This window comes from Streptomyces sp. SAS_272 (genome assembly GCF_052543235.1).
In genome coordinates this window covers 1-55,964 of the sequence record NZ_JBMNDR010000034.1, presented here as the reverse complement: position 1 = coordinate 55,964, position 55,964 = coordinate 1, and the positions used below count along the sequence as shown (strand labels likewise).

Below are 55,964 nucleotides of genomic sequence, written 5' to 3'. Positions count from 1 at the left end.
GCGCAGCAGGATCCAGGTCGCCAGCGCCGCGAACACCAGCCAGTACACGATGGTGATCTTGACCTGCACGCCGCCGACGTCGAAGGACGAGGCGAAGACCTTCTTCGCCTGGCCGAAGCCGTCCATGTCGCTGATGTCGTCGGTCGCCACGTTGGTGGTCACCAGCTTCGTCACCGCGAGGTTGACGCCCTGGAGTATGAGGAACGTGCCCAGGGTGATCAGGAAGCTCGGCAGCCCGGTCCTGACCACCAGCCAGCCGTTGAGGAAACCCACACCCAGAGACACCGCCAGGGCGACGATCACCCCCACCCACACGTTCGCACTCAGCTGGTAGCTGAGCATGGACGCGGTGAGCGCCGAGGCGATCACCGCGACACCGGCCGACAGATCGAACTCGCCGCCGATCATCAGCAGCGCCACCGGCAACGCCATGATCCCGATGGTCGACGACTGGTAGAGGATGTTCGCCATCGAACTGCCGTCACGCACCGCGGGCGCGGAGACGAGGAAGAACAGGTAGACGGCCATGGCGCCGAGGAAGACCCCGACCTCGGGGCGGGCCAACAGCGACACGATCAGGGAGCGTTGCCCGGTCCGGCCGTCGGTCTGCTGCGGGCCGGGGGCCGGCGGTGTGGTCACCGCCGGCTCGGCCTGGTGGGTCATGCTCATCACCGGGTGCCCTTCGCGGCGAAGCCGGCGACTGCGTCCGCGTTGTCCTTGGTGATGAAGGCGGGCCCGGTGAGCACGGGAGCCTCGCCGCCTCCGCTGACGTTGCCGTTGGTCCTGTAGAGCCACAGGGCGTCGACGGAGAGGTAGCCCTGGAGGTAGGGCTGCTGGTCGACGGCGAACTCGACCGTGCCGTTCTGGACGGCCTTGACGAGGTCCTTGTTGAGGTCGAAGGTCGCGACCTTGGCCTTCGTGCCCGCGTCGGACAGTGACTGCACGGCCGTCAGCGCGAACGGGGCGCCGAGGGTGACCACCTGGTCGATGGAGGAGTCCGCCTTGAGCTTGGCGGTGATCGTCGACTTCACGGAGGGCATGTCGGTGCCGTTGACGTAGAGGATGTCGGTCTTGCCGCTGAACCCCTTCTTCAGACCGGCGCAACGGGCTTCCAGAGCCACCTGACCCTGTTCCTGGATGACGCACAGGGCGTGCTTCGCGCCCAACTGGTTGAGCCGTTCGCCGAAGGCCTGGCCGGCGATGTTCTCGTCCTGGCCGAAGTATTCGAGCATGCCGAGCTTCTTCCAGTCATCGACGCCGGAGTTGAAGCCGACGACCGGGATGCCCGCCGCTTTCGCCTTGGCGATCACGTCCTTCATGGCGTCGGGCTTCGCGGCGGTGAGTGCGATGCCGTCGACCTTCTGGTCGATGGCGTTCTGCACGAGGTTGGCCTGGTTGCCGGCGCTGGGGTCGCTGGAGTAGACGAGCTTGATGTTGTCCTTCGCGGCGGCGGCTTCGGCGCCCTTGCGGATGAGGTCCCAGAACGTGTCGCCGGGGGCGGCGTGGGTGACCAGGGCGACGGTCATCCGGGGGGTCGTGGCCTTGCCCGCAGCGGCCGCGGATGTGCCTTCCTCGGACTTCTTGCCTCCGGAGCTGCTGGAGCAGCCGGTGGCGAGCAGGACGCCGGTGACGGCGACTACGGCCAGGGTGGTGGCTCGGTGGTGTCTGTGCATGTCCCTTGCACCTCACTGTGCTGGTCAGGATGGCCAATGGCTTGTGCCGGATGGCTGTGAACCGCTTCGGGGGTGGCCGGGCCGGTGGGTTCGGCCGTTGGTGGCGGAGCGGTCCGGTGACGGCTGTTTTCGTGGTGGAGATCCGGGCCGGCGGTCCGCGACGGTGATCGGGTGATGTGTCCCGGGTCCTGCCGTCATGGTGCTGGCGGAGGAGGCGCGTTCCGCGCCCCGGGGGCGCGGGAGCGTGTGCGGCGGTCGTGGTGCGAACCGCCTGTCGCCTCGTACTAGTGCGCTTGAGTAGCGCGCTCTAGTAGCTCGTACTATGGCCTCAGCCGCAGAGGGTGTCAATAAGCTTGTCCGGACGTATCGACATAGTTCTCGGTCCGTTGCGTGGAGCCGCCGGGGCCGCGGCGCAGGGGCGTCGCTCCGCAGCCCCGAGGACAGTCGGAAGCGGCTGTCAGCCGGTCAGTTCCTTGGTGATGCGGTCCAGCATGAACGCGGAGGAATCATGAGCGCGCTCCTCCCAGGCGAAGACGCAGGCGGTGGCGACCCCGTCGAAGTCCAGCTCACGCAGGGTGCCGAAGAAGGCGTCCCAGTCCACCTCGCCCTGGCCGATGTCGAGGTGCTGGTGGATCCGGGCGGTGGTGCCCGGCGGGTTGAGGATGTAGCGCAGACCTGAGGACCCCTTGTGGTTGAAGGAGTCGGCGATGTGCACGTGTTGCAGCTTGTCGCCGGCGTAGCGCATCATCGCCGCGATGTCCGCGGTCGGGTCGGCGCCGGAGAGATGGAAGGAGTGCGGGGCGCAGTACAGGTAGTTCACCCAGGGCTTGTTGACGGCCCGCACCAGGTCGACTGCCGGAGTGTTCTCCTCGCAGAAGTCGTCCGGGTGCGCCTCCAGGTTGAGCGAGATGCCCTCCCGCTCGAAGACGGGCAGCAGTTCCTCCATCGAGCGCCAGAACGAGGCCTCGCTCTCGGCGGCGCGTTCGGGTCGTCCGTTGAACTCGGAGTTCATCAACGGGCATCCCAGGGCGGCCGTGATCTGGATCATCCGCTTCCAGTAGCGCACGGAGGCCTGCCGCTCGGCCTCGTCGGGCGAGGACCACTTGTAGAGGGGGAGAACGGAGGCGAGCTGTACGCCGTGCGTGCGCAACGAGGTCTTCAGCTGTGCGATCCGTTCGTCGTCCGCCCGCGGATGCAGGAAGAACGGCATGAAGTCGTCGCGGGGCGACAACTCGATGTACTCGTAGCCCAGCTCGGCGACGGTGCGCACCATCTCCTCGATGGGCAGGGCGCGGAACATGTACGGGTCGATGGCGATCTTCATGCTGTGCCTCCGTAGAGAGCGGGCCGGGGCTTGATGTCGACGGAGACGACCGTTCCGCCGGCCTCCAGGGAGCGCACGGCGGCGTCGGTGATGACGGTGGCGGCGTAGCCGTCCCAGGCTGAGGGGCCGGTGGGCTCGCCCCCGGATGCCACCGAGGCGATCCACTCACGGAACTCCGTGTCGAAGGCTTCCGCGAAGCGGTCCTTCCAGTCCTGGAGTACGGCCGTGGAGTGACCGCCGGCCGTGCGGACGCCGACCGCGGCGGGCTCGGGCAGTCGGACGAGGCCCTCCTCGGCGACTGTCTCGCACTGGATGTCGTAGCCGTAACGACAGTTGACGAAGACCTCGAGGTCGATGCGTATTCCCTGAGCGGTCTCGAAGTACATCAGTTGTGGGTCTTTCAGGTGGGCGAACCGGTTGCCGGTGGCGCGCGGGGTGATCACCTGAGCGGAGACGATCTCGTCGTCCAGCAGCCAGCGCAGGACGTCGATCTCGTGGACGGCCGTGTCCTGGGCTGCCATCGCGGAGGTGTACGCCTCCGGTACGTCGGGGTTGCGGTGGGCGCAGTGCACGATCAGCGGGGCGCCGATGGAGCCGGAGGAGATGACCTTCTTCATCTGCCGGTAGCCGGTGTCGTAGCGGCGCATGAAGCCGACCTGGACCAGCTTGCGGCCGTGGGCGCGCTCGGCCTCGACGATGCGCAGACAGTCCTCGGCGGTGGTGGCGAGCGGCTTCTCGCAGAAGACGGGCTTGCCCGCGGCGATCGCGTTCAGGACGTGCTCGGCGTGGGTGGGCCCCCAGGAGGTGACCAGGACGGCGTCCACCTCTGCGGATGCGATGAGTTCGGCTCCGCTCGGGAGGACAGCGGCGCCCAGAGGAGCAGCCACCTCGGCTGCGCGATCTCGGTCGATGTCGGTCACGGCGGTGACGGTGGCCGCGGTGACGACGTCGGTGAGGCGTCGTATGTGGTCCTGGCCGATCATTCCGGTGCCGATGACACCTACACGTACGGTCATGTCGATTCCTTCGAGCAAGGGGGGAGAAGCAAAGAGCGGTCAGGAGTATCGGGAGCGGAGTTCGGCTTCGAGGGCTTCGAGGGAGCGCCCTCGGGTCTCGGGGACGTACCGCTTGACGAAGGCGAGGGAGAGGAGACCCGCCACCACGAACAGGAAGAAGGTGTTGGACACCCCGATGCCGTCGACGAGGGACGGGAAGACCAGTCCGATCAGGAAGTTGGTCAGCCACAGCACCACCGCGGCGACGCCCATGCCGAAGCCGCGCATCCGCATGGGGAAGATCTCCGAGAGCATCAGCCAGGTGACCGGTGAGATGGCGCCCTGCTGGAACGCCAGGAAGGTCACTGTCATGGCGAGCACCGCGTAGGCGCGCGTGTCGCCGGCGGGCAGCGTCACGGAGAAGACCCCGATGAGCAACAGCGCGACGGTGGTGCCCGCCTGACCGGTCATCAGCATCGGGCGTCGGTCCGCCCGGCCCAGCAGCCAGATCCCGGCGAAGGTCGCCGCGACGGAGATGACGCCGTTGGCGATGTTCGCCGTGAGGGCGCCGTCGGACGTGAAGCCGGCGTCGGTGAGGATCTGGGTGCCGTAGTACATGATCGTGTTGACGCCGGTGATCTGCTGCACGATGGCGATGCCGAAGCCGACGAGCATCAGCCGGCGCACCCAGGGCGTGGACCTCATGTCCTGCCGGCCGCCCAGCTTCTCCTGCTCTTCCCTCACGGCGAGGGCGGACACCTCGCTCAGCTCGGCCTCGGCCCGCTGCCGGGAGCGCACCTGCTTGAGCACGGCGAGTGCTTCCGCGAAGCGGGTCCCGGAGGCGAGCCAGCGAGGGCTCTCGGGCATGACCAGCATGCCGGACCAGAGCACCACGGCCGGGACGGTGGCCAGGACGAGCATCCAGCGCCAGACGCCGCCGGACTCGCCGCCGGCCCGGGCGATGAGCGCGTTGGAGGTGAAGGCCAGCAGTTGTCCGCTGACGATCATCAGCTCGTTGCGGGTGACCAGCGCGCCGCGCCGCTCGGCGGGCGAGATCTCCGCGAGGTACACGGGCACGGTCACCGAGGCGCCGCCGACCGCGAGACCGAGAACGAAGCGCGCCCCGACCATGACCGCGGTGCTCGGCGCGAACGTGCAGCCGAGTGCCCCGACGAAGAACACCACGGCGAGGACGAGGATCGTACGGCGACGCCCGCGCGCGTCCGACATCCGCCCGCCGACCACGGCCCCGAGGGCCGCGCCGAGCAGGAGCGAGCTGGTGACCAGGCCCTCGGTGAAAGGTGTCAGGCCCAGATCGTCGGTCATGTAGGGCAGCGCGCCGTTGATGACGCCGGTGTCGTAGCCGAAGAGCAGCCCGCCGAAGGTGGCGATGAGGGTGATGAGCCGCAGCCGACGGGACACGGCCTTCGGCGTGTCGTCGACGTCCGGGGTCGCAGCAGCCGTTGCCGCGTCGTCCCTGACGTGCATAGCGGACCTCCTACCGGTGGCGGTGCGGGCGGCGGGTTTCTGTCAGCCCGCAGTCGGCCAGATGCTCACGGGTGCTGACCGCGATGGGCAGCGGCACCTCGGGGGCGCACGGATAGAGGTCCTGCTCGACGATCACGAACAACTCGGCGTCGAGCCGCGCCAGTTCCGTCACCACTTCGGCCGGGTTCGGCACACCCGCTGGAGGCGACACACAGACGCCGCGCCTGACCGCCTCGCCGAAGGACAGCTCCTCGGCTGCGACCTGGGCGAGGATCTCCGGATCCATCTGCTTGATGTGTACATAGCCGACGCGCTCGCCGTACCGGCGGATCAGGTCCAGGTTGTCGCCGCCGCCGTAGGCGACGTGCCCGGTGTCGAGGCAGAGGTTGGTGTAGCGGCTGTCGGACTCGTTGAGCAGCCTCTCGATCTCCGGCTGGGTCTGGATGTGGCTGTCGGCGTGCGGATGGACGACGAGCCGGATGTCGTACTCGTCCAGCAGGAGCTTGCCCAGCCGGTCGGCGGCCCGGCCGAAGCCTGCCCACTGCGGGGCCGTCAGCACAGACGACTCGGTGTACGCGCCGCTCTTCTCGTCCCGGTACATCGGCGGGATGAGCACGAGGTGGTGGGCGCCGGCGGCCGCGGTCAGGGCGGCGACCTGACGGACGTGCGCGAGCATCTCGTCCCAGGCCTCGGGCCGGTGCAGCGCGCCGAACGCGGTGCCCCCGGAGACCTGGAGCCCGCGAGCGTCCAGTTCCTCCTTGAGCCGCTGAGGATCAGTGGGGAGGTAGCCGTACGGGCCGAGTTCGAGCCACTCGTAGCCGGCCAGCACGAGCTCGTCGAGGAAGCGCGTGGGCGGAACCTGATGGTCGTCCTCGGCGAACCAGACGCCCCAGGAGTCGGGGGCCGAGCCCAGGCACAGGTTGCCCGCAGTCGTGCGGAGCGGGGATGGCGCCGTTGCCATGGTGAGTCCTTTGCGGTGAGGGACGGGAGACGTCGAATCAGTCGGAGGTGGGGAAGTCGAAGCCGGCGACGGTGCGCTGGGCGCGCTGGGGCCAGCGGGTGGTGACGACCTTGGGCCGGGTGTAGAAGCGGATGCCTTCGGCGCCGTGGATGGGGTGGTCGCCGATGAGGGAGTCCTTCCAGCCGCCGAAGGAGTAGTAGGACATCGGGACGGGCACCGGGACGTTGATGCCGATCATTCCGACCTTGACGCCCCGCTGGAAGCGGCGGGCCGCCTCGCCGGAAGCGGTGAAGAGCGCGGTGCCGTTGCCGTAGGGGTTGGCGTTGATCAGGTCGATCGCCTCGTCGAGGGTCTCGGCGCGGACGATCGCGAGCACCGGGCCGAAGAGCTCTTCCCTGTAGGCGTCCATCTCGGCGGTGACATGGTCGAGGAGGGAGGGGCCGGTGAAGAAGCCTCCTTCGTGACCGTCGACCTTCAGCCCGCGGCCGTCCACGACGACGGTGGCGCCCTGCGTACGGGCGGTGGTCACGGCGTTCTCGACGCGCTCCTGGGCGGCCCTGGTGATGAGGGGACCCATGTCGGTGCCGGGGCGGTCGCCGGGACCGACGTTGACCTCCCGGGCCTTGCCTTCGAGGATCGCGACCAGTCGGTCCGCGGCGTCGCCGACGGCGACGGCGACGGAGAGCGCCATGCAGCGTTCTCCCGCGGAGCCGTAGGCGCCTGCGGTGATGTGGTCGGCGGCGAACTCCAGGTCGGCGTCGGGCAGGACCACGGCGTGGTTCTTCGCGCCGCCGAGTGCCTGGACGCGCTTGCCGTGCGACGTCGCCTGTTCGTGCACGTACCTGGCGATCGTGGTCGACCCGACGAAGGAGACCGCCTCGATGCCGGGATGGGCGAGGACGGCGTCGACGGCGTCCTTGCCTCCGTGCACCACGTTGAAGACGCCGTCGGGCAGTCCGGCCTGCTGGTAGAGCGCGGCGACGAAGTTCGCGGCGGAGGGGTCGCGTTCGCTCGGCTTCAGGATGAAGGTGTTGCCGGTGGCGATGGCGATGGGGTGCATCCACAGCGGGACCATGGCGGGGAAGTTGAACGGGGTGATGCCGGCGACGACGCCGAGCGGCTGGCGGAAGTTGTGGACGTCGACGCCGCGCGAGACCTGGTCGGAGAAGCTGCCCTTCAGCACGTCGCCGAGGCCGCAGGCGAACTCGACGATCTCACGGCCGCGGGTGATCTCGCCGCGGGCGTCGTCGACGGTCTTGCCGTGCTCGGCGGAGATGATCCGGCCGAGTTCCTCCTCGTGCTCGACAAGGAGCTGGCGGAAGGCGAACATCACCTGCGTGCGCTGAGTGAGGGACGACTCCGACCATGTCTCGAAAGCGGCTGCGGCGGCGGTGACGGCGGCGTCGACTTCGGTGGCGCCTCCGACCGAGACGCGAGCGCGCTCAGTGCCGGTGGCCGGAGCGAACACCGGCGCCGTGTCGGTGCCGCGGGTCTCGGCGCCGTCGATCCAGTGGGGAATGAGATGCACGGGTAGGTGTCCTTACAGGTAGTGACGCTGTGTCTGCTTGTGGGTGACGTAGGTGCCGCGGGCCGCACGGGTGGTGTCGAGGGCGGACACCTCGCTGACGGGGACGTCCCACCAGCCGTGACCGGGCGGGTTCGGACCGTAGAGGTCGGTCTCGACATGGACGACCGTGGTGCGGGTGGCCGCTTTGGCCTTCTCCATGGCCGCACGGAACTCGTCCACGGACACGGCGTGCAGGACGTCGGCGCCGAGGGAGGAGGCGTTCGCCGCGAGGTCGACGGGCAGGACGTCGCCGTCGAGGTGGCCCGAGTCGCCGTCGCGGAAGCGGTACTTGGTGCCGAAGCGCTGCGATCCCAGTGATTCGGAGAGGGCGCCGATGGAGGCGAAGCCGTGGTTCTGGACAAGGACGATGACGACCTTCAGGCCTTCGGAGACCATGGTGACGATCTCCTGGGCCATCATCAGGTAGGACCCGTCACCGACGAGGACGACGACTTCACGCGTGGGATCGGCCATCTTCGCGCCGAGGCCGGCGGCCACCTCGTAGCCCATGCAGGAGTAGGCGTACTCGACGTGGTAGGCCTTGGGGTCGCGGGCCCGCCACAGCTGCTGAAGATCGCCGGGCATCGAACCTGCGGCATTGATGACCACCGCACGGTCGTCCAGCACCTCGTTGAGCGCGCCCAGGATCTCCGTCTGGGCCGGCAGCGGGCCGTGGCCGATGTCGAAGCAGCGGTCCTCGATCTCCCGTGTTCGGGCGACGAGCTCACGCGTGCGGCGCCGGTACGCCTCCCCGACCTCCCAGTCGGACAGCGCCCCGGCCAGGGTCTGGATACCCAGGCGGGCGTCGGCGACGAGCGGCTCGGCAGAGTGCTTGACGGCGTCGAGTCGGGCGACGTTGAGGTTGACGAAGGTGACGTCCGGGTTGGCGAAGACGGTGTGACTGGCGGTCGTGAAGTCGCTGTAACGGGTGCCGACGCCGAGGACGACGTCGGCTTCCCTCGCCAGCTCGTTCGCGGCGTGGGAGCCGGTGGAGCCGATGCCGCCGACCGAGCAGGGATGGTCCCAGGGAACCGCGCCCTTGCCGGCGTGGGTGTCGGCCACCGGGATGCCGGTGCCCTCGGCGAAGGCCCGCAGGGCGGTTTCGGCACCTGAGTACACGGCCCCGCCTCCCACCACGATCAGCGGCCTCCGCGCACTCCGCAGCAGCCGTGCGGCCCGCTCCACGGCAGCGGGCTCCGGTACCGGGCGGCCCACGTGCCACACCCGGCGTCGGAAGAAGGGGACCGGCCAGTCGAAAGCCTCGGCCTGCACGTCCTGCGGCAGGGCGAGGGTGACGGCGCCCGTTTCCACCGGGTCGGTCAGCACCCGCATGGCCGCCAGTGCGGCCGGGATGAGCTGCTCGGGCCGTGAGACGCGGTCGAAGTACTTGGACACGGCGCGGAAGGCGTCGTTGACCGTGACGTCCCCGGCGCGGGAGTCTTCCAGCTGCTGGAGCACCGGGTCGGCGACGCGGGTGGCGAACATGTCGGACGGCAGGAGCAGCACCGGCAGCCGGTTGGTCGTCGCCAGGGCGGCGCCGGTGAGCATGTTGGTGGAGCCTGGACCGGTGGAGGCGGTGCAGGCGAAGGCGGCCAGTCTGTCGCGCATCTTGGCGTAGGCCACGGACGCGTGGACCATGCCCTGCTCGTTGCGAGCCAGGTAGTAAGGCAGGTCGGCTTCGCCGGTGGTGGCGGCTTGGAGCAGTGCCTGCCCGATCCCGGCCACGTTCCCGTGCCCGAAGATGCCCCACACCCCGGGGATCAGCCGCTGCTCCTGGCCGTCGCGTTCGCTGTACTGGTTCGCGAGGAAGCGGACGAGGGCCTGAGCGGTGGTGAGTCGGACGGTGTTCATTGCGCGTTCGGTCCTTCGAACGGAAGCCGGTCGTCGATGTCCTGCGTGGCCCAGGTGGCACGGACCCAGCCGTGGGCGGGGTCGTCGCAGATCAGCCAGGCACGGTCCTGTCCCGGACCCGCCATGACGTTGAGGTAGTAGAGGTCGTAGCCGGGCGCGGCGATCGACGGGCCGTGCCAGCCGTGCGGGATCAGGACGGTGTCCCCGGAGCGGACCTCGGCGAGCACGTCGATCGGCCGCTCGGGCGTGCCGTAGACGCGCTGGTAGCCGAAGCCGTTCTCGCCCGAGACCTCGAAGTAGTAGATCTCCTCGAGCGCGGACTCGACTCCGGGCCGGTCCTCGTCATGCTTGTGCGGCGGGTACGAGGACCAGTTGCCGCCTGGAGTGAGGACCTCGCACACCAGCAACTGCTCGGCCTCGAACTGGCCCGGCAGGCAGTAGTTGTCGACCTGCCGTGAGCATGCGCCCGCACCCCGCAGCTCGACCTCCACGTCCTCCTTGCGGCCGTACCGGGCGGGGAGGCCGCCGCGCCCGGCACGGGCGGAGGGCAGCGCGAACGTTCCGCCCGACGTGCTGCTGATCAGGGCCTGCGAACCGGGGGGCAGATACGCGAAGTCGGTGACCGAGTCGAACACACCCGTCCGGCCCTCCAACAGGAAGCTCTGTCCGTCGACCGTGACCGTGCAGCCGCCGGTCAGGGGCAATACCAGGAACTCGGAATCACCGGTGGACAGCGGATGCGCCGGTCCGGGCTCCAGGGTCAGGATTCTGAGGCCGGAGTATCCCCAGCCCGCTGATTCCGGCGTCACCACGAGGTCGTAGGAGCCGTCGCCCGATGTTCCCTTCGGCAGGTGGAAGGCGCTGCTCACAGTAGGCTCACCGCCCTGTCCACCGCGCCTGCGACGTCGTCGTCGTAGGGGTAGAGGAGGGAGCGCCCGACCACCAGGCCTTGTGCGGTCGGATGCTTGAGAGCCCTGCCCCATGAGGCGAAGGCCGCGTCCGCCTCCTTGACCTCACCGCCCAGCAGAAGCGTCGGCAGTGTCGAGGCGGACAGCACCCGTTCCATGCCGTCCACGACCGGCAGCTTCAGCCAGGTATAGGCGGTGCGCCGGCCGAGTCCCGCAGCGATGGTCACGGACGTGACGACTGCTTCGGTGGTGAGGTCGTTGCGGATTCTGCCGTCCTGCCACCGTGAGAGGAACGGCTCGATCATGGCTATGAGTCGACGGTCGTTCAGCTCGTCTGCGGCGTGCGCGGTGTTCTCCAGGGCGGAAGGCGTCGCCGGGTCGTCGAGTGCGATACGGGTGAGCATCTTGCCGCCGTCGAAACCCATGGCGGTGATCGTCTCGGCGTCGTAGCCGGTGAAGCGGTCGTCGATCTCGAAGACCGAACCCGCGAGGCCGGCCCGGTTCATCGAGCCGAAGACGCTCTTGCCGTCGAGGACCCCGAGCAGGAGCAGATCCTCCAGGATGTCGGCGGTGCCCAGCACCCCTGTCACTCCCGGCCGTTCGAGCGCGGTGCACAGCCTGTCCAGGAGTTCGAAGCGATCGGCCATGGCGTGGGGGTCGCTGCCGACGCCGTTGGCGCCGCGCGCCGGATGGTCGGCGGCGATGATCATCGCCTTGCCGTGCACGCCGAACAGGGAGGTCGCCTTCACCCGGCGGGCGGCGGCGGCCGCGATGGCTCCGGGGTCGCCCACCCGGGTGGTCACGATGTGGTTGACGTTGTCAGACAGCACGGGGCACCTCACGCAGCGTGGCTTCGACCTCGGACCGGGTGGGCATGGCATCGGAGCAGGACAACCGGCCCGCGACGATCGCGCCGGCCGCGTTGGCGAAGGACACCGCCCGGTGCGTGTCCCACCCCGACAGCAGTCCGTGGCACAGGGCCCCGCCGAAGGCGTCACCGGCGCCCAGGCCGTTGACGACGTTCACCGGCACCGGCGCGACCTCCACGGCCACTCCGTCCCGGCCCATGGCCAGCACGCCCTTCGGGCCCTGCTTGACCACCGCCAGTTCGACTCCGGCAGCGAGGAGCGCCCTGGCCGCGTCGCGCGGCTCACGCTCTCCGGTTGCCACCTCGCACTCGTCGATGTTGCCGACCGCGACCGTCGCGTAGCGCAGTGCCTCGGCGTAGAGCTTGCGTGCGGCGGCGGGCTCGGCCCAGAACATCGGCCGCCAGTCCAGATCGAGGACCGTCACCCCGGACCTGCCGCGGTGCGACAGCGCTGCGAGCGTGGCCGAACGGCTCGGCTCCTCGCTGAGACCGGTTCCCGTCACCCAGAACACGGAAGCCTCGCGCACCGCCGGCAGATCCAGTTCCTGGGCGCTGATGTCCAGGTCAGGAGCCTTGGGGAGCCGGTAGAAATACAGCGGGAAATCGTCCGGCGGGAAGATCTCGCAGAAGGTGACCGGCGTCGGAGCCACATCCGACACCCCTACGAAGCGGGCGTCCACGCCGTACCCCTCCAGGGCGGTCCGCACGAAAGCGCCGAACGGATCCCGCCCCGTCTTCGTGACCACCGCGGACGACCGGCCGTACCGGGCTGCGGCCACCGCCACATTCGTCGGGCTCCCGCCCAGATACTTGGCGAACGAGGTCACCTCGGCCAGCCCCACCCCTGTCTGAAGCGGGTACACGTCCACTCCCACACGGCCCATGGTCAGTACTTCGAACGGCATCGCCGGTCTTCCCTTCACTCCGGAGACACCCGGAGACACCGGGAGGTCCGCAGGGGACAAGAATGTTCTGCCGCGCACTACTAGTGCGCTCTAGTTGGGTAGTACGATGAGCCCTGTCCAAATGTCATGTCAATAGCTTGTTGCCGGGAGATTTCGCGCTCCGCCGCAGGGCGAACGCCCGTCGAAGGGGAAAATCACAGGTGAATGCATCGGCCAAGCAGCGGCCCACGATGGCGGATGTCGCCACGAAGGCGGGCGTGTCCAGGGCACTCGTGTCGATCATCTTCCGGGGGAAACCCGGGGCGAGTGCGGAAACTCGCGAACGCGTCCTGCGCGTGGCCGATGAGATCGGCTACCACCCGGACAACGCCGCCCGACTGCTCGCCCGAGGCCGCAGCCGCACACTCGGCGTGATGTTCACCGTGCATCAGACATTCCACTCGGACCTCATCGCGGCGATCTACCCGGAGGCCGAGAGGCTCGGCTACGACGTGCTGCTCTCGGCGTCGACGCACAGCCGCGGGGAGACCAAAGCGATCGAGGCGCTCCTCGGGCACCGCTGTGAGGCGCTGCTGCTGCTCGGCTCCGACGCGGAGGCCGCCTATCTCAACGAGCTCGGGCGCCGGGCCGTCACCGTCTCGGTCAGCCGCCAGGTGCCCCAGGCCTACGTCGACTTCGTGCATTCGGCCGAAGGCAAGGGCGTGCGACAGGCCATGGACCACCTCGTCGAACTGGGGCACCGCCGGATCGTGCACGTAGACGGCGGCCGGGGCCCGGGCTCGGCCGAACGGAGGCGGGCCTACCGGGCTGCGATGCGCCGCCACGGGCTGGAATCCGAGGCCCGCGTGTTCCCCGGCGACCACACCGAGCTGTCGGGCATCGAGACGGGGGAGCTGCTTCTGGCGGAGCGCGACCGCGGGCAGCCGTTGCCGACCGCCGTCCTCGCCGGCAACGACCGCTGCGCTTGGGGGTTGTTGATGGCCCTGACGCGGGCGGGGGTCGATGTCCCCGGAGACATGTCGGTGGTCGGATACGACGACAGCCATCTGTCCCACCTGATGCCCATAGGCCTGACCACCGTGCGCCAAGATGCGCTCCTCATGGCGGAACACGCGGTGCGTTTCGCTGTGGAGCGGCTGGAGAATGAGAGCGTGAGCCCACGGGAGGCTGTACTGGAGCCGAAACTGGTGGTCCGCGGAACCACCGGGCCGGTGCCTGAAGCCCGGGTCTGACGCCTGCCCCGACCGTGAGAGAGCCGACTGATTCGCCCGGGGCCGACGACGTCACGGACGACCGCATCGCGAGGCGACGGCGGCTGGGGGCTGGAGTCGGTGGAGAGTGCGGAGCAGCACCCGGGTCAGTCTCCGAGCCGGTGGGCGAGGTGGAGCAGATCTGCCAGGTGCAGCACCCGGCCGTCGAATCCCGGGAGGGGGACATGGAGCGGCTGGGTCCAGCGGGTGGGAATGGCGTCCAGCCCGTAGTACGCCCCTGCGAGGCCTCCGGTCACCGCGGCGACGGTGTCCGTGTCACCGCCGAGGTCGATCGCCGCGCGCATCGCGTCTTCGAAGCCTGAGGTGGTCCGCAGGGCCCAGACCGCGGACCCCAGGCAGGGCCAGACGGCGCCGTTGAACTCGGTCGCCTGGTCGGGATGCCAGTCGGCGGCGAGGACGGTGGCGTAGCGGTCGCGGTGGTCTGGGTGGACGTGAGTCAGGATGTCCGGGAGCGCGGTGAGGGGGTCGCTGTCCTCGAAGGCGATGCGGACGAGTTCGTGGAAGATGGCGGTGCCTTCCCAGGCCGCGCGGTCGCCGTGGGTGAGGGCGGCGATGCGCCGGGCCGCGTCCATGGTGGCTTCCCGGCCGGCGGCTGCGAAGTGGACCGCGGAAGTCGACGCCCGCATCAGGGAGCCGTTTCCGGCTGCTCGCCGGTTGACCTGGAAATGGATCGCGGCGGCGACATCCCAGGGCATGTCGTTGGTCAGGACGTCTTCGGTCTGCAGGCCGATGTCCTTGGGCTCTGATGCTGCCCACCGCCGGAAGCGGGCGAAGACGTCCGGCAGATCCAGTCCGCCCCGCTCGAGCAGGGACTCCGCGACCAGGACGGCCATCTGCGTGTCGTCGGTCGCCTCGCCGGGGTCCCAGCCACCGCCTCCGCACATCTCGCCACCGCAGCCGGGGGCGGGGAACCGCGCGGAGAAGGCTCCCTGGGGACCGAACTCGAAGGGGCCGCCCAGGGCGTCACCCACCGCTGAGCCGACGATCACGCCGGCGGCCCGCTGAATCCGATGCATCCGCGCAGGTTATCTGCTCCGCGCAGACGGTCGTTGACCTGTTGCTTCTTCGGCTCTCGAACTCTCGGTGGCGGGCGCGTCATGTGTCAGGGCCGTCTGAGAGATGCGGGGTCTCGGGTGCAAGGGGGTGGCGATGGAGGCAAGTGCGTCGACGTCGTGAACGCCTCGACCGCCAATGGCGCCCGCCTCGTTCGGTGGACCTGCGGTGACGGCACCTACCGTCGGCTTCAGCGGCCCGCGGAGTGAGACGGGCGGGTCCGTCGGGCGGCCTGCGTGGAGGGAGGCAGGCCGGCGAGACATGCGATGTTTAGCTAGGGACAAATTTCTTTTTCTTCTCAAAAGACGCAAACTGCCGCCCTTTGAACCGTATTTCATCCCTGCACACCCGTTGACATGGACGGGTTGCATGGCCGAACTTCGTTCGTAACATCCGGCACCCCAAACCCAGGAGTACTCGCGCCCGGGCCTTGGCGCCGCGCCCCCTCACGTAGGAGTGCCCCATGTCGTCAGGAAGACTCTCCCGCCGCACGCTGCTGAGCGCCGCGGGCGCCGCCGTGGCCGCGACGGCGCTGCCCGTGGTTCCCGCGTTGTCGCCGCTGCTGGCTCGGGCGGCCGCCGCGGACGTCCAGAGCAATCTCGGCAACCTGGTGAACATGCGGTTCGGCATGTTCAACCACTTCAACCTGGGGACCTTCACCAACGAGGAGTGGGCGGCGCCGAACCAGAACCCGGCGTTGTTCGCTCCCACAGCGGTGGACTGCGCGCAGTGGGCCGCGGCGGCCAAGGCGGCGAAGATGAGCTACGGGGTGCTGACCACCAAGCACCACGACGGCTTCGCGCTGTGGCCCAGCGCCTACGGCACGCAGAACGTGGCCAACAGCTCCTACAAGCAGGACGTCGTCCGGCAGTACGTCGACGCGTTCCGCGCCCAGGGGCTGCGGGTGGGCCTCTACTACTCGATCTGGGACCGCACCTACAACGTGCAGGCCTACGACAGCCGCCACGGCGTCCCCGCCGAGCAGGAGATCCAGCCCGCTGATCTGACCTTCGTCCTGAACCAGATCACGGAGCTGCTCACCGACTACGGCACGATCGACATGTTCGTCACCGACGGCTACGCCTGGCAGATGGGCCAGCAGGCGATCTCCTACCAGCGTGTCCGGGAGCACGTGAAGTCGCTCCAGCCGGACATCGTCATGATCGACCACGGTGGGCTGTCGGTTCCCTTCCTCGGTGACGCGATCTACTTCGAGGAGCCGTTGGGCATCACGGCTCCGGCGGGCAACACCCACGCGGCCCTGCAGGGGCAGACCATCAGCAACGGGTGGTTCTGGCATCCCTCCACGCCCACCGAGGCTCTGATGAGCAAGGCGGCGATCCTTTCGCACCTGGCGGATCTGGAGCCCAAGTACACCTCGTTCATCCTGAACTGCCCGCCCAACCGCAATGGCAAGCTGGACAACAACATCGTCACCCGGCTCGCCGAGGTCGGCGCCGCCTGGAGCCCGAACGCCTCCCGCCCGCCCCTGCCCGCCCAGATGCTCCGGGCCGAACACCCCGTGACCCCCGTCAGCGCCTACGCCACCGGCTTCCACACCGGTGAGGGCCCCATGAACGCCATCGACGGACTCAGCGACAAGGCCTTCGAGACCTGCTGGTCGACGTGGAGCCTGGCGACGCTGCCCCACTCGATCACCATCGACCTGGGCGGGGTATGGAGCAACATCTCCACCCTGGAGTACCTCCCCAAGCAGTGGAACCGCAGCAACGCCACCGACGGCGACATCACTTCGTACACCATCTCCACCAGCGCCGACGGCACCGACTTCACCCTCGCCACCAGCGGCGCCTGGGCCGGTGACCGCGCCACGAAGGTGGCCGAATGGCCGGCCAGGAACGCCGGGTACGTCCGCATCCAGGTCAACGCCGCCACGGGCGGCTACGCCAACATCGGCGCCGTGAGGATCGGCGGCCGCACAGCCAAGCCCGCGCTCCTCTCCTCCGTTCTGCCCGGCAACGGCACGGTCTACCGCATCGTCAACCGCAAGAGCGGCAAGGTGGCCGACGTGTACAACTTCGGCACCGCCGACAAAACGAACATCCAGCTGTGGCCCTGGCTGAACAACACCGCCCAGAAGTGGACCTTCACCTCCACCGGAGACGGCTACTACAAGATCAGGAACGTCAACAGCGGCAAGCTGATGGAGGTGGCCGAGCTCTCGCGAGTGGACGGAGGGAACGTCTCCATCTGGGGCGACGCCAACGTCCCCCAACAGCACTGGGCGGTCACGCCGACCGGTGACGGTTACTTCTACCTCACCAACCGGCTGAGCGGGCTGTCGCTCAACGTCGACGGCGGCTCGACCGCCGACGGGGCCAACATCAACCAGTTCACGTACAACGGCGCGGCCGAGGAGCAGTGGCAGATCATCGCGGTCTGACGATTCCCGACGGCGGGCGACGCCTTCGCCGACGTCCGCCATCGACCGCTCTCCGTACGGGACTTCAGCGGCGCGGCCGACGGGGACCTCGACTCGGGGACGTCACCTGGGCTGACGTCGAGCACTTGGGCGTCCTTATCCTCCCACTTGCGTTCGTCACGGTTGGCGGAGGCGTACATGACGGCGACACGCGCGCCCGCAGGGACGGTGACGCCGTCGCAAGCCCATTCCCTGGTGGCCAGCCCGCTGAAGACAGTGACCGGAGCCATGAAGGTCACCGCGGCGTCTTCGTCGATGTCGCCGGCGTCGACCGCCTCCCAGACGCGGGCGCCGAGACCTCCTTCGGCGAGCTGATCCCTGGCGGCGGTCGTCCTCACGTAGTGCAGCAGGGCCTTTTGCTGCGGCATCGCGGCAGTGGTCCGCTCACCGGTCGGGCCCAGGCCCATGAAGGTGGAGGCGTCGAACTCCAGGATCCGGTCGCGGCCTCCCAGGGGGAGGCCGATGAGGTCGGCGACGAATCCGGAGATCCGGCAACTCAGCTCCGTCTCATGAGGGAGCGCGGCGTCATCCCCGCCCTCTGACCCGGACAGCGGCTGTGCCAGACGAGAACGTCCTCTCGGCGAGGAAGCCGCCGCGTGGGGGACGGCGTGTGGTGGACGATCAGCAGGGTGCTCAGCCGACCAGCTTCGCCAGGTTCGCCAGCTCGTTCTCTCGGCCGGCCGTGAGGCGCTCGGTCCACTCCTGGTCGTGCAGCGCGTCCATCGTCATCGTGACGTGGACGCCGTCGCCGTCGTCCGTCGGCGTGAGCTCGATCTCGGTCAGGAACTCGTACGGCGTGACGCCGGGCATGAAGTCGGCGAGCGTGGTGTAGGCGAGGCGGCGCCGCGGTTCGACGACGGTGAACGTCTTGTGCGACGTCGTACTCAGCGGCAGTCCTGCTCCTTCCATGAAGGCCACCTGCTCCGGGCCGGTCGCGGTCATGGTGTACGTCAGGGTGCCGCCGGGGCGGGGGTCGAGGACGTCGACGTGTACCTCGAAGCCGTCCGGCGCCCACCAGGCCTCGATGCCGGAGGCGGTGGTCCACAGCTCCCAGATCCGGGTGTCGGAGGCCGGGTAGTCGCGCTCGATGGTGACCTTGCGGGGCTCGGGGGTCGCGTTCATGGTGTCCACTCCTGTGCTCGGCTGGTTGTGTTTCGCTTGTCGAGGGATTAGACGTACGCCGCGCGGTTTCTCACCGGTCGCTGTCACGGGCCGCCAGCGTCAGCGGCAGCCCACACGCGGCGACCAGGTGCGTCTCGAACGTCGTGATCTCGACGATGTGCCCGGCCTCCACCCGCAGCACGTCGAGCATGTGCGCGCGGTAGACCGACGTCCCGGGACGTTGCACGTACCCGGCCACCGCCGGCATCCGGTTGGCGGCGGTGGCCACGAAGCGCCACCGGCCGAAATAGCGCGGCGACGCGGGCTCGAAAGCGGCTGCGACCTGCGCGAGGATGGCCTCGCGCCCGGTAAACCAGACGGCGTTCGGCGGCATGGTCAGGACCGCGTCGGCGCTCAGCAACTCGGCCATCATCGCGAGGTCGGCGTGCTCGGCGGCCGTGATGTATCGCTCGACGATGTCCCGCTCCTGGCGGGTGCGCTCGCCGACGGCCCACTCGGTGCGCCGGGCCGGAAGGCGATCCCGGAGCGTCTGCCGAGCCCGCTGCAGGGCACCGTTCGCCGCGGCGACGGTCATGTCGAGGATCCGCGCGGTCTCGTCGGCAGGGCGGGCGAGCACGTCGCGGTAGATCAGCACGGCGCGTTGCCTGGGCGGAAGGTGCTGGATCGCGGCCAGGAAGACGAGTTCGAGCGTCTCGCGGGAAACGGCGGCGGCCTCGGGAGCCTGGGACTGGTCGGCGGCCGGAAGTTCGTCGAGGAGGTCGTCGAGGTCGCGGTCGGGGTACGGCTGAAGCCACGGCAGACGGGACGGCGGGTCACCGGGGCCGGAGTCTACGCCCGGGACGGGCGCGTAGCGCTGGGGACGGCGGCTGGTGCGCCGCAGATGGTCCAGGCACACGTTGGTGGCGATGCGGTGCAGCCAGGTCCGGGTGGCCGAGCGGTGCTGGAAGGAGGCACGGTCGCGCCAGGCGCGCAGAAACGTCTCCTGGAGGAGGTCATCGGCGTCGTCGTAGGAGCCGACCATGCGGTAGCACAGGAGGTGCAGGTGACGGCGGTGGGAGGCCAACAGAGCGGCGAAGGTTTCTTCGGTCAGGTCGGCGTGGTCGGAGTGGCCGGCGTGGTCTGCGCGATCGGGCTGACCTGCGTGATCGAGGCCGGCCGCGGCGGCGCCGTCGCCCGCCACGGGCTTCGCTGCGGTCTCCACCTCCGCCCGCGCCACTCGCCGAAGCTCCCGCACCACTGCGGTGAGCGCCTCGACCTCCGTGCGGAAGACCGCCGCCGGGTCCAGCACCATCTTCCGCGCCCGGCGCTCGACGTCCGCGACCAGCGTCGCCGCGTCGTCCTCGCGGCTCGGGCGGCGGCGCTCCCGGTAAGCCCGCTGTCGGCAGCCCGCAGAGCAGTACGCCGCCCGGCGTCCGCGTTCGTGGGCCGGAAGCCGCGCGCCGCACATACGGCAGCCGCCGTCGCCGCCCGTCCGTGTCCGCTCCATTACGTCACCGTTTTCGTCGTTACGAAATACGGTATCGGCCTACGGTCAGCCCCGCCACAGCCCTGCGGTTACTGAGTGCGACTCCGGCCATACCAAACCATGCGTCGTGTTTGTTTTGCGGGGCGGGAAAAGAGTCACGAAGGATCTTGTAGTGCTTCATGCGGACGAAGGCGTGCTCGTACCGCCCTCTGACCCAGCGATGCTCTACGTTGCCGGCTTCCTCGCCGGCTGCTTCATCCGTAGCCCCGTGAACGTCTCCACCCGCAGCAGCCCCGTGAACGTCTCCACCCGCAGTAGCCCCGTGAACGTCTCCACCCGCAGCGACTGGGCCCTCGACGCCCCATGGACGCAAGGGGGATGCCAGATCAGGGCGTTCGGCAACACGCTTCAGACCTGCAAGGCCCACCGGGAGCGCATGAAGAGCCGGCGCCCGTGCTCGACGGAGAGATCCAGCTGCATCATCGTCTCCGGCGTGGCGATCGCCCGGACCATCAGCATGTTCAGCTGGGCGACTGCCTCGGGCAGCTCGTCGTACCGGTGTCGGAACCGCGCGTCGCGGCCGGTGTACCCGTCGACCCACCCGGTGGCGGCCTGGTGGGGGACCACCCCCGGCAGGAGCTCGCCACGGTCGCGGGCCTCCGTCAACCATCCGTCCACCAGCGGAATGTACGTGTCCCACAGAAAACCGTAGAGATCATCGAGGCGTGCAGGTGGAGGCCGGCGAGGTAGCCGTCCGGGGTCATGTCGTATCTGGTGGCGGCCGACGGGCCCAAGGACCCGGATCTTCTCCAGCACGGGGATGAACTGTGGGCTGTCGGCCGCCTGCCCGGCGGTTTGCTGGTCTGCCCGTCCCGCGAGCGTCCCAGGAGGGCAGCGTCCAGTCGGAGCTTTCGACGGCGCCGGACGCGTCGTCGTCGCTCCCTCACGGGTTCGGCTTCGGCGTCCTGCCCGTTCAGTTCTCCCGAGCCGCGCCCTTTGACCTGGCCTCCCCTCCTCGGCGCCAGCCTTCTCCAGGGCGGTGAGCATGTCCTCGCTCATGTGCATCCCGGCGGCGTCGTGGTGAGCACGTGCAGTGGTCGAGTCGATGCTGACCAGTGGCAGATCCACGCGCCCTGAAGGCTGCGAGCGTTTCCTGCGGTGGGACTTGTTCGTCCCCGGATGGGGCTGGTCCGGTTGGGCTGCCGGGACGTCTGGGACGGGGTCGGCCTCGCCCGGGGCGGTCTCTCCGGGCGAGGTCTCGCGAGGGGCGGGAATCGTGGCGACGGGAACCGTGGCGGGTGGGGATTGGTTGTGGGTGTCGTCTTGGGGTGGTTGGTGGGAGTTATTCGGCGACGTAGGTGTAGCCGCTCCAGGTGTAGACGTGGAGTTGTCGGTCGTTGGCGGTGATGGTGGTGTCTGTGGGTTCGAAGTGTTCGTAGCGGTTGCCCTTGAGTATTTTGACTTTGGTGGTGGTGTCGGCGATGAAGCGGATGCGGTCTTCGTCGGTGAGTTGGAAGGCGGGTCCGCCTTTGAGTATGGCGTTGGGTTGGTGCATGGGGCGTCTCCTTTGGGTGGGGGTGCGGGTGCGAGGTGTGTGGGGGGTGTGTGAGCAGGATAGGAGGGGGTGCTAAACCGGGTCTTAAGAGACTGTCTAAACTGGGTTGTTCACTAGGCCGACGGTGGTGGAGTGTGCGGTGTCGGATGGTTTGTGGGGGTTGTAGTAGTGGTGGGTGGGGACGGCGGCTGGGGTGTGAGAGGGCGGCACATGGCCTGATGTCCGGTTACGTCATCGGCGATCGCGTGACTGCGGGGACTCTCGGCCGGTCGCGGGCTTGGCTGTGTTGAGGTGGCGGGGTGAGCGATCGCAAGCCCTGCAGGAGCGACTTGTCCGACGAACGCTGGGCGTCGATCGAGGCCGTGACCACTGCGTGGAAGGCGAAGCACCCCTCCGTCAGCGGCCACCAGGGCAAGTACGAGATGCGGGGGATCGTCAACGCGCTGCTCTACCAGTCCCGGACCGGCCCAGTGGGAATCCCGCCTCACGACCTGCCACCACCCGGCGCGCCTCGAGCTGTGCGGGAGGCCCCGCTTTCCTGCCCGTAGGCCACAAGATCACCCGACCGAGTCGACGACCTCGAACTCACGCCCACCAAGCTCTATAGAGCAACAGCTTCTTACTGTTCCGCCCTGCTCGACCGCTGCATCCAGATACCCCCATCCGTCCTGCAACGGCTCCTCGGGGTCAGCGCTTTCGCTGCCGAGCGGTGGGCGGCCGGAGCCGTCAGAACCGCCTGCGCAGCCGAGGTGGCCCGCCGTTCGGAATCATGACAGTCATGCAGGGAAGAGTCGGATGACCGCCATCCACGGGAAATCGCCTGTCTTGTGAGTCGCGCGAACACTCCAGCGTCCTGCGGGCACAGGAATGCGGGCCTGCTCTGGCAGACCTCCCAGGTCCGGGTACTCCACGGCGAGGTCCGCTCCGGCCTCGGCGGAGTCCAGAAGAACCGCTGATGGAGGGTCTCCACAGCCTGCTGAGCCGCGTGCCCGAGTCTCCCCTTGACGCCTTCTACGACGGAAGAGCACGCTGAGAGTACGAGGTACACATCGGACATACACCTACGCCGGCAAGTGCGTCGTCGACACCGCCGAGGTGAGTGCGACGGCGCCCGGGAAGTGGCCGCCATGTCCAGCGAGAACAACACCCTCCGCGTCCGTGTCACGGCCGAGGACGCCGACACGCTGCGAGCACTTCTGCGCGAGGTCCGGCCCGACGTCGGTGGCGGGGTCCGCCGGAGTGAGGACGGCACCTTCGGCATCGACGCCTACGTGTCGCCCGAGCAGGCCGAGGCGCTCGACCGCGAGGGCGTGGTGGTCACCGTCCACGACGACGCCACGGCCACCGGCAGAGCCCGCCAGAGCGAGGTCGGCGAGGGAGACCGGTTCGCTCCCGAGGACGCGGTTCCGCACGGACTCGCCCTCAAGGCGACGCACGCCTAGGAGGGACACATGCCGTATCTGAACGTCACCGAGGTCGAGTCGGCCGTGACCAGTCTGGCCGCCGTCTACCCGGCCGCAGAGCTCACCGAACTCCCCGAGCCCTCCGTCGAAGGCAGGACCGCACACGCCCTGAGGATCGGTACGGGAGGCCGGGACGTCAACGACGCCGTCGTGCTGATCGGCGGCGTGCACGCCCGCGAATGGGGCAGCTGCGAGATCCTGGTCGACCTTGCGGCCGACCTCCTGGAAGCCCACCGCGACGGCACCGGACTCACCTACGGCGGCACCGCCTTCACGCCCGCCCAGGTGCGCGGCATCCTCGAGGGGCTCGACGTCGTCGTCTTCCCGTTGGTCAATCCCGACGGCCGGCACTACAGCCAGACCGTCGACCCCATGTGGCGAAAGAACCGCAACCCTGCGCTGTCCGGCGGCGACCCGGCAGGAGTCGGCGTCGACATCAACCGCAACTACGACTTCCTCTTCGACTTCGGGACCGCGTTCCACCCGGCCGCTCCGGTGCGGGTCTCGACCGACCCGGCAGACCCCCAGCAGGTGTACCAGGGCCCCAGCCCCTTCTCGGAACCCGAGACCCGCAACGTCCGCTGGCTGCTCGACCGGTTCCCGCGCACCCGCTGGTTCGTCGACCTGCACAGCTACTCCGAGGACATGCTCTTCGTCTGGGGCGACGACGACAACCAGTCCCTCGACCCGAGCCGGAACTTCCAGAACCCGGACTTCGACCACAAGCGCGGACTGGCCGACGACCTGCTGTACGGGGAGTTCGTGCCCAAGGCCGACGCCGACGACTCCGTCGTCCTCGCGGAACAGTTCAGCCGGGGCGCGAAGGGCGTACGCGGCAAGGACTACACCCCGATGCCCGGCTTCGACCTGTACCCGACCTGCGGAACCAGCGACGACTACGCCTACGCGCGCCATCTCATGGAGTCAGGCAAGGGCAAAGTCCTGGCCTTCACAGTGGAATGGGGCAAGAGCTTCCACCCGCCGTGGCCGGAGATGGAGCAGATCATCCTCGATGTCGACGCCGGCCTGCTGCAGTTCTGCCTGACCGCTGTCACCTAGCCAAGCGCGTGACCGCTCTCGCCCGGCCCCGGGCGAGAGCGGTCGGTGACGTCCGGGCCCGACGCCCGGGCCTACGCGGCGCGGTGGAAGAAGAACCCGGGCCTACGCGGCGCGGTGGAAGAAGAACGGGTCGATCGACGGCGGCACACGCGTCACGTTGTCCAGGTCGAACAGCTGGTGGCTGACGAAGTCGGCGTGCCGTTGGTACGTCACTCCCTCGGGGAAGTCGGCGGGGTCGGGCGTGTTGTTGCCCGAGAACACCCCGTAGAAGTCCCGGCCGACCGAGAGCAGCCGGATGTAGTCGCCCAGGTACGGCAGGAAGTGGGCCCGCGGCACGTCCGCCGGCGCCTGGTGCAGCGTGTGGCGCTCCGCCGGGGTCTGCCAGCCGTCGCCGGTCAGCTCCAGCGTCGTCACCCACTGCCCTTGCTTGAACTGTTGGTACGCCAGCCCCAGCAGGGAGTCCGTACTGACCGCGAGCGCCGGGTTCTTGGCGTCGGTGACGGTGCGGGCATCGGCCGACCAGGTCTGCCCGTGGTCGGTGGAGTGTCGTACGTGCAGCGTGCAGCCGACCCCGGGCGCCGCGCCGCCGCGGTCGCACCAGGCCACCCACACGCCGGCCGGGTCCGTCGGGTCCACCGCGATGGCGAGATCGCCGCCGAGGCGCTCCTGTCCCATGGAGGCGTTGAACCTCTCGGTGCGCTCTGCCACCACCCGCTGGCCGATCTCGGAATCCTCGGCGTCCTTCAGATCCTGGAACGGGTTCGGCCCTACGCCTCCCTCGTCGTCACGGGTGACCACGACGTCGAACGTGATGTTCAGGATGTCCCCGCCGGCTTCGCCGACGTCGCGCCAGCTCTCGAATGCCGCGTACACCGTGCCGTCGGGATGCAGAGCGATCCGCACCGGCGGCCCGTCCTGGCCGGACGGCGCGCGCCGCTCGATCACGCTGGGCTTGAACCCGGCGGGCGCCGACGCCGTGCGAGCGTTGTCGGAGACGTCGACGGCGGCGGTCTGCGGCTGCCGACCCAGGTCATTGTTGGCGACGTAGACGCGGTCGCGGGTGCCGTCGTGCAGTCGGACGCTGCCTGCCACCACCCACGGCTGGTCCGGCCTGTCCCGGGTGACGAGGACTTCCATGGGAGCCGTCGAGGAGATGCCGGGGGAGCGCAGGATCTGCATGCGGGTCGCCTTGGCCGGGTGCCGTCCGCTGAGGATTCCCGCGTACAGGGCGCCGCCCTCGGACGCGAACCCGACCGAGATGTCCCCGGTGCCCGTGAGGGCGGTCGCGCCCGGGACGATGCTCCTGAGACTCCAGGTCTGCCCGCCGTCGGTCGACACGTAGATCGGGGCGAGAGGGCCTCCCATGGGGTCGGGCGTGAACGCGGTCGCGACGATCTCCGAGGGGCGTTGGGGATTGACCGCGAGGTTGGGCTCAGCGTCCTGGCTGCGGTCGCCGCTCAGCGCGGCGGGAGTGATGTTGACGACTTTGAGCGTGGGCATTCCCGCTCACCTCCGTGCCGCCTGCAGCGTCTGAAGTCTCTGCACCGGCTGGTAGTCATCGGGGTGAAGGATCTGGAACGGGGCCCACTCAGCCAGCGCTCCCTCGGTGGCGTGCAGCATCCACAGGCCCTCCTGCGAGGGCTGTGGCTTGGGCGCCTGGTACCAGTGGAAGTCCCGGCTGTTGGGATAGAGCACCGTGATCCGCCCGGGAGCGAGCTCCCCCTGCTCCACATGAGACACGTCGAGCTGCGCGCGCCACCAGTCGGGGGCGTGCTCGCTGAACCTCTCGTCGGGGGCCCGTCCGCTGCCCGCCTGCTCCAGGCCCACGACCACGGCGATCACGACCGCGTCCGCCTCGTCTGCGTGCGTGACCATGCCCTCGTCCTCGATGTCGCGCTCGAGCGCGGAGAACGGCATCGCATCGGCGGTCCTGGCGACCAGGGAGACGTTCGGGGCCACGGCGTCGGCGGGCAGGCGTCCGACCTCCCGGACGGCGAGCCCTTCGCCGTAGGCCATTCCGTCGGTGAAGAACGCGGCCGCGTCGCCGACGGCCGGCGGATCGAGATCGTCCGACAGCTGAATGGTGACCTCGCTTCCCCCGAGCCTCGTGAAGGCGTCGGGCGCGTGCAGCACCGTGTCCACCTTGACCACAGCCGTGCGTTCGCCGGCCGGTACCTCCGCGAGGCGTGTGTCACCGACGCGGGTGACCGTGCCCAGGAAGCTCAGCGGAGTCCGCCGGACCAGTCCCAGCACATCCTCAGGACCATCGGGCATGACGGTCCTCCTCTCGCCTCAGCCGGCCGCGCTACCGCGAGGCGTGCGCCGCGGCCGGGTGGGTTCGCCGCCACTCCGTCCGGGCGCCGAGTGCGCACAGGACGGTGACCAGGGCCGTGACGGCCACGATGAGCCACTCGACGGCTCCGCTCCCGGCGTCGGGCTCGACGCCGAAGAGCATTTCGATCCAGTCGCGCCAGATGAGCGTGATGAGGAAGAGCAGTCCGGAGAGGGTTCCCAGGGCGATCTCCGCCCAGAAACGCCTGCGGACCGGCCGCTCCTCCTGGAAGGCGTGGAAGCCCATTTGGAGCCTCCCTTCTCTGCCCCCGGGGACGACCCGTCGGGCCGCTCCGGGCGGATGCCGGGCTCGCGACAAGGGCTCGGTGCCGGAGCCACCGCGGCGCCGGGCACCCTCGGCGGGGCGAGCGGACGCAGCGGTGCTCGACGTACACCTACGCTGCACACGTACTGCGTATACCAGTCTCCGCGCCCTCAACGCCCAGGTCAAACGGGTCTCTCGCCGCTCTCGCCGCACCGGGAAGCCGAACGAACTAGCCCTGCCGGCTGAGCCGGCGCAAACCTCCGCACAGCGCCGCCACGGACCGGGAGCGCTCTCCGCCGTGCGGACGGCGTCGAAGCGGGGACGCTCGACGTCCTTGGCGTCGACGTTCCGTCCCGGCGGCCGCATGCCGCGGGAGGCGGTCGCAGCGAGTGGGGCAGTTCGTCGGGGGAGAGTCGGGACGGTTCAGGGCTCCTGGACCGGCAGGTCGAGACGTCGAACACCCCACCGGCACGGGAGCCCTGTCCGTTGCGTGGGCGACGCCGTATGGCGCGGCTGCAGCTGAGGTTGGTCCGGCCCGGAGTTCCTCGTCCTCGACGCCCGTGGCGGGTTACCGCGTCCATCGGGCCTTGGGGCGTAGCCCTGAATCGCTGGTTCGACAGAGGACGGTCAGTACTTGGCAGCGAGACTTACCTGGGTGTCGCCGCCGGCCCCTTCGAGACGCCATCGCAGCCACTTGCGGTCCGGCGCGTTCGTGTTCACGGACAACCAGTGTCCGGGGACGACGGTGCCGTGCCAGTTCTCCACCCAGAAGCACTCGTGGCCGCCTACACAGAAGGGACCGACGCAGATGCACTCCCACACGTCGACGAACAGGGTGCCGTTGCGCGAACCTTCCGCTCCGACCATCGCAATCCCGGTCCCGTAGCCCACGGCGTGGTCCGTGCCGCAGATGGCCCAGTCCCAGCCCTGCACACAGGCTTGGGAACCGTTGCAGAAAGTGTCCTTGAACCAGCTTTGTTCGCCCGTGGTGCGGACGATCCCCTCGCTGTAGCCGGCCGGTTCGCCTGCCGAATGCACTCCCGCCTCGGGTGGGGGCGCGATGTCGCCGGTGGTGGCGGGGAGTTGGTCGACAGCGCGTCCGCCTTCCACGATCGCCCGCACTCCGGAGGGAAAGTCGAGGATTTGCAGGGCGTGGTCGTCCCCCAGATCCATGGTGGTGCTGGCTCGCGGCGGAAGCCCGCGCTTGATGCGACTGTTGGTAGTGGTCATCGCAGCTTTCCTCCCTGTAACACCGAAGCGCGCCGGTGATGCGATCGGCAAAGGCGGGTGTGCTGAAAGGAATTGGGGAGATCGGCAGGGGCCCGGCCCGGTCGCGGACTCACGCCCGTTCGTCTCCGTCATTCTTCAGTCTGGCACGCGGCACGCCCACTGTCGTGTCGGCCTGCGGCCGTTCGTAGTTCACCTGCCGCTTGCTGCGCGGCGTGACGAGCGGCCAGGCAAAGCGCGGTCTCGACGGCGCGGCAGGAGCCGTGGCGGCAGCTTCGGGTCGAACACCGCCGCCTTGACGTGCGTCGGCGAAGCCTGCGGGGACATCCTCCCGCGACAACCAGGCCGCCCTCACACCTTCGACTCGGAGCGGACGAGGGCAGGTCAGGCCGTACTCTTGTCGTGGTAGTGGCGGACGATCTCGTCGAACGCGGCTCGGCCGCCGTCGTCGAGGCGGTAGGTGTCGCGTCGGGGGAGGGGCGGGCGGGTGCAGCCCGGCCCGTGGACCTGGCTGTCGGAGTGCTTCCAGAACCGGCAGCACGGCGTGAGGGGCCGCACCTGCTCGCCGGCCTCCAACTGTTCCGCGCGGTGTGCCTCGGCCCGCGCGCGGTGGTGCGCGCTCCGGCATACGGCGTCGGCGGCGAGCAAGCTGGGCGCGGCCCAGACGACGAGGATCCCGAGCAGCCACTCGTGGTCGGCGAGGAGCCAGGCCGCGGTCGCCAGTTCGATGAGGGCCAGTGCGCGGCAGGCGCGGGCGAGGGTGATGTGTCTGGTCACGGATGGCTCCCGGTCGGTGGGCTTTTCCTGATGCAGTTGCGGATGCCCCGTCCGGCCCGCGTCAGCCCCTCGGTTCGCGCAGGCGCCGACACGAGAGAATCATTGCGAGCTACTCGTTCCGGCCTGCTCGCTCTCGACCGACTGGTCAGGGAAGCGCCTGATCACGACCGGCGGCCACGGCCAGCAGCCCGCAACCTCCTCATACCGCACCTCACCGGACCGGACCCGCCCGCCCCACCCGTTGCGCATGCTCGCCGAAGGCACTGCCGCGGCCCGGATCCATCCGCACGCCGTGGACGGGCACGCATTGCTCATCCCCGCGCGTAGGGCCGTCAAGAGCCGGGGCACCTTGGAGGTGATCGACAGCCACGACATCCTGATCGTGCACGTCGATCAGCAAGGTCTCTTGTCCCAGCGTCGAAACCAGGCGGGCGGCCACCGGAGCGGCCTTGCGCAGACAGAGACCGATCTGGTCGGCGGGCTGAGGGATGACCGCAGGGGTTCCGCGTCGACGGAGGCGCCGACGAAAGGTGCGGGGAGAGTAGGCGCGATCCGCGAGGACGACCGAGGTGGGCTTGATCCGCTTTGGTCGACATCCGAGATCAGGAGCTGGCGAAGAGAGCTGGTTTCGGCGCGGGCGGCGGCGGCGCGTCGGCTGCGCCTTCTACCTCGGCGCCCACAGGGTTGACGCCACCCCCACTGCTAACTGTTGCGGGTGATGACGTTGTTGACGCTCATGCGATGGGCGCGGGGCTGTGAGTCCCGGTAGCGCCTTGTGCGAGTGCCTGTTCTGCCTGCGCGAGTCTGCGGATTGCCTGGATCAGTCGACTCCAAGGGAGGGTGTACGGCAGTCGGATGTTGCGTTCGAACGCGCCTCCGATCCCGAATCGTGGTCAGGCCGCGATGGTCACTCCGTGGTCAGGCGGCATGGCTGCCAGCCGTGAGCTGACGGGTCCGGGGAAGGTAGCCCATAGCCTCACACCGCCGGCGGGTTGCAGGGCATGGATATCCGGCAGGTGCTCGGCGAGCGCTTGCCGCAGGGCGTCACGTTGCGACCTGAGCTGCTGGAGTGTGTCCGGCCGCCGTGTTTGGTGCTCGTTCAGGAGGACGGCTGTGGAGAGTTGTTCGACGACGGGGGTGCCGAGGTCCGTGGTGGGACGGGCTCTTTCGAGGCGTTCCAGGAGAGAGGGGAGGGCGCGGATCCAGCCTATGCGTAGGCCGCCCCAGACGCTCTTGGACACAGAGCCGATGCTGATGGCTGCTGGCAGGTGCAGCGCGAGGGGTTCGGGGCTCGGAACGTCCAGAGCCAGATCGCCTATGGTCTCGTCGACGATCGTGGGACACGCGAGCCTGAGCTGTTGGCGAACGCTCGTGGGCATGCACATTCCGGTCGGGTTGTGAAAGTCAGGTATCAGGTAGGCCAGGTTCGCGGCTTGCCCTGCTGCTTGGAGTTGCTCGTGTCCCAGCCGGAAGACGTCACGGCGACGGGCAGAAGGCGGGCGCGCGCTTGACTGAACGTCGTGATCGCGTGCGGGTAGGTCGGATGGTCGATGAGGACTGTGTCGCATGGCGACAGGAATATGCGCGTCAGAAGAGCGAGCGCGTGCTGTGCGCCGTTGGTGACCAGGATGTGATCGGGCCGGGTGGGCAGTCCTCGCCGCTGATACCAGTGGGCGACTGCTTGACGCAGCTCCGCGGTGCCGTACCGGTCGTAGCCATGCCGCTCGAAATGTCGTGGCAGCTGTTCGAGAGCGGTCGCGAACGCAGCGTGGAGGATTTCGACGGGCGCAGCCGGCGCGGCAAAGGACAGGTCGATAGTCTCTGCGTCCGTGCCAACCGGGTGCTCGGACGTGGTGTCATCAGGCAGTCGTACCGTTGCCCTGGTACGCGCCGCTGCGGCACCAACCGGATCACCAACATCGTGAAGGCTGTCGTCGTCCTTCACCACGCCTCAACCTGAGGTTGAAAAGGACACCATGAGTTTTGACATCTTCGTGTGCCGGTTCGAGAACGGTGAGCCGGCGCCGCTGGACATGAGTGCCGCGCACGAGGTCCTCGACCCCTATGCGGTGGTGCGGGATCCCGAGACGGACTTCCTGCTGGTGAATACGGCGGAGGGGGAGGAGGCGGGTGTGTACTTCAACAGCCCGACCGGCATCACCTTCAACCGCTTCGGAGGGGACGGGATCATGGACCTCCTGGCCGTCCTGCTGCGACGGCTGGATGCCGTGCTCGTCGTCCCGGGCGGGCCGACCATGATCCAGCGGGACGAGGACCGCGAACTTCTGCCCGCCTCCCTCAGGGACGAGTGGCCCGTCGTCGTGGCCCGTACCGGCGCGGAGATCGACCGGGCGATCCGGGCCTCCTGAAACGAACGGGCGAAGGGCACGTCCCCGGTGCATGTCAGAGGAACGCCGGCGTGCCCGTCTGTCGATTCCTGGCGCGCACGATCTCGTCGCGCTCCTCGGCGGCCTTCCGGTGGGCATGGTCAGCGGAGTGCCGGGCGAGGGAGCACGGAACGTGGAGTTGATCTCGATGTGGGGCAACCCCACGGCTCGGCAACGGCGTTGGTGACTACCTGATCCGGGCGGTCGAGCGGTGGGGGCCGAGCGCGGTGCCACGACGCTGCGGTTGTCCGTCATGCCGGGCAACCGCAAGGCGATCGCGCTCTATGAGCGGCACGGTTTCACGGACACGGGTGAGCCCGGCGATCTTCTGCCCGACGGCGTTGGCAGGGAGCGGGTCATGGCGGAGAGCCTGGCCGCCGTCTGATCTCCACATCCGGGCACGGCGGGATCCCTCACTCGGTCAGGCTGCGGCGCCGAGGGGGCGTCCGCCCCGGAGAATGCCCTTCTCGCTGCGGATGCGGATGCGGATGCGGATGCGGATACGAATGCGGGCGCGTTCGCGGCGCTGCGCGGCCAGGACGTCGGGGTGGCGGGGGTTCTGGTTGCGCCAGCGCAGACAGCGGTGAAACTGGCGGGTCTGGACGGTGTGGTTGGGGTGGTCGGAGTTGGAGAGAGTGAGCTGCCGCAGCGGCCCGAAGTGTGCCTCGATCGGGTTGGCCCAGGACGCGTTAGTCGGGGTGAAGCACAGCTCGACCTTGTTGCTCGTCGTCCAGCGGCGCCTGCTCCCGTTCTTGTGGGCGGAGAGATTGCCCAGGACCACATAGATCGGGGCGCCGTCCGGGCGGCCCGCACGGATGCTCTTGAGCGTTGCCCAGGTCGGGCCGATGCCCCTTGCGACGTCTGTTGACGCCCCCCGCAGGGTGACGTCGCCGTCGCAGTGGCAGCCACGGAAGTAGCGGGTGCGGTGAGTGCGGTGCTGAGTCGCCGGCAGCCGGTTCCGCCTGCTCCGCTCGGCCCAGCAAGACGAGGCCGTCGGGCGGATGCCCAGCGGTCCGAACTCGTCGAAGGTGAAGGCGAAGGCGAAGGTCCGGTCCGGGCGCTCGTGGAGCACGTACTCGATGCGGTCCAGCTTGAGAGCTCCATGAGCGTGGAAGCCGGCCCCTGTCACGTTCCCGGAGGGCACTGTGGAGCTGACTGATCCTCACGAACCACGCGTCACGCGACTGCACCCAAGCCTTGGGCAGCCCCCGCGCGCAGTACGCCGCCGTACTCCGTCGCCGCTCGAAGAGCGGAGACCAGGGTCGGATGCTTGCGGTGACACTCTCGAAGAACGGAGGCCACGGCGTGAGTGAATAGGGCATGCTCTTCGACTTCACGCACGACCACGACGGTGAACGCTTCAGCGGTGTGTACGGCGGTGATCCATCCGGGGTCACTGCCGTGGTGCTGCATGGCGCAGGCGCCAGCAGCACGGAGCGACTCCTTCCTCTGGTGCGGGAGTTCGTGGCCCACAACTGTCGAGGGGTCGCCTTCGACTTCTCCGGGCACGGCGAAAGCACCGGCAAACTGAGCGAGTTAAGCCTGCGGCGACGGTTCGAGCAGGCCGTCTCGGTGATCGATGCATACGCTGGGGCGGACAGGCCGCTGATCCTGGTCGGGTTCAGCATGAGCGGGCAGACGGTGGCGGATCTCGTCCGGCACTACGGGGATCGGGTGGCCGCGCTGGGGCTGTGCGCACCCGCTGTGTACACCGCCGAGGCGTGGGACGTGCCCTTCGGGGACGGGAACGGCCGGTTCAGCGAGATCATCCGGCGGCCGGAAGGCTGGCGGAAGGCGCCCGCGCTTGAGGTGCTGCGGGCGTACGAGGGCCGGGCGGTGCTCGCCGTGCCGGGCACCGACGCGGTGATCCCGCCCGCTGTGACCGAGTCCGTGCAGGATGCGCTGACCGCGCGCGCCCAGTACACGCGGTTCGAGCTTCCGCACGCGCAGCATCAGCTGGGAATGTGGTTCCGCGATCACGGCGACGACCGGCGGGCGTTCGTCGAGGCGGTGATGACCGGTCTCGATGACCGTGGCTGGACGGCCACGCGTGCGTGGGTGGCCAAGCAGCTCGGCCACGGCCGGTCAGTCGCCGACTCGCGTCTGCTGTCCGGGGGCTGGAGCTCCCAGATGCGCCGGCTCACGCTCGACGACGGCACGGACCTGGTGCAACGAACCTTCGTGAAGCCGTTCTTCCGCCACGCGGGGCCCGGGCTGCTGGCCCGCGAGGCGGACGTCCTGGCGCTGCTTGCCGGGCAGGAAGGCATCCCGGCTCCCGGCTTCGTCGCCGTGGACGCCACGGCCGAACACTGCGATCACCCGACCCTGGTGATGTCCGCGCTGCCGGGCCACGTCCGCGTCGACGAGGACGACCTCGACCGGCGCCTGGACTTGCTCGCAGCCCAGCTCGTCCGCGTCCACGGCGTCGTACCGGCCGAAAGACCGCGCACGTACCAGGCGTGGACGTCACCGGAGCGTGTCCGCACCCCGGACGGTCCCCTGTGGGAGCGGGCCGTGGCCGTGCTCCGCCGCGACCCGCCGTCGTACGAAGGCTGCTTTCTGCACCGCGATTTCCACCCCGGGAACGTGCTCTTCACCGGAGCCGGGCCCGAGCTGCGGATCACCGGCGTCGTGGACTGGGTCGAGACCTCGTGGGGTCCCGCCGACCTGGACGTGGCGCACTGCTCGACCGCGCTCGCACTGCTGCACGGACCGGCGTACGGGCTGAGCTTCCGCGAGCGGTACCAGGCACATGGCGGCCGGGACCTCGCCGACGGCCCCGACCACCTGTACTGGCGGCTTCTCGACGCGCTGCACTACTGCCCCGACGCGGCGAAGCCGGCCGGCCCGTGGCGTGAACTGGGGCGGGACGATCTGACGTCCGAGGTGCTGGCAGAACGGCTGGAGGCATACGTGGACGGACTGCTGCAACGATACGGCTGACCGGCCCTGGACCACTCGTCTGAACCCGCCCCGAGGAGGCATAACGCATTGGCCGCAGTGGTGCTCGTCCATGGCCTGTATCACCGTCCCGAACACTTCGCCCTGGTGGCGGAACGCTTGCGAACGACAGGAACGGAGGTCGTCGTTCCCGAACTCCACAGGGGCTCTTTGCCCGCTGACACAGCCGCGGTCCAGGCTGTCGTCGACTCGCTGCCGGAGCCTCCGATTGTGCTCGGTCACTCCTACGGCGGGTCAGTGATCACTGGGCTGCGCGGGGCGCGACACCTGGTCTATCTGGCGGCCTTCGTGCCGGATGTCGGCGACAGCGCGGCCGGTCTGGGCGGCGCGTCCCCGCAGCTCCGGGACGCGATCAACTCTGAGCCCGACGGCTCGACCGGCCTGCACCCCGACCGGGCCGCCGACACCCTCTACGGCGACTGCCCCGAACCTCTCGCCGCCTGGGCGGTCGGGCTCCTGCGTGCGCAAGCCCCCGGCTGCGGGCGAGGCATCCCAGAGCGCCAGAGCTGGAAGCACGTTCCCTCCACCTATGTCGTCTGCACGCAGGACCGGGCCGTCGACCCGGCCCTGCAGCGGAAGATGGCCTTGCGCTGCACCGACGTGCGCGAGTGGGAGACGGGTCACTCCCCGTTCGTAGGAAAGCCCGATCTCATCGTTGAACTCCTGCAGGAACTGTTTGCTGCCAATTCTTCGCGCCACGCCGCTGCGTACGGCCGATCGTCGTGACCTCGACCGACGGTTTCTCCCTCCCGGCCCCGATCATCTCCGGCAGAGTGACCGATCGGCGGCCCATTTGGTGGGGACGTGTCATTGAACTCCCTCCGCCGCGCAGGACTCGGTCTGCCCGGCCGGACTCCACATAGCGGGCATCTTCGTGAGGCCTGCCTGGTGATCCAAACGGAACCGCCGAGGCACGGGCGACTGGGTGGAGCGCGCCGACTGCACCCCGCTTTGTGAACCTGGCGGCCCAACTCATCCAGCCTGGTCGCTGGCCACGTCCTCGACCAGCACCACGACTCATGTTGAAGCTCGCACCGCGGGCTCAAAAGGGGTGGGCACAGTGTCGCCGGTCGGGTGCCTGTCCATGTGTGAGTGGGGCTGCCGCATGAACAGGCGTGACCGTGGGCCTCAGGCCGTTTCGAGGAAGGGGTAGTCGGTGTAGCCCTCGGCGCCCGGCCCGTAGAACAGTTCCGGCCGCGGCTCGTTCTCCGGGTGACCACCCTGCCAGCGTGCGACCAGGTCGGGGTTGGCGATGAGGGCCCGGCCCACGACCACGGCGTCGGCGTGGTCGGCCTCCATCTGCTGGAGCGCCTGCTCGCGGGTGGTCTGCCCGCCGAAGGGGCCGCTGTTGACGATCAGCTTGCCGTCGAAGCGCCGCCGCAGCTCCTTTACGAGGTCGCCGCCCGGCTCGGCGTGCAGTACGGAGAGGTAGGCCAGGCCCAGTGGGCGCAGTTGGTCGAGCAGGGTGCCGTAGGTGGCCAGGACGTCGTCCCGGTCGGTCTCGAAGACGTCCCCGAGGTCGACCTCCGGCGAGATCCGCAGCCCGACCCGCTCGGCACCGACGGCCCGGGCGACCGCCGTGACGACCTCGACGACGAAGCGGGCCCGGTTCTGCGGCGAGCCGCCGTATCCATCGGTGCGCTGGTTGGCCGCCGGGGAGAGGAACTCCTGGAGCAGATAGCCGTTGGCGCCGTGGATTTCCACGCCGTCCGCTCCCGCCTCGATGGCCCGGCGGGCCGCGGCGACGAAGTCCTCCACGGCTGCCCGGATCTCGGCGGTGGTCATCGCTTCCGGTACGGGGTAAGGCTGCTCGCCCTTCTCGGTGAACGTCTTGTTGTCGACGGCGACCGCGCTGGGGGCGAGAATGCGGCGGCCGCCGTTGATGTCGGGGTGGGTGCCGCGGCCGGCGTGCATGATCTGCAGGACGATGCGGCCGCCTTCGGCGTGCACCGCCTCGAACACCCGCTGCCAGCCGGCCGCCTGCTCGTCGGTGGCGATGCCCGGCTCACCGACATACCCCTGCGACGCGTGATCGGGGTAGGTGCCCTCGGTGATGATCATTCCGACGCTCGCCCGCTGCCGGTAGTACTCGACCATCAGGTCCCCGGGAATGCCGGAGGAACCGGCCCGGACCCGGGTCAGCGGTGCCATGACGATGCGGTTGGCGAGCTCGATCTTCCCGAGGGAGACGGGAGAGAAGAGCGACGGAAAGGGCGAAACTTCTGAAATGTTGGCAGTCATGGGTTTCTTTCTTTCTGAAATACGGAGGAAAACGGGGATGAAGGTCTGCGACGCAGGGGGTCCACGCTGTCCCGGAGGAACCGCGGATGCGGTCCTCGGGCAGACGCGGGCCCGCTGACGGTGACGCGGTTCCAGGACCGCGCTCGGGGTGTGGGTGGTGTTGGCGGCGAACGCGGTGAGAGCCGCATGCCGTCGGCGTCGACGCCGGTAGAGCGCAACTGCCCGCCGGAGTAGGGGCGTTCGCTCCTTGCGCATGATCAGTAGTCAGCCAGGTGACGAAGTCATGGGTGCCGGCGCCGGAGTCGGTGCGGATCGGCGTCTGCAGGCCGCGCCGCGGCCGACTTCCTCGTCGCACCCCCGTGAAGAGGACCGATACGCGGCTTCACCTGGAACGCGCTTGCGGCGATGGCGGGAACAGCGATCTCAGCGATCCTCATTCTCACCGGCCTGAGGCACTTCCGCCGGCCGATCGCCCATCGGACAGCCTGCTTCACGAAGCGCGAGACTAGCTGAGCGGGACGTCTGCGACGGCCTTGAGGTGGCTGAACGTCTCGAGGGAGTACCGGCCGTGGTAGCGGCCCATGCCGCTCTCGCCGACGCCGCCGAAGGGCAGGCCCGGCATGAGCAGTTGCATCGGCGGCTGGCCCCAGGCGACGCCGCCGGAGGACGTCTCGTTCACCAGGCGTGACTTGGTGTCCTCGGAGGTGGTGAAGGCGTAGAGCGCGAGGGGCTTGTCGCGTTCGTTGATGAAGGCGATGGCGGCATCGAGGTCGGCGACTTCGACGACGGCGATGATCGGGCCGAAGATCTCCTCCTGCATGGCCGGCGATGCGGGGTCGACATCGGTGAGCACGGTGGGTGCGATGAACAGGTCGTCACGGTCGTGCTCGCCTCCCACCGCCGCACGGCCGGAGTCCAGCAGAGCGGTGAGCCGGTCGAAGTGCCGTTCGTTGATGATCCGGCCGAAATCGGCCGAGGTCTGCGGAGTGGTGCCGAACTGGGCTTCGACCGCGGTGCGCAGGGCGGGGACCAGGGCGGCGGCGGTGGCAGGATCGGCCAGGACGTAGTCGGGGGCGATGCACTGCTGCCCCGCGTTGCCGAACTTGGCGCCGACCAGCCGCTGGGCGGTCTTGTCGACGTCGGCGTCGGGTGCGACGAAGACGGGTGACTTGCCCCCGAGTTCGAGGGTGACCGGGGTGAGGTGCTTGGCTGCCGCGGCCATGACGATCCGGCCGACGGTGCCGTTGCCGGTGTAGAAGATGTGGTCGAAACGCTGGGCCAGGAGTTCCGTGGTCTCCTCGGCGCCCCCCTCGACCACGGCGACCACGTCGGCGTCGAAGTACTGTCGCAGCAGGCGTGAAGCCACCGCCGAGGTGTGCACCGACATCTCGCTCGGCTTGGCCACCATGGTGTTCCCGGCGGCCAGGGCGCCGATGATGGGGTCGATGAGCAGGTGCAGCGGGAAGTTCCACGGAGCGATCACCAGGACGACCCCGAGTGGGTCGTACGTGGTGTAGGCGGTGGTGTGAGGGCCACCGAAGTGGGCGGGAACCTCCACCGGGCGCGGCTTGAGCCAGCTCTCGAGATTCGCCAGCGCCTCGTCGATGTCGGCGACGGTGAAGTCGATCTCCTGCAGCTTCGCCTCGGCGGCGTTCTTCCGCAGGTCCGCCCAGAGCGCTTCGATCAGCTCCTTCTCGTTCTCCACCAGCAGCGCCCGCAGCCGCTGCAACTGGTCGACGCGCCAGTCCAGTGAGCGGGTGACACCGGTGTCGAACGTCGCACGAAGCCGGCCGACCACCTCCGCCGCCGTCTCCGTTCGGTGCGTCCTCGACTCGATCCCTTGTGTTGCGGTCATGGGGGTCTCCGTTCCTGATCCGAATCACGCCCCGGCCGCCTTCCTGCCGGGCACGGACTCCAGCGTGCTGGGCGATCCGGTATTCACCCAGGTCACGGCTTTGCGTACGTGCGCGGTGCCTACCACTGGCCGGGTCAGGCTGGTGTGCGTGCGACCGTGGATACTCGAAGACATGGACGGAAACCCCGAACCGGTGCACGAGCCCGCCGCCGGCGCTCTGGACCCGCGTGCCGAGCTCAGCGAGTTCCTGCGCACCCGGCGGGCCCGGCTGAAGCCGGAGGACGTGGGACTGCGGGACTTCGGACGGTACCGCCGGGTGCCGGGACTGCGCCGCGAGGAGCTGGCCCAGCTGGCGGACGTCTCGGTGGCCTACTACACGCGCCTGGAGCAGGGCAACGGGCAGAACGTGTCGGCGGAGGTCCTCGACTCCATCGCCCGCGCGCTCAGGCTGAGCGACGCCGAGCACGCCCACCTCACGCACCTGGCGAAGCCGAGACAGCACAGGAAGAAGCCGGCCGGCCGCGCCCAGCAGGTGCGGGGCCCCCTGCGGACACTGCTCGACGCCATGGACAGCGTCCCGGCGATCCTCGTGGGGCGGCGCTCGGACATCCTCGCCTGGAACCGGATGGCCGCGGCGGTCTTCGGCGACTGGGCCGAGCTGCCCACACAGGAACAGAACTGGGCGCGGCTGGTCTTCCTGAAGCCCGATTACCGCGACCTGTTCGTGGACTGGGAGCACAAAGCCAGCGACGTCGTCGCTCAGCTGCGCATGGACGCCGGCTCCCATCCGAACGATCCCCGGCTGTCCGCGCTGGTGGGCGAACTCTCCGTGAAGAGCGAGGAATTCAGGAGCCTGTGGGCCACCCACGACGTCAAGGAGAAATGCCACGGCATCCAGCGCCTGCACCACCCGCTCGTCGGCGAACTCGACCTCCGCCTCGAGTCGTTCCACCAGGCCGACGACCACGAACAGACGCTGGCGACGTACCACGCCGAACCGGGCTCCCCGTCCGCGGATGCACTACGACTGCTGGCCAGCTGGGGCGCCGACGCGACCCGGGCGGGAGCCGGGATGCCGCCGACACGCACGCCGTGAAGATCTCCCCTTGATCACCGGTAGTTGGCTGCACGCCACCCCCAGCGTCCTTGAGCACGCCGGCCGCCTCCGGGGGCAGTGTCGGATTCAGGACGGCGCGGGTGGCTCGGGCATGCTGCCGTCGGGCAGTGGAAGAACGGTGCCGCCGCTGCACAGGGCCCGTCGGCTGTGCCGTCCCCATGCTGCCGTCCGTGTACACCACCAGCGCTCCCGTCCAGGCACATCACCCGAACCAGTGATCGTTTGCCGAGCACTGTCTCCAGTGCGCCGATGCCGGTAATCCCATAGAGAACGGCGAACACCACGAGTCCGGCGATGACTGCGAACGGGTACAGCAGGCCGGCCCGTCTTGGAACGCGTTTCCTCACGTATTCGATCATCGACGAGGCTCCGCAGCCCACCGCTCGCATCACCGCGTTGTCCTTCAGCTGCTCGACACGGCTGCGGAAGTCGGCCGTAGGCCAGACCGCCGACAGGGCGCACGTTCTCCGGAGCACGTACCCAGGCAGGGCCAGGCTTGTACAGGGCGCTTCAGGCGTCCAGCCGTGCCGCGATGCCGTCGAGGACGCAGTCGAGGCCGGTCTCGAACTGCCACTGCGGGTCGTCCTTGCGGGTGGCATCGCCGATGTACTGCTCGTACCTCGGGTACCGACCGGTGTTCACGAGCCAGGTCATCTGCGAGGCCAGGCCCGAGCGCGCCTCCTCGCGGCTTGACCAGCCGCGAACCCGCAGCATCTGCGTCAGGCCGATCTCAGCGTCGACGGCTCCGTGCACGTACGCGGTGACGGTGCTGTAGACCGCCATCGCCGTGTCAGCGTCGAGGCCAAGACCGCTGAGTGCGTCCAGTGCTCGCTCCGGCACCGCCAGCTGGTTCGGAGTTGGTGCACACCAGGTCGCGCGGGTCACCCAGGAATGCCTCAGCAGGACGTCCCGGATGCGCAGCGCGAGCGTCCGCATGGCCTCGCGCCAGTCCATCGCCTCCGCGGGGAGGTCCAGCTCCCCGTACACGAAGTCGACCATCAGCTCGAGGAGTTCGTCCTTGCCGGAGACGTAGCGATACGCGGCCATGGGGGCAACGCCCAGTTCGGCGGCCAGTCGCCGCATCGTGAGAGCGTCGAGGCCCTCGGCGCCCGCGATCCTGACCGCGGCCTCGGCGATCCGCCGTGCGGTGAGGGTCGTCCGAGGGGCGGGTGCAGGGCGTTCGAGGCGTTCCCACAGGGAGACCTCATCCCTGTCACCGCTTGGTACGTGTCCTTCTTGGGCGGGCACCGGTCGGGCTCCTTCCGCCGAACGTTGTGTACACCGTATCAGGAGTAGACGTCGTACACATCGATGTGTACGTTGTACGAAGCGATAGACGTACACATCAAGATGTTTCTCATGGACCACCGGACCGCCAAGAGGTCACCCTCGCTCAAGTCCACCGACTGCCCACACGACGTCCACCGGACTGAGCCCGTATTTCTCGTCCGACGGCCTGCTGCGACCGAGACCAGCAGCCCTCGACCGCCCGAGCCACCTCAGCCAGACCAGGTACCGACCGCACGGTTGACATGTTCCTCTCGCCGTGTGACCGACCGTCCACCGAAGGCGAATGAATGATGCCCAGCAACTCGGCAGTAAGCGCCGGCGACTTACTGGTCCGCCCCTTCTCCCTGGGAAGCCTCGCTCTTCCCAACCGCGTCGTCATGGCGCCAATGACGCGAGAGTTCTCCCCCGACGGCGTCCCAGGCAGGGATGTGGCGCGGTATTACGCCCGGCGGGCGGCCGGCGGCGTCGGTCTGATCATCACCGAGGGCACGTACGTCGGCCACGACTCTGCGGGGAGCAGCGGTCGAGTGCCACGTTTCTACGGTGATGACGCGCTCGTCGGCTGGTCAGCGGTGGTGGACGCGGTGCATGAGGCGGGCGGCCGCATCGTGCCGCAGTTGTGGCACGTCGGCATGGAACGCGTCGACGGAGCCCCGCCGGTGCCCGACGCCCCGCGGATCGGTCCGTCCGGCATCGCACTGGACGGTTCGGTGGCGGGGGAGACGATGACGCAGGCGGACATTGATCACGTGATCGAGGCCTACGCCACAGCCGCAGCGGCGGCCGAAAGGCTCGGCTTCGACGGTATCGAGATCCATGGTGGGCACGGCTATCTCATCGACCAGTTCTTCTGGGCCCATACCAACAAGCGCAGCGACGCGTACGGCGGTGATGTCGTCTCCCGCGCCCGCTTCGCCGCAGAGATCGTGGCTGCGTGCCGGGAGTCCGTCTGCAGAGACTTCCCGATCCTCTTCCGGCTTTCCCAGTGGAAGATGAACGGCTTCAAGGCGAAGATCGCCGAGACGCCGCAGAGACTGGAGTGCATTCTCACGCTGCTTGCCGAGGCGGGCGCCGATGCCTTCCATTGTTCCACTCGCCGTTTCGACGTGCCCGAGTTCGACGGCTCGGAACTCAACCTCGCGGGCTGGGCGAAGAAGCTCTCCGGTAAGCCGTCCATCACTGTGGGAGCGGTAGGCCTCAGCAACGAGTTCCTCCAAGTGTTCCAGGGGGAGCAGGCACGTGTCACCGGCATCGACGGCCTGCTCGCGCGATTGGAGCGGGACGAGTTCGACCTCGTGGCGGTCGGCCGGGCTCTCCTGGGTGATCCCGACTGGCTGACGAAGGTACTCAGCGGCCGAGTCGAGGAGCTCAATCACTTCCACGCGGGCCTCGTCGGCACGCTCGACTGAGTCGTCCGACAACGCGAAGGCGACCGCTGGCTCACGTCCCGTCTCGGGGCCTTCGGCGGGCGGCGTCGGTGAGGGTCACCGAGGCGACCGGCTATTACCGGGGTCCGGGAGGCGACTCCGCCGTGATCATCACGTCCGGTCCGGTCACCCTGACCGCCGCCGACGGCAGCGTCTCCAACTTCAACATCAGTATCGACCAGCGGCGGAGACCTGGGCGGGGCTCGGCGCCCGGGCTTCAGTGCTCAGGCGCCGAGCGGGAGACTCCTGCGGTCAGCAGTCCTTCGCGGTGGCCGTGCCGTGCTTGTCGGTGGGGTTCCTGGGGCGCTTGTTGGGGCGGTGGCTGGGGCCGTTCATGATGACCTGGTGGCTGAGGGGGACCTGGACCATGGTCGCGGTGGAGCGGACGTCGACGGCGGCCGATCAGCTTCCAGGGCACCGAGGTGCAGCACCGTCCTCCTCACCGACGCGGGGGTGCTCCGTTCCTGTTGGCAAAGGTCCGTTGAGCGTTTGTTCAACATCACGGCCAGCGGCCCCGGTGAGGGCCTGCGCCCGTTCTGGGACCCGGACGCTTCCGGAGACGTCGACTGACCCGTAGCGCCTGGAGTCACGGGAAAGCAGCGTCGCGGCCGGTGCTGCTCGGCTGCTGCCCGGCAGGGGTGCCAGCCAAGCTGGCGAGGAGCTGGAGCCGGTCGGCCTCGCCCAGCTCGCTGCCGGTTCGGCATCTCCGTCGGCACCGCCCACGCCTGCACGAAGCCGTCGTCGACCTGCTCGCCGACCGGGCTCCCGGCCTGCTGCGTGCTGTGCGCGAGACGGACCGGACTACGTCCTGCTCGACGGCGCCCTGGCACCAAGTCGCTCCGGCAATCGGCCGCCGACACGGGCATGACGATCACCACGCGAGTGGTGAAGACTGGATAGATGCGACCTCACGCCCCAGGCGGACTCCTGTTCGTAGCGCTCGGTCTTGTCCTTGTCGCCGCCGGCTACGTCTGGCGAGGACGTGTCCTGCGTCCCCTCTCGGCGAAACGCGCCCAGGCAGCCGTGATCAGGGATCGTTCCAGAAACCTGCTGCGCTCCGCGGACATGGCAATCGCCGGAGCGCGTCGACGGGCCGCGCACGGCGAACCGGCCATCGTCACGGTCGCAGACGTGACCAGGGTGGCGCGCCAGCACTACGGGTACCTCTTTGTGGAGCGCGAAGAAGCAGCTGCCGCCCTCCGCCAGCGCTATGAGGCTGCCGACTGCCGGGTGGACTGCATGACCGACGCTTTCAACTGACTGCCTCCCCGGCAAGTGCTTGACGCCAGAGGCGCCGGAGCTGTCACCTGACAGGTGGTCACGCCGAAAATGCTCAGTCACCGCATGTCTGGGGATCACAACACAGAAGGTGCTGTTCGCAAGGGAATTGGCGTGGGCGTGGTCAGCGCCGAACTGCCGGTGCAGAGCGGACCGTCGCTGACGGAGTTCGACCTCTCGGTCGGCGAGCGCAAGGGAGGCGCGTTCATCGAGCGCGCGCCGACTGGTGCAGCGCGGTCAAATGCATCACCGGACTGGAAGTCAATGAACGCAGCCGCGCCGCGGCGGGACTCATTCTCATACGCACAGGTCGCGGCACCTACGCGCTGAGCTACGGGGTGGGGCAGCACATGCTGGACCCCTACTCCCGTGACGACGAGTTCGGATTGGAGTTCGCGACCCGTTGCCTCGACGACGACAGGATCATCAAGATCCGCGACCAGATCATGGACGGCAGCCCCCGGCCCGGTCGCGATGACTAGGCGTACAGCTCTCACCGCAGCGGGCGCTGTTTGTGCGAAGACGCCGGAGCAGGAAGAAGAGACCGACCTCTTGCGGTGAACCCGCGTGGGCGCCCGCGCTCCGGTGGGGCCTTCGTCCCCTGCCACCGTGCCGTACGGGCACGTCCCAGCAGCGGCAATCCCGCACGACAGAAGGCTCACCCGGCGCTACGAGGTTCGCAACACCGGTACAGCACCGATGCGCTGCATAACCCCGAAGAGGCCGGGCCGGCCCCGTTCGCCGACGATCCGGCCGCCGGCCGTGTGGCAGAAGCTCGTGGCCTGCACCGAGATCTTGCTGCCGAAGTGTCACCTGGTGACCACCGGCTGACCGCCACCTGCCGGGCGCTCTGTCGGATCCTGGGAAACGATGGGAGACGTCACCGCGAGCAACCAGCAGCCGAAGCACCGCGCGAACACCCGAACCGCGCTGGAAGGACGTGCCATGACCGCCTCCGCTCCCAAGGCCCCGACCGCACCAGGGGTGCGGTCCTGGTGGGGGATCCCGTACGCCACCGCCGAGCGGTACCGCCGCCCCGCAGTCGCGGAGTTCGATCCGGACCTCCCCTATGACCGCAAGGGCGTCGTCGCTGTGCAGCCCGACAGCGGCGACTGGCTCGAAGCCGACAGCGGGATGGGCGAGGACTGCCTGAACCTGAACGTGTGGGCCCCCGAGCAGCCGGCCGACAAGGCGCTGCCGGTGACCGTGTACATCCACGGCGGCGGATTCGAGTACGGCGCGAACACCCAGATCACCTCGAACGCCGCCGGTCTCGCCGCGACGGGGCGCGTGGTGGGCGTGTCGATCAACTACCGGCTCGGCGCCCTGGGCCCGCTCTCGCTCTCGCAATACGGCGGGAAGCTCGCGGAGGCCAGCAACCTCTTCCTCCAGGACGTCATCGCCGCGCTCACCTGGATCCAGCGGAACATCGCCCACTTCGGCGGAGACCCCGACCAGGTCACCGTCTACGGTCACAGCGGCGGCGCCTACTCCACCTTCGGGCTGCTCGGCGCCTCCTCCGCCGACGGCCTGTACCGGCGCCTGGCTGGGTTCTCCGGCGGGCCCGCCCGCAGCATCCCGGCTTGGTGGGCCGAGGAACTCGCGCACCGGTTCGTCACCGAACTCGGCGTCGCGGACAGCCCGGAGAAGCTGCTCGACCTCGACCCGCTCTCCCTGCGGGACGCCCTGCGCAAGGTCGCCCCGACGGACCTCGGAGTCCGCGGCGGGGTGGACAACAAGGCCACCGGCGTCGTCCTGGACACCGGGCAGCCCGGCGCGGTGGTGCACGCCCATCCCATGGACGTCCTCGCCTCGGGCGCGCACCGCGACGTCGACGTGCTGCTGAGCATGGCCAGCGACGACATGGGCTGGTGGGTGGCGAACGACCTCGACCGGTTCGACCCGGGCACCATCGACCGCGTCGTCGACGAGGTCGCGGGGTGGCGTATTCCCCGCTCCCGCGCGAAGAAGATCGTCGACGTCTACGACCAGGGCGGCCGTACCCCGGCCGAGGTCCGCGCCGCGGTCATGGCGGACTACCTCTTCGCGCTCCCCGCCGCCCGCGGCGCCCTGGCCCACGCCGCCGCCGGCGGCAACGCCCACCTCCTCCTGATCGGCCCCGCCGAAGGCGCGCCCGCCGTGCACGGCACCGAGATGTACGCCCTGGTCGGCCAGGAACAGCCGGGCCGCAGCGCCGAGCAGGCGGAGCGTGACACCCGTATCCGCGACATCGTCCTCGACTTCGCCACCGGCGAGCACTCCCGCCTGTGGCCCGCCGTCACGGACAAGCCCACCGCGGAAACCGTCGGCGACTCTCCCTTCGAGGGCACCGCCCACTACCAGCAGGCCCTCGACCTGTGGGAAGGCATCGCCCGCCCCTGACGACCGGCGGGACGCCATCCGGAACAGCGCACCAAGGGGCGAAACAGAGTGAGGAACTCGGTATGAACCAACCGACAGCAGCCGGCGACGCCGCACCGGCGACCATGCGGGCCGTCGTCGTCACCCGGCCCGGCGGCCTGGAGGCATTGGAGATCAAGGACGTCCCGGTGCCCGTCCGCAAACCCGGCTGGGTGCGGATCAAGGTCAAGGCGTTCGGCGTCAACGAATCCGAGGTCACCACCCGCAAGGGAGAGTCGGACGCGGAGGTCACCTACCCGCGCATCCCCGGCATCGAGGGCGTCGGCGTGGTCGACGAGGCCGACGAGGACAGCGGTCTGCGGCCGGGACAGCAGGTGGCCACGATGATGGGCGGCATGGGCCGCGCCTACGACGGTGCCTACGCCCAGTACGTGACCGTACCCGCGGCACAGGTCATCCCGTTCGAGACCGGCCTGCCGTGGGAGGTCGTCGGCGCGCTGCCGGAGATGTTCCAGACCGCCTACGGGTCCCTGACCCGCGGCCTGGACCTCAGGGCCGGGCAGACGTTGCTGATCCGCGGCGGCACCTCCACGGTCGGGCTGAGCGCGGCCACGATCGCGAAGGACCTCGGAGCGGCCGTGCTGTCCACCACCCGCAGCGAGTCGAGGTCAGGGGAACTGCGGGCCGCGGGCGTCGACCACCCCCTCGTCGACCACGGCACCCTCGCCGACCAGGTGCGCGAGCTGATCCCGGACGGCGTCGACGCAGCCCTGGAACTGGTCGGCTGTTCGGTCCTCGCCGACACCCTCCGCACCGTCCGCCGCCACGGCACGGTCTGCTTCACCGGAGCCCTGGCGGGCCAGTGGACGATCCCCGACTTCAGCCCGTTCATGATCCCGGGCGGGGTGCGGCTGACGTCCTACGGCGGTGAGGCCGCCGACCTCCCGGCCGACGTCCTCGCCCACCAGCTCCAGGCCATCGCCGCAGGGCGTCTCAACGTCCCGGTCGCGAAGGCCTACCACGGCCTGGAACAGGTCCGCGACGCCCAGGCCGATCTCGAGTCCGGCGCCACGCCGGGCAAGCACGTCGTCGTCCTGGACGACTGAGACCTGATCGCGGGACGCGACGAGGTCATCGCACACAGCGTGCGCAGTGGATGGCTCGGCCCGACCGTGAGCTTCGGCGTTTCCGAAAGAGAGAACAGATGACGGACCAGACAGCAGCAGACTTTTTCGGTGCCACGACCGTCCGGCCCCCGTTGGACCCGGAGCTCGCGCCCGTCGAGGAGGCGCGGGGCGCTGTCTTTCCAGCCCTGACGGACGAGATCCTGCAGGAGATCCGACGGCAGATCGCCGCGGGTTCCCCCGCGTTGGATTCGGATGCTCTGACGGCGGGCGGCAGGGTGCGGGTGGAGGAGCGCCAGGTGCCGGGGCCGGAAGGCGCGCCGGACATCACTCTGCTGATCCTCAGCCCCGTCGAGGACCGAGGCCCCAAGGGAGGCATCCTCAGCCTCCACGGTGGCGGGATGATCATGGGGGGGACGCCGGGACCACGTGAGTCATCTCCTCCCCCATGTGATCGACGGGAATGCGGTCGTCGTGTCGGTCGAATACCGACTGGCGCCGGATCACCCCGATCCCGCGCCGGTCGAGGACTGCTACGCGGGCCTGGTGTGGATGGCGAAGAACGCGGACGAGCTCGGCATCGACCCCGAGCGGCTCCTGATCGCCGGAGTCAGCGGCGGAGGCGGCCTCGCGGCGGGGACCGCGCTGCTCGCCCGCGACCGCGCCTTTCCCAGGCTCAGCCACCAGATTCTGATCTGCCCCATGCTCGACGACCGCTTCGAGACGCACAGTAGTCGCATGGTGGACCGCGAAGGTGTATGGGACCGCCACAGCAACCTGTACGCGTGGACCTCCGTACTGGGCGAGCGGCGCGGCGGCCTGGACGTGTCGCAGTATGCCGCGCCGGCCCGCGCCGAGGACCTCAGCCGGCTGCCGCGCACCTACATCGACACCGGCTCGGCGGAGGGGTTCCGCGACGAGATCCTGAGCTACGCCGGCCGCCTCTCCGAGGCGGGCGTGAGCGTCGATCTCCACATGTGGGGCGGAGCCTTCCACGGGTTCGACATGTCGGTGGATCATGCGACTGTGTCGCGCGCTTCCAGCGCGACCCGCGAGGAGTTCATCCGGCGGGCTCTTCACAGGTGAGCGGTGGCGGCTCCGTGGCGTGATCCCATCGTCAAGGTGGAAGTCGTCGACGACCTTGCGGCCAGTGCGCTTCGCGTCATCGCGGCAGGCGGCGCGCCGCGCGCGCCACTGCCCGGCACCACAAGCAGCCGCCCCTCGAACAAGGGTGGCGGCTGCAGGAGCAGTACCCCCCGATCACCGCCGGGCGCCATCTCGACGAGAAGCACTGGATCTCGCTGGGCGGCGGCCGGGGTGTCACCGCGGCCCTGGTCGAGGACTGGGTCATCGACTCCTACGACCTGGCACTCGACTCGGCGCCCCGCCGCCGGCGGCCCGCCCGCCCCTGACCGCCCGCCCGCTCCGACCACCGTCACCTACGCGAAAGCTCAGCCCCATGGACCACAGCGAACCCGCGCTCGCCCTGTTCGACGACGATCCCGGCCCCGACAGCACCGGCGCGAGCGACGTCACCTTGCCGGTCGTCGAAGACTTCTCACGTCCTCTCGCCGACCGGCTGCGCCCGCGTACCCTCGGCCAGGTGGTCGGCCAGGAGCACCTGCTGGGCAATGAGGCGCCGATCGGGCGGATGGTCGAGCGGCAGCATCTGGTGTCGATGGTCCTGTGGGGGCCGCCCGGCTGCGGGAAGACCACCATCGCCCGGCTACTCGCCGATGCCGCCGGTCTGGTCTTCGCCCCGCTGTCGGCGACCTTCTCCGGGGTTGCCGACCTGCGCCGGGTGTTCCGCGACGCCGAGCGGCGCCGAGGCCGGGGGCGGGGGACGCTCCTGTTCGTCGACGAGATCCACCGCTTCAACCGCGCCCAGCAGGACAGCTTCCTGCCCTACGTGGAGGACGGCACGGTCGTCCTGGTCGGCGCGACCACCGAGAACCCGAGCTTCGAACTGAACGGCGCGCTGCTCTCGCGCAGTCAGGTATTCGTCCTCAAACGCCTCGACGAGCAGGCTCTGCAGACCCTCACGACCCGCGCCGAGGAGCTGACCGGGCGCCGGCTGCCGCTGACCGTCGAGGCCCGCCAGGCCCTGCTCGCCCTGGCCGACGGGGACGGCCGCTACCTGCTCAACATGGCCGAGCAGCTCCAGGCCCTCCCCACCGGCACCGGCTCGCTGGACGTGGCCGGGCTGGCCCGGCAGGTGCAGCAGCGGGCCCCGCTGTACGACAAGGCCCAGGAGGGCCACTACAACCTGATCTCCGCGCTGCACAAGGCGATGCGCGGCTGTGACCCGGACGCCGCCCTGTACTGGCTGGCGCGGATGCTGGAGGGCGGCGAGGACCCGCTGTTCATCGCCCGCCGGCTGGTCCGCTTCGCAGGCGAGGACGTCGGCATGGCCGACCCGAGCGCCGTCCAGCAGGCTCTCGCCGCGTGGGACGTGTACGAGCGGCTCGGCTCGCCCGAGGGGGAACTCGCCCTCGCCCAGGCCGTCGTCTATCTGGCCACCGCCCCGAAGTCCGTCGCCGTCTACCGCGGTTTCCGCGCCGCGGGTGAAAGCGCCCGCCGTACCGGCTCCCTCATGCCGCCGCCGCACATCCTCAACGCGCCCACCCGGCTGATGAAGAACCTCGGCTACGGCAAGGGCTACCAGTACGACCCGGACGCCCCCGACGGCTTCTCCGGTGCCGAATACTTCCCCGAGGACATGGCCCGCGAGACCTACTACCGGCCCACCGAACACGGCCATGAGGCCGAGGTCGGCCGCCGCCTGAAGCGCTGGGCCCGGCTGCGTGCCCAGCGGCGCCACCCGGACTCTGGCTGAGCCAGGATCAGCCGCCCACGGCCCAGCTGCACGCCATCACCGAAGGCCGCCTCCAGCGAGGAAGCCGATCCCGAGCGGCGTCGACCTCGCCGGCTGACACCCCCACCACCCGCAAGGAGCGCCGAGAAGGACTGAGCGGCAAAGCAGCCGGGGAGTCGGTGGAGGAGATCCTCCCCGATCTGTTCATCGCCTGTGTCGGCGCGGTCAGTCTGTGGTGAAGCTGGACAGTACGGCGGCCGGGAGGCGGCTGCCTGCCGAGCCGTGGGGAAGGATCTCCGTGATGCGGGCCAGATCGGCTGCGGAGAGCTGGATGTCGGCGGCGCCCGCGTTCTCCTCGAGGCGCTTGGTGCTGCGGGTGCCGGGAATGGGCGCGACGTCCTCGCCCTGGGCGAGCAGCCAGGCCAGCGCGAGTTGGGCGGTGGTGATGCCCCTGGTGCCGGCCAGATCCTTGAGCTGTTCGGTGGCGTGCAGGTTGTACGTGTAGTTCTCGCCCTGCCAGCGCTCGTCCCAGCTGCGCATGTCGTCCGCGGGGTATTCGCTGGCGGGCTTGACCTGGCCGGTGAGGAAGCCGCGGCCGAGCGGGGAGTAGGGCACCAGGCCGATGCCGAGTTCCCGCAGGACGGGAAGGATCTTCTCCTCGACCTCCCGCTCGAAGAGCGAGTACTCGTACTGGAGCACGGAGACCGGGGTGACGGCGTGGGCGCGGCGGATGTACTGGGGGCCGACGTTGCTCAGGCCGAAGTACTTCACCTTGCCTTCGCTGATGAGGTCGCCGACCGCGCCGGCGACCTCCTCGACCGGAATGTCGGGGTCGGAGATGTGCTGGTAGAAGAGGTCGATGTGGTCGCTCTGCAGGTAGCGCAGGCTGTTCTCGGCGACCTTGCGGATGTTTTCCGGGTGGCTGTCGAAGGCGGGGCTGATCGCCGGGGCGGTCATGTCGAAGCCGAACTTGGTGGCAAGGACCACCTCGTCGCGGAAGTCTTTGACTGCCTTGCCCAGGAGGATCTCGTTGCTGCCGGTACCGGCGCCGTACAGCTCGGCGGTGTCGAAGAAGTCGATCCCGAGTTCGTGGGCGCGGCGGATGGTCGCGATGCCCTCGTCGTCGTTCGAGGCGCCGTAGGCCATGGACATGCCCATGATCCCCAGGCCGAGCGCCGAGACGCGCAGACCCTGAGAGCCCAGATTGCGGTGCTGCATGAGTTCACTCCCTGAGTGGTTCGCCGGCTTCACCCCCAAAGGTCAAACCGAACTGTTCAGTTTGACTGTACGTCCGAGCACCCGCGATGCCAAACCAAACGGTTCGGTGCTCTATCCTGGGGCCATGCCCCAGTCCCGCGACTCCGGCCCGACCGCAGCGCCCGTAGCCGCCGGCGACACGCGCGAGCGCGTCCTTACCGCTGCCATGGAGGAGTTCGCCCGCCATGGCGTCGCCGGCGCCCGAGTGGACCGCATCGCCAAGCTCGCCAGGACCAGCAAAGAACGCGTCTACGCCTACTTCCGCAGCAAAGACGCGCTCTATGCCGACGTCGCCGCACGGGAGTACGTCGTCATCGCCGAGGCCACCCAGATGGACCCGTGCGACCTCCCTGGCTACGCGGGCCGCCTGTTCGACTACTTCGTCGCCCGTCCGGACCACTACCGCCTGATCGCCTGGGGCCGCCTCGAACTGCCGGGCACCACAGCCGTTGCCGACGATCCCGCCCAGGCAGTGCTCGCCCGCAAAATCGACCAGCTCCGCCAGGTGCAACAGGCCGGACAGCTCGCCCCCGCCTGGGACCCGGCCGACGTCCTCGCCCTGGTCAACCAGATCGCCATGACCTGGGCGTCGCAACCCGAACTCAGCGAGGCCGCCGCCGCACACGCCGTGGACCCCACCGCCGCCGCCCGCCGCGCCGCGGTAGTGACCGCTGTCGAGCAGCTTTTCCCTCGGGCGCGCTGACGTCCCCGGGACAGCGGCAGCCCTGCCCGAACATTCCCCGAACGACGCCCGCGTCTGCCCGTAAGCAGGCTCCAGGCTCCGTGGAGAGGGTGGGCTGTTCACTGGAGCAAGGTGGGTGCCGACTTGGCGCTGCCCTGGGGGCGAACACTGCAGCTCTCGAACACCGACACTCCACCAGTGCTCCCATCGGGCGTTCACGCGGACCGCGGCGGGGGTCATCGCCTCCGACGGGCACGGGGCCTCCGCGTTGTTTCCGTCACGCGTCGGTCCTCGCTGCGCGGGCGGCGAAGGCGGCCGGGGTGAGTCCGGTGCGGTCGCGGAAGAAGCGGCCGAAGTTCGCGGGGTCGGTGAAGCCGAGGTGGACGGCCACAGTCCGGGAGTCCCACCGGGCAGCTCCCAGCAGGCGCCGGGCTTCCAGGAGGCGCCGCTCGTCGATGAGTTCACGTACCCCCTTGCCGGTGGCGTCCCTGGCGGCGCGGCTGAGCGTGCGGACCGAGCAGCCGAGCAACGCGGCGTAGTCCGCGGCCTGGTGCAGCTCGCGAAAGTGCATTTCCAAGGCGTCCAGGAAGCGCCCGTACCTGTCGGCACGGCCGGTGCCGGCCGTGGGCGTGGCTGTGCCGGTGGGGGCGATGCCGGGGGAGTTGGCCAGGCGCAGCAGCAGCGATTCGAGCAGGCTGCGCCGCAGGGCATGGTGGACGTCGAGAGGGCGGCGCCCCAGTGCGCGGTGCTCGTCCAGGAGCTGGAGTGCCGTCTGCTGGAGCCACGCGGTGTCATCGGGGTGCGGGCTGAGCACGGCAGGGGCCTCGTGCGCGGTGAGCGGGGCCAGCAGACGGGCGAGGTCGGGCCGCAGCACGTCCGGTTCGAACAGGATGAACGGTCCGCGGGCGGCGCCGGGCGGATGCCAGCACTGCGCGTGCCCGGGACGCACCCACAGCCACTGGCCAGGGGCGACGGTCCGCGTGACGTGGTCGACGTCGTGCCGCAGCTCACCCTCGGTGACCAGGATCAGGTAGTGGAAGGTGGCACGGCCCGGACGGGGCGGGTTCCACGGCCAGTCGTCGTGCTGGGCGAAGAAATCCTCGACGGTGCTCACCTCCAGGCCGTACGGAGTACCGACCGGGGGCTGGAAACCGTACAGCGGGACCGCAGCCGGTCCGGCCTGCCTGCTGGGCCTGGAGTGTCGCTTGTCGACCATCACGTGTCCGCAGCCTACGGCCCTCCTTGTCGGCTTCGACGCAAGGATGGAACGTGCCGCCGCGCCCGCGCGGCGTGCCCACCGCCTCCTTCGATGCCCCAGTCCGTCACCACCCGGGAAGGCCCACCACCCATGAACGGATCGGCCCTGCACAAGACCGCCGCCGACTGCGCGGAGAAACTCCCCGGAGCCCAGCTGGAGCACCCCTTCGGCCCCGACTGGGAGGTTTACAAGGTACGCGGCAAGGTGTTCATGCTGATGACCGAAGTGCCGGGGCGTCCCGTCGTGATCCTCAAGGCGGACCCCGGCGAGGCCAACGCCCTGCGGCAGCAGTACAGCCACATCACCCCCGGCTACCACATGAACAAGAAGCACTGGATCACGGTGGAGAGTGGAGAAGGCGTCCACGAGGAGCTCGTCAGGGAGCTCGTCGCCGACTCCTACCGACTCGTCGTCGCCCACCTGCCCAGGGCCGAGCGGCCCGTCGACCCACACACCTACGGCACCGCCCCGAGGGCGGACCGGTGAGGGCTGCCGGTGACCGGCTGCAGGAAACCGCCCGCCAGGCGGCCCTGGCCCTCCCCGACGTCAGCCACGGACGCCCCTTCACCCCGGGACTCGACGTGTACAAGGTCGCGGGCAAAGTGTTCCTGATCGTCACCGACGACCCGGACGATCAGATCATCACGGTCAAGTGCGAACCCGAAAACGCCCGCGCCCACATACGCGGCTACGCCTCGATCACACCGGGCCGCTACCTCGACAAACGGCACTGGATCTCCCTGGGGCCAGGACCCGGCATCACCGAGCGGCTGATCACCGACGCGGTCGAGGATTCCTACGACCTGGTCGCCGAGCGGCTGCCGCGACCAGCTCCTTGAGTACGTCGGGCGCGACGGCAGCGTACGCACACGCGCCACCTCATCGCTTGGCGTCTCCATGATCAACAGGTCTCGCCGCCGATTCCCCGATGGTAAGTGGATCGACTTGCCATATGGGGAGGTGTGGTGGTTACCTTCAGGGGTAAGTCCATCGACTTACCTAACGCCTCGGCAAGGAACAGGCACATGAATCGTCTTGCGGGCAAGCGCGCTCTCATCACCGGCGGCACGAGCGGGATCGGTCTGGAGACCGCGCAGCGTTTTGTGGCGGAAGGGGCCGATGTGCTGGTCACTGGGGTCACCCCGGCCAGCATCGAGAAGGCGCGGCAGATTCTCGGGGACAAGGTGCCGGTGGTCCAGGCGGATGCGCGCGATCTCGATGCGCAGCGCGGCCTGGCGCAGCGGGTGCGTGAGCACTTCGGGGAGCTGGACGTGGCGTTCCTGAACGCCGGCGTCTCGGACTGGCGGCCGTTCGAGGAGCACACGGAGGACAGCTTCGACCGCCTCTTCGACATCAACGTCAAGAGCGTCTTCTTCCTCACCCAGGCCCTGGTGCCCGTGCTGGCCAACCCGTCCTCGGTCATCCTCAACGCGTCCAACAGCGCGCACGGCGGCTACGGTCAGTCGAACGCCTACGCCGCGACGAAGGCGGCCGTCGGCTCCCTGATGCGGTCGTGGAACGCGGACCTGCTCAGGTCGCACGGCATCCGGTTCAACGCTGTCAGCCCCGGCCCGGTGAACACCCCGCTGTACTCCAAGCTCGGGATCGAGGATCCCGCGCAGCAGGCGGCGGTTGTGGAGGCGATCAGCTCCGGCATCCCGCTGGGTCGCATGGGCATGCCCGCGGAGGTCGCGGAAGCCGTGGTGTACCTGGCCTCCGATGTCTCCGCCTTCGCCGTGGGCCAGGACCTTATCCTGGACGGTGGCCAGACCGTTCTCTGACGGCGAGGGTGCGGCTGGGAGACGGGCGAGGGGCGTGGGTATGTCGGTGGCGGACCGTGACCGAGCGGAGACCGGTGGCGACACGTGCCAGGCCGGGTATCACGCGCAGATCAAAGCGGAGAACCGCGCGCGCATCATCCGCGCCGCCCGTGACCTCTTCCTCGCTCGGGGATACGACAAGACCTCCCTGGCCCAGATCGCCAGGGAGGCCCGCGTCTCCACCGGCACCCTCTTCAAGCGGTACCCCTCCAAGGCCGCCCTGTTCGCAGCCGTCACCTCCGAACAGTGGCAACTGGACGTGCAGTACGCCGAACCGCCCCCGCCCGGCGATCCCCGGTACGGTCTGGACCACATCGGCCGCGACTACGCCTGCCTGGTCTCACGGCCCGGCACGGCGGCGCTGTGCCGCCTCATCATCACCGAGCTTCCCCAGATGCCGGAACTCGCCGACATCGTCGGCACCGGGTTCGCCATCGATCGCGGACCCTTCTTCGACCGGCTCCGCGATTACCTGGACGCCGAAGCACAGGCCGGCACACTCGACTTCCGTTCGGCCGACGGACAGCCACAGCCGGCGTCCGCCGTGGCCGAACAGTTCCTCGGAATGATCTGCGGCCAGCTCCTGTGGCCCCAGCTCGTACGAACCGACTTCGTTCCGCCCGACCCCACCGACACCACGATCGTGGACGAAGCCGTCGCCCTCATGCTCACCCGCTACCGCACCGGATCCTGAACCCGGGTCTACGAGTTCAGGCTGCCAGGACCCCGATACGTCACCCCTGCCGGGACAGGTGCAGGTAGGGGCGACGCGACCGACAACGAATACGGGCGAGCGCAACCGTCCCCCCGGTCAGCAACGGCGGCCGACGGCGCACTTCCCGTTTCTCAAGGTGCGGCCTGAACGCGCACGTCGCAGGACCGATTGTGAGAAGTGTTCCGGTGCCGAGCCCGGGCCCCGACGATGTGGCTGCCGTCAGCGGGCTCAACTCGGAACAGTGTCCTGTTCCACTGCCTGACCCTGCGGGGCCGCCCGTCGCGCTGCCAAGTATTCGGACCAGTTCCCGCCGGCGAGGGCGGCCCAGCGTTCGGCTGTCTTGGGGTGGATACCGAGCAGGTCGGCGATGACCATGGGCGGTAGGTCTACCAGGGCGTCCATCATGGCGGTGTTCCGTGCTGCGCGGGCAGGTAGACCGTGGTGTCTCAGGGTGTCGGCGAGGCCGAGGGGGTTGCGCGGGCGTCCAGGGCTGTGACCAGGCAAGAGGTATCTGCCCCCGGCCGTGTTGCTGTGCCGGGGGCTGTGCTGGAGCTGATCGTCAATGAGGCGGGCGAGCTTCGGCGGGAGCACGAAGGGGTGGTGGTTGACCGTCAGGTAGGCATGCCCTTGGTCGTGGCGAATAGGTTCGGGTGCCGTCCGCGCGCAGCCTTCACCGGCCAGCCCCAGAGCGACGCCGGCCTCCGCAGGCGGCCGGTAGTGTTGTCCGATGATCACCGATCCGAAACTCCAGCTGACCATCGACTGTGCCGAGCCGGAGCGACTCGCGGCGTTCTGGGCCGCAGCG

At 69.2% G+C, this 55,964-nt stretch carries 49 protein-coding genes and 5 pseudogenes (1 of these 54 running past the window's edge); 22 read left to right on the top strand and 32 right to left on the bottom strand.

Translation table 11 applies throughout. The annotated features are described in order from the left end of the window. From ACN6LD_RS20385 to iolC, 11 genes are all read right to left on the bottom strand, one after another. Nucleotides 1-669, bottom strand: the 5' portion of a protein-coding gene (locus ACN6LD_RS20385) for an ABC transporter permease (protein ID WP_319191993.1). It extends 408 nt beyond the left edge of the window; 669 of the gene's 1,077 nt are visible here — the first part of the coding sequence; its start codon is at nucleotides 667-669; its stop codon lies beyond the left edge, outside the window. Next, on the bottom strand, nucleotides 669-1,673 hold the full coding sequence (locus ACN6LD_RS20380) for a sugar ABC transporter substrate-binding protein (RefSeq protein ID WP_319191992.1): 1,005 nt from the start codon (nucleotides 1,671-1,673) through the stop codon (nucleotides 669-671). Before ACN6LD_RS20380 ends, ACN6LD_RS20385 begins: the two co-directional genes overlap by 1 nt. Nucleotides 1,674-2,130: 457 nt before the next feature. Continuing rightward, a complete protein-coding gene (locus ACN6LD_RS20375; RefSeq protein WP_319191990.1) occupies nucleotides 2,131-2,997 on the bottom strand; it encodes a sugar phosphate isomerase/epimerase family protein in 867 nt (288 codons plus the stop codon). Beyond that, nucleotides 2,994-4,013 (bottom strand): Gfo/Idh/MocA family oxidoreductase, encoded by a 1,020-nt coding sequence (locus ACN6LD_RS20370; RefSeq protein ID WP_319191989.1) that lies wholly within the window; start codon nucleotides 4,011-4,013, stop codon nucleotides 2,994-2,996. Before ACN6LD_RS20370 ends, ACN6LD_RS20375 begins: the two co-directional genes overlap by 4 nt. A 39-nt stretch (nucleotides 4,014-4,052) precedes the next feature. Continuing rightward, nucleotides 4,053-5,480: a sugar porter family MFS transporter gene (locus tag ACN6LD_RS20365; protein ID WP_445043917.1), complete on the bottom strand. Its 1,428-nt coding sequence runs from the start codon at nucleotides 5,478-5,480 to the stop codon at nucleotides 4,053-4,055. Between the two features lie 10 nt (nucleotides 5,481-5,490). Next, a complete protein-coding gene (locus ACN6LD_RS20360; protein WP_445043916.1) occupies nucleotides 5,491-6,441 on the bottom strand; it encodes a TIM barrel protein in 951 nt (316 codons plus the stop codon). A gap of 37 nt (nucleotides 6,442-6,478) precedes the next feature. After that, on the bottom strand, nucleotides 6,479-7,969 hold the full coding sequence (locus tag ACN6LD_RS20355; protein WP_319191987.1) for a CoA-acylating methylmalonate-semialdehyde dehydrogenase: 1,491 nt from the start codon (nucleotides 7,967-7,969) through the stop codon (nucleotides 6,479-6,481). Between the two features lie 12 nt (nucleotides 7,970-7,981). Further along, nucleotides 7,982-9,859, bottom strand: coding sequence for a 3D-(3,5/4)-trihydroxycyclohexane-1,2-dione acylhydrolase (decyclizing) (iolD, locus tag ACN6LD_RS20350; RefSeq protein WP_445043915.1), 1,878 nt, complete (start codon nucleotides 9,857-9,859; stop codon nucleotides 7,982-7,984). Further along, the gene (gene iolB / locus ACN6LD_RS20345; protein ID WP_445043914.1) at nucleotides 9,856-10,728 is read right to left on the bottom strand and encodes a 5-deoxy-glucuronate isomerase; all 873 of its coding nucleotides are present in this window, start codon (nucleotides 10,726-10,728) and stop codon (nucleotides 9,856-9,858) included. Before iolB ends, iolD begins: the two co-directional genes overlap by 4 nt. Then, complete coding sequence (locus ACN6LD_RS20340) at nucleotides 10,725-11,597, bottom strand: Cgl0159 family (beta/alpha)8-fold protein (protein WP_445043913.1); 873 nt, start codon at nucleotides 11,595-11,597, stop codon at nucleotides 10,725-10,727. Before ACN6LD_RS20340 ends, iolB begins: the two co-directional genes overlap by 4 nt. Beyond that, complete coding sequence (gene iolC, locus ACN6LD_RS20335) at nucleotides 11,587-12,540, bottom strand: 5-dehydro-2-deoxygluconokinase (RefSeq protein WP_319191981.1); 954 nt, start codon at nucleotides 12,538-12,540, stop codon at nucleotides 11,587-11,589. The genes ACN6LD_RS20340 and iolC overlap by 11 nt, the downstream gene beginning before the upstream one ends. Before the next feature lie 230 nt (nucleotides 12,541-12,770). Here iolC and ACN6LD_RS20330 point away from each other — a divergent pair, with 230 nt between their 5' ends. Further along, a complete protein-coding gene (locus ACN6LD_RS20330; protein ID WP_445043912.1) occupies nucleotides 12,771-13,772 on the top strand; it encodes a LacI family DNA-binding transcriptional regulator in 1,002 nt (333 codons plus the stop codon). A 125-nt stretch (nucleotides 13,773-13,897) separates the two neighbouring features. Here ACN6LD_RS20330 and ACN6LD_RS20325 read toward each other — a convergent pair whose 3' ends face one another. Further along, nucleotides 13,898-14,827, bottom strand: a complete 930-nt coding sequence (locus ACN6LD_RS20325; protein ID WP_445043911.1) for an ADP-ribosylglycohydrolase family protein — start codon at nucleotides 14,825-14,827, stop codon at nucleotides 13,898-13,900. A 500-nt stretch (nucleotides 14,828-15,327) separates the two neighbouring features. Here ACN6LD_RS20325 and ACN6LD_RS20320 point away from each other — a divergent pair, with 500 nt between their 5' ends. Continuing rightward, nucleotides 15,328-17,268, top strand: coding sequence for an alpha-L-fucosidase (locus ACN6LD_RS20320; protein WP_445043910.1), 1,941 nt, complete (start codon nucleotides 15,328-15,330; stop codon nucleotides 17,266-17,268). A gap of 672 nt (nucleotides 17,269-17,940) precedes the next feature. Here ACN6LD_RS20320 and ACN6LD_RS20315 read toward each other — a convergent pair. The 4 genes from ACN6LD_RS20315 to ACN6LD_RS20300 form a co-directional block, all read right to left on the bottom strand. Continuing rightward, nucleotides 17,941-18,429, bottom strand: coding sequence for an SRPBCC family protein (locus ACN6LD_RS20315; protein ID WP_319196093.1), 489 nt, complete (start codon nucleotides 18,427-18,429; stop codon nucleotides 17,941-17,943). Nucleotides 18,430-18,499: 70 nt separating this feature from the next. Further along, complete coding sequence (locus tag ACN6LD_RS20310; RefSeq protein WP_445043909.1) at nucleotides 18,500-19,915, bottom strand: RNA polymerase subunit sigma-70; 1,416 nt, start codon at nucleotides 19,913-19,915, stop codon at nucleotides 18,500-18,502. 387 nt (nucleotides 19,916-20,302) lie between these two features. After that, nucleotides 20,303-20,572, bottom strand: a complete 270-nt coding sequence (locus ACN6LD_RS20305; RefSeq protein ID WP_319196091.1) for a hypothetical protein — start codon at nucleotides 20,570-20,572, stop codon at nucleotides 20,303-20,305. Between the two features lie 664 nt (nucleotides 20,573-21,236). Beyond that, the gene (locus tag ACN6LD_RS20300; RefSeq protein WP_445043908.1) at nucleotides 21,237-21,449 is read right to left on the bottom strand and encodes a DUF5988 family protein; all 213 of its coding nucleotides are present in this window, start codon (nucleotides 21,447-21,449) and stop codon (nucleotides 21,237-21,239) included. Nucleotides 21,450-21,778: 329 nt separating this feature from the next. Here ACN6LD_RS20300 and ACN6LD_RS20295 point away from each other — a divergent pair, with 329 nt between their 5' ends. The 3 genes from ACN6LD_RS20295 (at nucleotide 21,779) to ACN6LD_RS20285 (ending at nucleotide 23,971) form a co-directional block, all read left to right on the top strand. Next, entirely contained in the window at nucleotides 21,779-21,997 is a 219-nt protein-coding gene (locus ACN6LD_RS20295) for a transposase (RefSeq protein WP_445043907.1), read from the top strand. 579 nt (nucleotides 21,998-22,576) lie between these two features. Then, the gene (locus ACN6LD_RS20290; RefSeq protein ID WP_445043906.1) at nucleotides 22,577-22,891 is read left to right on the top strand and encodes a hypothetical protein; all 315 of its coding nucleotides are present in this window, start codon (nucleotides 22,577-22,579) and stop codon (nucleotides 22,889-22,891) included. Between the two features lie 9 nt (nucleotides 22,892-22,900). Further along, complete coding sequence (locus tag ACN6LD_RS20285) at nucleotides 22,901-23,971, top strand: M14 family metallopeptidase (RefSeq protein WP_445043905.1); 1,071 nt, start codon at nucleotides 22,901-22,903, stop codon at nucleotides 23,969-23,971. A 102-nt stretch (nucleotides 23,972-24,073) separates the two neighbouring features. Here ACN6LD_RS20285 and ACN6LD_RS20280 read toward each other — a convergent pair whose 3' ends face one another. The 8 genes and pseudogenes from ACN6LD_RS20280 to ACN6LD_RS20245 form a co-directional block, all read right to left on the bottom strand. Next, nucleotides 24,074-25,471, bottom strand: a complete 1,398-nt coding sequence (locus ACN6LD_RS20280; protein ID WP_319196084.1) for a hypothetical protein — start codon at nucleotides 25,469-25,471, stop codon at nucleotides 24,074-24,076. A 6-nt stretch (nucleotides 25,472-25,477) separates the two neighbouring features. Then, nucleotides 25,478-26,245, bottom strand: coding sequence for a hypothetical protein (locus ACN6LD_RS20275; RefSeq protein WP_319196083.1), 768 nt, complete (start codon nucleotides 26,243-26,245; stop codon nucleotides 25,478-25,480). Between the two features lie 31 nt (nucleotides 26,246-26,276). Then, on the bottom strand, nucleotides 26,277-26,549 hold the full coding sequence (locus ACN6LD_RS20270; RefSeq protein ID WP_319196082.1) for an ABC transporter permease: 273 nt from the start codon (nucleotides 26,547-26,549) through the stop codon (nucleotides 26,277-26,279). Between the two features lie 645 nt (nucleotides 26,550-27,194). Further along, entirely contained in the window at nucleotides 27,195-27,797 is a 603-nt protein-coding gene (locus ACN6LD_RS20265; RefSeq protein ID WP_319196080.1) for a hypothetical protein, read from the bottom strand. A 381-nt stretch (nucleotides 27,798-28,178) separates the two neighbouring features. Further along, nucleotides 28,179-28,571, bottom strand: coding sequence for a hypothetical protein (locus ACN6LD_RS20260; RefSeq protein WP_445043904.1), 393 nt, complete (start codon nucleotides 28,569-28,571; stop codon nucleotides 28,179-28,181). A gap of 416 nt (nucleotides 28,572-28,987) precedes the next feature. Further along, nucleotides 28,988-29,139: pseudogene (locus ACN6LD_RS20255) on the bottom strand (IS5/IS1182 family transposase); the annotation flags it as partial. Nucleotides 29,140-29,464: 325 nt separating this feature from the next. Further along, the gene (locus tag ACN6LD_RS20250; protein ID WP_445043903.1) at nucleotides 29,465-29,950 is read right to left on the bottom strand and encodes an aminotransferase class I/II-fold pyridoxal phosphate-dependent enzyme; all 486 of its coding nucleotides are present in this window, start codon (nucleotides 29,948-29,950) and stop codon (nucleotides 29,465-29,467) included. A gap of 32 nt (nucleotides 29,951-29,982) precedes the next feature. Continuing rightward, the gene (locus ACN6LD_RS20245; RefSeq protein WP_319194257.1) at nucleotides 29,983-30,519 is read right to left on the bottom strand and encodes an aminotransferase class I/II-fold pyridoxal phosphate-dependent enzyme; all 537 of its coding nucleotides are present in this window, start codon (nucleotides 30,517-30,519) and stop codon (nucleotides 29,983-29,985) included. Between the two features lie 28 nt (nucleotides 30,520-30,547). Between ACN6LD_RS20245 and ACN6LD_RS20240 the strand changes: the two genes are divergently transcribed. Next, a complete protein-coding gene (locus tag ACN6LD_RS20240; protein WP_319194256.1) occupies nucleotides 30,548-30,940 on the top strand; it encodes a hypothetical protein in 393 nt (130 codons plus the stop codon). Nucleotides 30,941-31,202: 262 nt separating this feature from the next. Continuing rightward, nucleotides 31,203-31,343, top strand: a complete 141-nt coding sequence (locus ACN6LD_RS20235) for an N-acetyltransferase (protein WP_319194253.1) — start codon at nucleotides 31,203-31,205, stop codon at nucleotides 31,341-31,343. A gap of 36 nt (nucleotides 31,344-31,379) precedes the next feature. Here the strand turns inward: ACN6LD_RS20235 and ACN6LD_RS20230 are convergent. Then, nucleotides 31,380-32,051 (bottom strand): annotated as a pseudogene (locus ACN6LD_RS20230) (transposase); the annotation flags it as partial. Between the two features lie 227 nt (nucleotides 32,052-32,278). Here ACN6LD_RS20230 and ACN6LD_RS20225 point away from each other — a divergent pair. Next, nucleotides 32,279-33,901 (top strand): alpha/beta fold hydrolase, encoded by a 1,623-nt coding sequence (locus ACN6LD_RS20225; RefSeq protein ID WP_319194252.1) that lies wholly within the window; start codon nucleotides 32,279-32,281, stop codon nucleotides 33,899-33,901. 48 nt (nucleotides 33,902-33,949) lie between these two features. Beyond that, entirely contained in the window at nucleotides 33,950-34,645 is a 696-nt protein-coding gene (locus ACN6LD_RS20220; protein ID WP_319194250.1) for an alpha/beta hydrolase, read from the top strand. 402 nt (nucleotides 34,646-35,047) lie between these two features. On the opposite strand, the gene ACN6LD_RS20215 is transcribed toward ACN6LD_RS20220, so the two are convergent. Both ACN6LD_RS20215 and ACN6LD_RS20210 read right to left on the bottom strand, forming a co-directional pair. Then, a complete protein-coding gene (locus ACN6LD_RS20215) occupies nucleotides 35,048-36,160 on the bottom strand; it encodes an alkene reductase (RefSeq protein WP_445043902.1) in 1,113 nt (370 codons plus the stop codon). Between the two features lie 505 nt (nucleotides 36,161-36,665). Further along, a complete protein-coding gene (locus tag ACN6LD_RS20210) occupies nucleotides 36,666-38,015 on the bottom strand; it encodes an aldehyde dehydrogenase family protein (protein WP_445043901.1) in 1,350 nt (449 codons plus the stop codon). A gap of 172 nt (nucleotides 38,016-38,187) precedes the next feature. On the opposite strand from ACN6LD_RS20210, the gene ACN6LD_RS20205 reads away from it, so the two are divergent. Next, a complete protein-coding gene (locus tag ACN6LD_RS20205; RefSeq protein ID WP_445043900.1) occupies nucleotides 38,188-39,111 on the top strand; it encodes a helix-turn-helix transcriptional regulator in 924 nt (307 codons plus the stop codon). Between the two features lie 531 nt (nucleotides 39,112-39,642). On the opposite strand, the gene ACN6LD_RS20200 is transcribed toward ACN6LD_RS20205, so the two are convergent. After that, a complete protein-coding gene (locus ACN6LD_RS20200; protein WP_445043899.1) occupies nucleotides 39,643-40,380 on the bottom strand; it encodes a TetR/AcrR family transcriptional regulator in 738 nt (245 codons plus the stop codon). A gap of 332 nt (nucleotides 40,381-40,712) precedes the next feature. Between ACN6LD_RS20200 and ACN6LD_RS20195 the strand changes: the two genes are divergently transcribed. Then, nucleotides 40,713-41,831, top strand: a complete 1,119-nt coding sequence (locus tag ACN6LD_RS20195) for an NADH:flavin oxidoreductase (protein WP_445043938.1) — start codon at nucleotides 40,713-40,715, stop codon at nucleotides 41,829-41,831. A gap of 270 nt (nucleotides 41,832-42,101) precedes the next feature. On the opposite strand, the pseudogene ACN6LD_RS20190 reads toward ACN6LD_RS20195, so the two are convergent. Then, nucleotides 42,102-42,200 (bottom strand): annotated as a pseudogene (locus tag ACN6LD_RS20190) (ATP-binding protein); the annotation flags it as partial. A 549-nt stretch (nucleotides 42,201-42,749) separates the two neighbouring features. Between ACN6LD_RS20190 and ACN6LD_RS20185 the strand changes: the two are divergent. The 6 genes and pseudogenes from ACN6LD_RS20185 to ACN6LD_RS20160 all read left to right on the top strand — a co-directional run bounded on the left by ACN6LD_RS20185 (nucleotide 42,750) and on the right by ACN6LD_RS20160 (nucleotide 49,448). Beyond that, nucleotides 42,750-43,109: a hypothetical protein gene (locus ACN6LD_RS20185; RefSeq protein ID WP_445043898.1), complete on the top strand. Its 360-nt coding sequence runs from the start codon at nucleotides 42,750-42,752 to the stop codon at nucleotides 43,107-43,109. 47 nt (nucleotides 43,110-43,156) lie between these two features. Continuing rightward, nucleotides 43,157-43,609 carry a DUF6119 family protein gene (locus ACN6LD_RS20180; protein WP_445043937.1) on the top strand — a complete coding sequence of 151 codons (453 nt, stop codon included), beginning with the start codon at nucleotides 43,157-43,159 and terminating at the stop codon, nucleotides 43,607-43,609. A gap of 463 nt (nucleotides 43,610-44,072) precedes the next feature. Next, nucleotides 44,073-45,509: a carboxylesterase family protein gene (locus ACN6LD_RS20175; protein ID WP_445043936.1), complete on the top strand. Its 1,437-nt coding sequence runs from the start codon at nucleotides 44,073-44,075 to the stop codon at nucleotides 45,507-45,509. Nucleotides 45,510-45,571: 62 nt separating this feature from the next. Next, nucleotides 45,572-46,594 (top strand): alcohol dehydrogenase catalytic domain-containing protein, encoded by a 1,023-nt coding sequence (locus tag ACN6LD_RS20170; protein WP_319194243.1) that lies wholly within the window; start codon nucleotides 45,572-45,574, stop codon nucleotides 46,592-46,594. Between the two features lie 98 nt (nucleotides 46,595-46,692). Next, a pseudogene (locus tag ACN6LD_RS20165) lies at nucleotides 46,693-47,698 on the top strand (alpha/beta hydrolase fold domain-containing protein). A gap of 373 nt (nucleotides 47,699-48,071) precedes the next feature. Next, entirely contained in the window at nucleotides 48,072-49,448 is a 1,377-nt protein-coding gene (locus ACN6LD_RS20160) for a replication-associated recombination protein A (protein WP_319197070.1), read from the top strand. Nucleotides 49,449-49,652: 204 nt separating this feature from the next. On the opposite strand, the gene ACN6LD_RS20155 is transcribed toward ACN6LD_RS20160, so the two are convergent. Further along, nucleotides 49,653-50,645: an aldo/keto reductase gene (locus ACN6LD_RS20155; protein WP_319197072.1), complete on the bottom strand. Its 993-nt coding sequence runs from the start codon at nucleotides 50,643-50,645 to the stop codon at nucleotides 49,653-49,655. A gap of 124 nt (nucleotides 50,646-50,769) precedes the next feature. Here ACN6LD_RS20155 and ACN6LD_RS20150 point away from each other — a divergent pair, with 124 nt between their 5' ends. Next, on the top strand, nucleotides 50,770-51,387 hold the full coding sequence (locus ACN6LD_RS20150) for a TetR family transcriptional regulator (protein WP_445043897.1): 618 nt from the start codon (nucleotides 50,770-50,772) through the stop codon (nucleotides 51,385-51,387). A 256-nt stretch (nucleotides 51,388-51,643) separates the two neighbouring features. Here ACN6LD_RS20150 and ACN6LD_RS20145 read toward each other — a convergent pair whose 3' ends face one another. Next, on the bottom strand, nucleotides 51,644-52,585 hold the full coding sequence (locus tag ACN6LD_RS20145) for a helix-turn-helix domain-containing protein (protein WP_319197076.1): 942 nt from the start codon (nucleotides 52,583-52,585) through the stop codon (nucleotides 51,644-51,646). A gap of 129 nt (nucleotides 52,586-52,714) precedes the next feature. On the opposite strand from ACN6LD_RS20145, the gene ACN6LD_RS20140 reads away from it, so the two are divergent. The 4 genes from ACN6LD_RS20140 (at nucleotide 52,715) to ACN6LD_RS20125 (ending at nucleotide 55,138) form a co-directional block, all read left to right on the top strand. Further along, complete coding sequence (locus ACN6LD_RS20140; protein WP_445043896.1) at nucleotides 52,715-53,110, top strand: MmcQ/YjbR family DNA-binding protein; 396 nt, start codon at nucleotides 52,715-52,717, stop codon at nucleotides 53,108-53,110. Then, nucleotides 53,107-53,463 carry an MmcQ/YjbR family DNA-binding protein gene (locus ACN6LD_RS20135; protein WP_445043895.1) on the top strand — a complete coding sequence of 119 codons (357 nt, stop codon included), beginning with the start codon at nucleotides 53,107-53,109 and terminating at the stop codon, nucleotides 53,461-53,463. Before ACN6LD_RS20140 ends, ACN6LD_RS20135 begins: the two co-directional genes overlap by 4 nt. A 186-nt stretch (nucleotides 53,464-53,649) precedes the next feature. Continuing rightward, nucleotides 53,650-54,405: an SDR family oxidoreductase gene (locus tag ACN6LD_RS20130; RefSeq protein WP_319197082.1), complete on the top strand. Its 756-nt coding sequence runs from the start codon at nucleotides 53,650-53,652 to the stop codon at nucleotides 54,403-54,405. Between the two features lie 40 nt (nucleotides 54,406-54,445). Then, a complete protein-coding gene (locus tag ACN6LD_RS20125) occupies nucleotides 54,446-55,138 on the top strand; it encodes a TetR/AcrR family transcriptional regulator (protein WP_319197084.1) in 693 nt (230 codons plus the stop codon). A gap of 249 nt (nucleotides 55,139-55,387) precedes the next feature. Here ACN6LD_RS20125 and ACN6LD_RS20120 read toward each other — a convergent pair. Continuing rightward, nucleotides 55,388-55,964, bottom strand: a pseudogene (locus ACN6LD_RS20120) (hypothetical protein); the annotation flags it as partial.

Excerpts from the sequence above, each read along its gene's own strand:
- ACN6LD_RS20380 (WP_319191992.1), bottom strand. The coding sequence starts at position 1,673 with ATGCACAGACACCACCGAGCCACCACCCTGGCCGTAGTCGCCGTCACC.
- ACN6LD_RS20375 (WP_319191990.1), bottom strand. The coding sequence starts at position 2,997 with ATGAAGATCGCCATCGACCCGTACATGTTCCGCGCCCTGCCCATCGAG.
- ACN6LD_RS20370 (WP_319191989.1), bottom strand. The coding sequence starts at position 4,013 with ATGACCGTACGTGTAGGTGTCATCGGCACCGGAATGATCGGCCAGGAC.
- ACN6LD_RS20365 (WP_445043917.1), bottom strand. The coding sequence starts at position 5,480 with ATGCACGTCAGGGACGACGCGGCAACGGCTGCTGCGACCCCGGACGTC.
- ACN6LD_RS20360 (WP_445043916.1), bottom strand. The coding sequence starts at position 6,441 with ATGGCAACGGCGCCATCCCCGCTCCGCACGACTGCGGGCAACCTGTGC.
- iolD (WP_445043915.1), bottom strand. The coding sequence starts at position 9,859 with ATGAACACCGTCCGACTCACCACCGCTCAGGCCCTCGTCCGCTTCCTC.
- iolC (WP_319191981.1), bottom strand. The coding sequence starts at position 12,540 with ATGCCGTTCGAAGTACTGACCATGGGCCGTGTGGGAGTGGACGTGTAC.
- ACN6LD_RS20330 (WP_445043912.1), top strand. The coding sequence starts at position 12,771 with ATGGCGGATGTCGCCACGAAGGCGGGCGTGTCCAGGGCACTCGTGTCG.
- ACN6LD_RS20325 (WP_445043911.1), bottom strand. The coding sequence starts at position 14,827 with ATGCATCGGATTCAGCGGGCCGCCGGCGTGATCGTCGGCTCAGCGGTG.
- ACN6LD_RS20320 (WP_445043910.1), top strand. The coding sequence starts at position 15,328 with ATGTCGTCAGGAAGACTCTCCCGCCGCACGCTGCTGAGCGCCGCGGGC.
- ACN6LD_RS20315 (WP_319196093.1), bottom strand. The coding sequence starts at position 18,429 with ATGAACGCGACCCCCGAGCCCCGCAAGGTCACCATCGAGCGCGACTAC.
- ACN6LD_RS20310 (WP_445043909.1), bottom strand. The coding sequence starts at position 19,915 with ATGGAGCGGACACGGACGGGCGGCGACGGCGGCTGCCGTATGTGCGGC.
- ACN6LD_RS20300 (WP_445043908.1), bottom strand. The coding sequence starts at position 21,449 with ATGCACCAACCCAACGCCATACTCAAAGGCGGACCCGCCTTCCAACTC.
- ACN6LD_RS20290 (WP_445043906.1), top strand. The coding sequence starts at position 22,577 with ATGTCCAGCGAGAACAACACCCTCCGCGTCCGTGTCACGGCCGAGGAC.
- ACN6LD_RS20285 (WP_445043905.1), top strand. The coding sequence starts at position 22,901 with ATGCCGTATCTGAACGTCACCGAGGTCGAGTCGGCCGTGACCAGTCTG.
- ACN6LD_RS20280 (WP_319196084.1), bottom strand. The coding sequence starts at position 25,471 with ATGCCCACGCTCAAAGTCGTCAACATCACTCCCGCCGCGCTGAGCGGC.
- ACN6LD_RS20275 (WP_319196083.1), bottom strand. The coding sequence starts at position 26,245 with ATGCCCGATGGTCCTGAGGATGTGCTGGGACTGGTCCGGCGGACTCCG.
- ACN6LD_RS20270 (WP_319196082.1), bottom strand. The coding sequence starts at position 26,549 with ATGGGCTTCCACGCCTTCCAGGAGGAGCGGCCGGTCCGCAGGCGTTTC.
- ACN6LD_RS20265 (WP_319196080.1), bottom strand. The coding sequence starts at position 27,797 with ATGACCACTACCAACAGTCGCATCAAGCGCGGGCTTCCGCCGCGAGCC.
- ACN6LD_RS20250 (WP_445043903.1), bottom strand. The coding sequence starts at position 29,950 with ATGCCCACGAGCGTTCGCCAACAGCTCAGGCTCGCGTGTCCCACGATC.
- ACN6LD_RS20240 (WP_319194256.1), top strand. The coding sequence starts at position 30,548 with ATGAGTTTTGACATCTTCGTGTGCCGGTTCGAGAACGGTGAGCCGGCG.
- ACN6LD_RS20225 (WP_319194252.1), top strand. The coding sequence starts at position 32,279 with ATGCTCTTCGACTTCACGCACGACCACGACGGTGAACGCTTCAGCGGT.
- ACN6LD_RS20215 (WP_445043902.1), bottom strand. The coding sequence starts at position 36,160 with ATGACTGCCAACATTTCAGAAGTTTCGCCCTTTCCGTCGCTCTTCTCT.
- ACN6LD_RS20210 (WP_445043901.1), bottom strand. The coding sequence starts at position 38,015 with ATGACCGCAACACAAGGGATCGAGTCGAGGACGCACCGAACGGAGACG.
- ACN6LD_RS20205 (WP_445043900.1), top strand. The coding sequence starts at position 38,188 with ATGGACGGAAACCCCGAACCGGTGCACGAGCCCGCCGCCGGCGCTCTG.
- ACN6LD_RS20195 (WP_445043938.1), top strand. The coding sequence starts at position 40,713 with ATGCCCAGCAACTCGGCAGTAAGCGCCGGCGACTTACTGGTCCGCCCC.
- ACN6LD_RS20185 (WP_445043898.1), top strand. The coding sequence starts at position 42,750 with ATGCGACCTCACGCCCCAGGCGGACTCCTGTTCGTAGCGCTCGGTCTT.
- ACN6LD_RS20175 (WP_445043936.1), top strand. The coding sequence starts at position 44,073 with ATGACCGCCTCCGCTCCCAAGGCCCCGACCGCACCAGGGGTGCGGTCC.
- ACN6LD_RS20170 (WP_319194243.1), top strand. The coding sequence starts at position 45,572 with ATGAACCAACCGACAGCAGCCGGCGACGCCGCACCGGCGACCATGCGG.
- ACN6LD_RS20160 (WP_319197070.1), top strand. The coding sequence starts at position 48,072 with ATGGACCACAGCGAACCCGCGCTCGCCCTGTTCGACGACGATCCCGGC.
- ACN6LD_RS20155 (WP_319197072.1), bottom strand. The coding sequence starts at position 50,645 with ATGCAGCACCGCAATCTGGGCTCTCAGGGTCTGCGCGTCTCGGCGCTC.
- ACN6LD_RS20150 (WP_445043897.1), top strand. The coding sequence starts at position 50,770 with ATGCCCCAGTCCCGCGACTCCGGCCCGACCGCAGCGCCCGTAGCCGCC.
- ACN6LD_RS20140 (WP_445043896.1), top strand. The coding sequence starts at position 52,715 with ATGAACGGATCGGCCCTGCACAAGACCGCCGCCGACTGCGCGGAGAAA.
- ACN6LD_RS20130 (WP_319197082.1), top strand. The coding sequence starts at position 53,650 with ATGAATCGTCTTGCGGGCAAGCGCGCTCTCATCACCGGCGGCACGAGC.
- ACN6LD_RS20125 (WP_319197084.1), top strand. The coding sequence starts at position 54,446 with ATGTCGGTGGCGGACCGTGACCGAGCGGAGACCGGTGGCGACACGTGC.